This window comes from Kribbella sp. DT2 (assembly GCF_049844575.1).
Classification (GTDB): Bacteria; Actinomycetota; Actinomycetes; order Propionibacteriales; family Kribbellaceae; genus Kribbella.
This window is the reverse complement of sequence record NZ_JBNCLH010000003.1, coordinates 178,901-234,688: the sequence shown is the minus strand read 5'-3', so window position 1 is coordinate 234,688 and position 55,788 is coordinate 178,901. Positions and strand designations below refer to the sequence as shown.

Here is a 55,788-nt window from a genome sequence, read left to right as displayed (position 1 = left end):
CCCGCCCGGGTCCACCCCCCCGGCCGGACGTCCGCAGGCCGGTCGGTCGGTCTCCCGGGGGGGCGGCGCGGCCGGTCGGCCGCGCCGCCCCCGTGCCAGTCGTTCCGGTGCCGGTCGTTCCGGCGTCAGTCGTTGTCGGTGATCGTCCCGGTGACCGCGAACGGCACTTTCAGGTCCACGCCGGTCACGTCGGTGACCTGCGCGGTGAACGTCTCGGCCGGCTCCTTGACCTTGTCGTCGACCAGCCGGACCTCGATCACACCCTTGGTCTGCCCGGGCTCGACGTACCCGTAGAACGCGCGCGACGGCGGCTCCTCGTCGAGGGTCTTGAAGTCCTTGCCCAGGACCGCGGTGCCGTCCTTCAGCTCGCCCTGGACCGAGATGTACTGGTCACTGGCCGCCGACAGCGTCATCGGGAACTGCAGCGTGGCCCCCTCCTTCGCCGTCGCCGGACCGATGGTCAGCGTCGGCGACGGGTCGTCGTCGATCACCAGACCGTGCCCGAAGGACTCGTCCAGCAGCCCGTCGTGCGGGACCGACAGGACCAGGCTGAAGGCCAGGTCGGCGCTGTCCCGGGTGTTCGCCGTGATCGGCACGGTGATCTTCTGCCGGGTCTGACCGGGCTTGAAGACCACCTTCCGCGCCACCTGACCGACGGACGTGCCGAGGTCGCCGTTCGTCTCGGCGTACACACTGACCGGGCGGATGCTCGGCCGCGACAGCGTCACGAAGAAGTCGACGTTCTTGGTGCCGGTGTCGCCTTCCCGCACCTTCACGTTCGACGCCGACAGCTTCGGCAGCAGCACCGCCGGGGCCGACGTCCCGACACCGGGCCGCGAGAACGACAGGTCGCTCAGGAACACCGAACCGCTCGCCACCCGGTCCGTCCGCAGCTCGACGGCCCGTACGTCGCTCAGGTCGATCCCCTTCAGCGAGGCGATCGGCACCCGGACGGTGCGCAGCAGGTTCTTCGGCAGCACCTCACCCGGGCCAGGCATCCGCACCAGCGCGTCACCGAGCGTGGAGGCCGGCACCGACACCGCCCTGCCGTGCCCGTCGACCACTCGGACGCTCAGGTCGGTCCGCGGCGCTCCGGCCGCGTCAGGCGCCGCCCGGAACGTCAGCGCGGCGTACCGACGGACGTCACGCTGCCCGGCGGCCACAGGAACGCGCAGTACGCCGTCCGTGCCGGTCCAGCTCAGCTTGGTGACACCCAGCGTCGGCGTCTTCTCCGCGTACGACGCAGTGATCCAGTGCGGGATCTGACTCGGGTCCTCGGTCTGCACGCAGTCCGCCGAGCAGACCGTCGCCTTGGCCTTCCCGGAGACCGCACCGGTCGGCAGTGGCGAGTCCAGCTTGGACAGGTCGCGCCGGTCAGCCAGCGGGGCCTGTGCGACCACCCGTACGACGGCCTTGCCGGCCGAGACCGCCCGGCCGTTGGAGCCGTCGAGCAACGGCAGCAGCTGCTTCTCGTGCCCGAGCTGCAGCCGGAAGAAGCCGGCCACGTACGCCGTACCGACGGCCTGCTGCTCCTTGGCGGTCAGCCGGCCCGCGTACTTGGGCCCGCAGGGCGACTCGGCGCCCTCCTCGAACCAGTCGTCGCTGGAGGGGGCGACCGACTGGCCAGGGGTCCACTCGGTGTTGAAGAAGTTGTGGTTGGCGCCCATCACCGTGACGGTCGAGCGCGGCGCGTTGTCGCCGGTGACGGAGTACCGGGTGTCGTCGTAGAACTTCTGGCCCTGCAGGTCGGAGACGTCGCCGTCGCAGTACGGCAGGACGACGGTCATCGCGACACCGGGCACGGTCGCACGGGCGAAGTCGGTCGGCGCCAGCGGGAGCACCGCGCGGATCCCGTACTTGCCACCGCGGTCGGCGTTGAGCACGGCGGCGCGCGCCACGCCCTCACCACCGCGCGAGTGACCCATCAGGCCGACGTTGCGCAGGTCGACCTTGCCGACGAACTTGGTCCCGAACGGGCCGCCGCCGACCGTCGACCACTTCTTCCACAGGTCCAGGTGGTCGAGCACCAGCTCGGCCCGGGCCTGCGCGCCGGCGTCGTACGCCTCGTTGTCCCAGGCGTTGACCGCGTTGGCGCTGATCGAGACGACCTGGTAGCCGTGGCTGGCCAGCGCCTCGGCCGGGCCGTCGTACCCGCGGTAGCTCGGGATCGACTTCCACTCGCCGGTGCACGGCCAGGGCTTCTCCGGGAAGGGGCCGCTCTCGTTGCCGCCGTAGCAGACCTGGTGGCGCCCGTGCAGGAAGACGACCAACGGGCGCGGGCCGGTCGCGCCCCGCGGCGAGTAGACCTTGCCGCGGACCTCCGACTTCTGCTTGAGGCCGGGGAGGTAGACGGCCTCGTCACCGAGGTTGTACTCCGCGGTCTCGACCTGGTACCCGCCCTTGGCACCGGGATCGTCGGCCAGGGCCGGTCCCATCTTCGCCTTCAGCCAGTCCGCGTCGGTCGGCCCGGCCGCGGTTCTGGACCGCTTGCCGTCACCGTCCGGGTCGCCCGACCAGGTCAGCTTGACGTCCCGGGCCTTGAGCACGGCCGGGTCCTTGGTGATCAACGAGACGCTGCGGCGGTCGGCCGACTCCTTGGCCACGCCGACGGCGCGACCGTCGACCGACAGCATCGGGAGCGCGTCCCGCAACGGGATCCGGCGGTCCAGCGCGAGCGTGACCCGGTACCCACCGGCTACCGGCTCGATCCGCCAATCGTTGCTCTGAGCAACAAGAGGTGAGGGCGGTGCCGCCGACGCCGTCGCCGGCACCAGCCCCCATCCCAGCAGTGCGACCATCCCCAGCGACAGTGTTTTGCTGCCGATCAACCGCACGAGGTTCCCTTCGTCGACGAACAGGTCGTCCGTCAGACCCCCGCGGCGGCGGTTTGGTTGTCGTGGTCAACGGATCGGGACGAAGATCATGCCACGGTCCGACCGGGAGTCAGTCCACAGGCTGACGCGGCAGCGAGCAGTCTGTGGTGGTCACCGGCGCGTGGAGGCGAGCAGCTGCCGGAAGGCCCGCGCGACCTCCTCCGGGTGCTCCATCTGGGCCACGTGACCCGACTGCGGCAGGTAGAGCGACCGGGCGTCGGGGAACGCGGCCTGGGCCTTGGTCCGGATCCTGGCGTCGACGAGCCGGTCGCGGCCGCCGTACACGAGCAGGACCGGGCAGGTGATCTTCGCGGCGTCGGCCCACAGCGACCGGCGTGGCGGGGCCAGCTGGGAGAACAGGATGCTGCGGGCGCCGTCGAGCGTCGCCTGGGCTCCCCACGGCTGGGTGTCGCGCCGGTGCAGCTCTTCCTCGTACGCCGCACGCACCTCAGGCGCCAGCGAGCGCGGATCGCCGAACACCATCGACAACGAGGCCTGCAGGCGACGCTCGAACGGCAGCTTGCGCGTCCGCTCCATCACCATCTGCCCGACCCGTGGCGTGGCCAGCGCGGCGAACCAGAGCGCGCTGGCCGAGGCCCTGGGATGCGGCAGCGCCGGAGAGACCAGCGTCAGGGAGGCGATCCGCTCCGGCCGGCTGGCAGCGAGTGCGACCGCCGCGGCGCCGCCCATGGAGTTGCCGAACAGGTGGACCGGCTGGTCACCCAGCTCCTTGTCCATCAGCTCCGCCAGTACGTCGGCCTGCGCGCCGATGCCGATGCGGCCGACCGGTGGGGTCCGCCCGAAGCCCGGCAGGTCCGGGGCGATGCCGCGGACCGTGTCGCTCAGCAGCAGGCCGAGCGCCGTCCAGTTCAGCGACGAGCCGCCGAGCCCATGCACGTACAGCGCCGGCGGGAGGTCCTCCTTGGTGTCGGGGACCTCTCTGACCAGCAGGTCCACGCCCGCGACCGGCACGATGCGGGCCGGCCATTCCTGTGCACCCAGCGGCACCTCGGTGCCGGTTACTCGTCCGTAACTGTCCACAGAGCCATGGTAGGACCCGTTTCACCCTGGACACTGGGAGCCATGGCGGCCGGACAGACGCAACTGACCACCGAGGTCGACGGGCAGACGATGAAGCTCACCAACCTCGGCAAAGTGCTGTACCCGCAGACCGGGTTCACCAAGGCGGAAGTGATCGACTACTACCACCAGATCGCCGCCCTGCTGCTCCCCCACCTGACCGACCGGCCGCTGACCCGCAAACGCTGGCCGGACGGCACCGGAGCGGCGTACTTCTTCGAGAAGAACGCACCACGCGGTACGCCGGACTGGGTGCGCACCGAGACCCTGCCGACGCCCGGGAGCTCCACCGGCCGCGACGAGGCCGACTTCGTGGTCGCGGACGACGTACAGACCGTGGTCTGGCTGGCCAACCTGGCCGCGCTCGAGCTGCACGTCCCACAGTGGCGGATCGGGCTGTCCGACGGCGGCAAGGAGCCGCAGGCCGACCTGGTCGTCTTCGACCTGGACCCGGGGCCGGGGGTGAGCATCGTCGAGTGCTGCGACGTCGCGCTCGCCCTGCGCGAACTGCTCGGCCACTACGGGCTGGAGGGCTGGCCGAAGACCTCCGGGAACAAGGGCATGCACCTGTACGTGCCGATCGCGCCGACGTCGTCCCGGACCGCCAGCGCGTTCGCCAAGCAGCTCGCGGAGCAGCTGGCCGAGGCGCTGCCGGAGAACGTCACCGCGACCATGACCAAGGCGCTGCGGCCCGGCAAGGTCTTCATCGACTGGAGCCAGAACGCCAGCGCCAAGACCACGCTCGCGCCGTACTCGCTGCGCGGCGCCGAGGAGCCGCGGGTCTCCACCCCGGTCGACTGGGACGAGGTGGCCGCCGCGACGTCGCAGGCCGAGCTGACCTTCCTCCCGCACGAGGTGCTGGCGCGCGTCGAGGAGTACGGCGACGTGCTGGAGGGCCTGTACGACGATCCACAGCCGCTGCCGTCCTGAGAGGAGTTTCGCGATGTTCGACGTGCCCGCCGAGGTTCCGGAGGCCGACGTACCGGCTCCGTCCGGGCCGGCTGAACGCACCGGACGGCGCCGCAGCGCGCGGGAGACGACTACCGCTAGGTAGGATTCGGACGGTATACACCGGGGGCGGGTCGTCGCCGGTGCCGCACCACCGTAAGGAGCCGATGTGTCGACGACACCGGAGACCGCACCGAAACGTGGCAGCAGGCTGCCCCGGCTGGCCCGTCGTGCCCAGCTGCTCGAGGCGGCCCAGGAGGTCTTCGTCGCGAACGGCTACCACGCCGCCGCGATGGACGACATCGCCGACCGGGCCGGCGTCTCGAAGCCGGTCCTGTACCAGCACTTCCCCGGCAAGCTCGAGCTGTACCTGGCGCTGCTGGACAGCTCCTGCGAGGCGATCGTCGCGTCGGTCCGCGACGCGCTGAAGTCCACCGAGGACAACAAGCAGCGGGTCGCGGCCACGATCCACGCCTTCTACGAGTACGTCGCCAACGCCCAGGGCGCGTTCCGGCTGGTCTTCGAGTCCGACCTGACCAACGAGCCGGCCGTCCGCGAACGCGTCGACCGCGTCACCCAGGCGTGCGCCGAGGCCTGCTCCGAGGTGATCAGCGCCGACGCCGGCCTGAACAAGGAACAGTCGATGGTGCTGGCCGTCAGCCTGGTCGGCATGGCCCAGGTCAGCGCCCGCTACTGGCTGGCCTCCGACAACCCCACCCTCGCCCAGGAACAAGCCGCCGACCTGGTAGCCAGCCTCGCCTGGCGAGGCATCCGAGGCTTCCCCCGCACCGAAGGCTGAAATCGGCGCAGCCGCTTCGGGGGCGGGGGCCTCCTCCCTCCCCCTCTTTTCACCCCGCCGAGGCTGACCAACCAGCGGCGAGTTCTGCTCTTGGCGGACTGGTGAGAGCTGGGCGGCGGCAGCGGATAGGCTCGTCGGCGTACCGGCGAGACGCGCCGGTCGGAACGTGCCCGGGAGGGTTCCGTGGAGGTCAAGATCGGCGTGCAGCACGCCAATCGTGAGTTGGTGCTGGAGAGCGAGCAGACCCCGGAGGAGGTCCAGTCGGCGGTCGCCGAGGCGCTCACCGGCAAGGCCGGGCTGTTGACGCTGGTCGACGAGAAGGGCCGCCGGTTGATCGTCCCGGCCGAGAAGCTGGCCTACGTCGAGATCGGCGAGTCCGAGATCCGTAAGGTCGGTTTCGGCGCGGTCTGAAGCCCCCGCCGTGACGCCGCCGTGACACCGGACGGCCACGGTCTGGGATCGGTCCGGACTCGATCGCGTGTCCCGGTTGCGGAGTGCGGCGATCGGGGCACGATGAGGATGAGACCTGCGTTCAGGTGGTCTGACGAAGTACCCGTTTGACCTCGGGCACTGGACAGGCGCAGGTAGTCATTCTCGAGGAGGAACCGTGGGATTCTGGGTCTGGATGATCATCGTCAGTCTCATCGCCGGAGTCATCTTCGGGCCACTGGCCCGTCTGGTGCTTCCCGGAAAGCAGAACATCAGTCTCGGTTGGACCATCCTGGGAGGCGGCATCGGCGCCTTCCTCGGCGGCCTGATCGCCTACTTCCTCGGTGTCAAGGACACTTCCGGCCCGGACTGGATCCAGTACCTGATCCAGATCATCTGTGCCGCGATCGTGGTCGCGTTCATCTCGTCGCGCAACAGCGGCAAGGCCAGGGTCTGACCCCAGGAAGCCCGTACCGACCGGCGGCCGCCACCCCTACCCGGGGAGGGCGGCCGCTTGGCGTTCCCGGCCCGGTACTACGGCTGCAGCCCCAGCGCCGTCATCCGGGCCGTGTGCGCCTCGGTCAACCGCGTGAACATCCGCCCGATCGCCGCCAGGTCCAGCCCCGGCCGATCCACCGACCCGGCCAGCAGTGCGGCCAGCGGGTCCCGGTCGGCAGCGATCCGCTGGGCCTGGCTGAGCGCCTCACCGACCAGCCGGCGCCCCCACAACGCGAGCCGCCCGCCGAGCTTCGGGTCCTCGTCGATCGCGGCCCGGACCCGGTCCACCACGAACTCGGCCTGCCCGGAGTCGGCGAACACCTCGAGCACCAGCGCCCGCGTCTCGCCGTCCACGAACGACGCGATCTCGCGGTAGAAGTCGTTGGCCAGGCCGTCCCCGACGTACGCCTTGACCAGGCCCTCGAGCCAGTCCGACGGCGCGGTGTGGTCGTGGAAGGCCTCCAGCGGCGTGACGAACGGCTGCATCGCGTCCATCGGGTCCACCCCGAGCGCGACCAGCCGGTCCCGCAGTTGCACGAAGTGCCCGAACTCGGTGGTCGCCAGCTGGGCCAGCTGGGCCTTGTCGTTCAGGGTCGGGGCGAGCTTGGCGTCCTCGGCGATCCGCTCGAACGCGGTCAGCTCGCCGTAGGCCAGGACACCCAGCAGATCCACCGCCGCGGCCCGGTAGGCGGGATCGTCGAAGGCCGTCGTTTCGGTCATGGTCCGCACCATATCGGCCCGGCGGTACCTGGTGGTGAAATGCGAGCCGGGCGAGGCTGACATGGTTTGCGGTTACACTGGACGGTGTTTCGCCGGTGACGCGCCCAGATGGGCAGCTGGTGCGAGCCGCTTGCACAGTGTCCCGCGCCTCACGATGAAGGGCTCCGGGTGATCCGATTCAGGACACCTCACCCTGGCGCCGGCCCTGTGCATTCTGTCCGTACAAGCATGTGAGAGGCGATCAGCCTGACCACCTTCCGAGAGCTCGGGGTCCTGCCCGAGATCTGTGACGCGCTCGACCGCGTCGGCATCGTGGAGCCGTTTCCGATCCAGGAGATGACGCTCCCCGTCGCACTGATGGGCACCGACCTGATCGGTCAGGCCCGGACCGGGACCGGTAAGACCCTCGGGTTCGGCATCCCGCTGCTGCAGCGCACCATCTCCCCGGGCGAGCCCGACTACGAAGAGCTGGCTGCCCCTGGCAAGCCGCAGGCCCTGGTCGTGACCCCGACGCGTGAGCTGACCATCCAGGTCGCCAAGGACCTGACCACCGCCTCGACCGTCCGCACGGTCCGCGTGATGACGATCTACGGCGGCGTCGCCTACGAGCCGCAGCTGGACACCCTGAAGTCAGGCGTCGACGTCGTCGTCGGTACGCCGGGCCGCCTGCTCGACCTGGCCAACCGCGGTGTGCTCGACCTGTCGCACATCAAGGTGCTGGTGCTGGACGAGGCCGACGAGATGCTGGACCTCGGCTTCCTGCCCGACGTCGAGCGGATCCTGCGCAAGACGCCCGAGCTGCGCCAGACAATGTTGTTCTCGGCAACGATGCCGTCGGCTGTGATCGGCCTGGCGCGCACGCACATGCGGCACCCGCTGAACATCCGCGCGGAGTCGCACGATGACACCCAGATGGTGCCGACCACGGCCCAGTTCGTCTACCGGGCGCACGACCTGGACAAGCCCGAGGTCGTCGCGCGGATCCTGCAGGCCGATGACCGTGGCCGGGTGATGATCTTCTGCCGGACCAAGCGCGAGGCGTCCCGGCTGACCGACGAGCTGAGCGACCGCGGCTTCAAGGCCGCCGCGATCCACGGCGACCTGAACCAGCAGGCCCGTGAGCGGGCGCTGACCCGCTTCCGCGGCGACAAGGTCGACGTGCTGATCTGCACCGACGTCGCGGCGCGGGGCATCGATGTCGAGGGCGTCACGCACGTCATCAACAACACCTGCCCCGAGGACGAGAAGGCCTACATCCACCGGATCGGCCGGACCGGCCGCGCCGGTGCGAGCGGCATCGCGGTGACGTTCGTCGACTGGGCGGACCTGGTCCGCTGGAAGACGATCAACAAGGCGCTCGACCTGCCGTACGACGAGCCGCAGGAGATCTACTCCACGTCGCCGGAGCTGTACCACGACCTCGGCATCCCGACCGACGCGAAGGGCCGGATCAAGGCCGCGCGCGAGGACAAGCCCGAGCGCGACCGCCCGCCGCGACGCAGCGAGGGCGAGTCGGGTTCGGCGCCGGCCTCGGGCGAGCGTCCGGGCCGCAAGCGGAACCGGAACCGTCGTCGGACGCGGAACGGCCAGAGCGTGGAGGGCGTCGAGCAGAAGACCGACGCCGACGTGACCGCGAAGACGCTGGTCCCGCCGACGCCGGCGACGTCCACCGAGGCCGCCGAGCACGGCAGTGTGGAACACGGCTCCCGCGAGCGCGGCGAGCGCAAGCCGCGGCAGCGCAACCGTCGCCGCCGTGGTGGCGACGCGGCGGAGAGCACGGAGTCGCTCGCGCCGCAGCCGACCAGTGTCGAGGCCCCGGCCGAAGCACAGGCCGACGCACCGGCTGCACCGGTTGAGGACGCGCCGCGTCGTACGCGCACTCGTCGTCGTACCGGGTCGTCGGAGACCGCGGCAGCGGAGACCACCGAGGCGCCGGCAACGGTCGCCGAAGCGGTCGAGGCACCGGCCACGGTCGCTGAAGTAGTCGACGCGCCGGCGGAGAAGCCTGCTCGCCGTACGCGGACCCGCAAGGCGGCTGCCGCCACCGAGGCTGTTGCTGAGGCACCGGTGGTTGCCGACGTGCCGGTCGAGGAGAAGCCCAAGCGGACCCGCACCCGCAAGGCTGCTGCTGCTCCGGTCACTGATGCTCCGGTCGAAGAGGCCGTGGTTGAGGCTCCTGTCGAGGAGAAGCCGAAGCGGACCCGGAAGAAGGCGGTCGCGAAGCCGGCGGCCGACGAGGCTCCGGTGGTCGAGGAGGCTGCTCCGGTGGCCAAGAAGGCTGCGGCGAAGCGGCCGGCCAAGAAGGCAGTAGCGAAGAAGGCAGTGGCGAAGAAGGCCGTGGCGAAGAAGGCCGTGGCCAAGAAGGCCGTGGCCAAGAAGGCCTCGGCCAAGCCGGTTGCCGAGGCCGTCGAGGAGAAGCCGGTCAAGCGGACCCGGAAGAAGGCCGCGCCGGCCACGCCGACCTTCACCGCTCCCGAGTAGCACCCGAGCACACAGGCAAACCCCGTCCCGTGGTGGGCGGGGTTTTCTGTTGCCCGACCGTGACCGAACGCCGCAACGCCGTACCCCCGCACGGCCGTCCCTAGCTGGACAGATCGTCGAGGGGAAAGAGGGTATGGGCGATGGTGAAGACACGGTTCACCGCCGTAGCGGCAGGGGTCGTGCTGGCGGCCGTGGCGCTGACCGGCTGCAGCGGTGGTGGCGACAACTCGAACGCGAGCACGGACAGCGCGGCGGCGCCGGAGTTCAGCGGGCCGCAGGACAAAGCCGGGCCGCAGGCGGACACGTCGGCCGGTTCGGGCGCGGCGAAGGAGAAGGCCGGTGCGCCTGCGCAGCCGAACCTGACGCGCGCGATCGTCAAGACCGGTTCGCTGGCCGTCGAGCACGAGGACGTCGACAAGCAGCGCCAGGCCGCGATCAGCGTCGTGACGGGCCTGCGCGGTCAGGTCGCGTCCGAGGACACCGGCGGCGACGACAACGGCCGGATCACCCGCGCGAACCTGGTCCTGAAGGTGCCGACGGCGTCGTACGAGACCGCGATCCAGCGCTTGTCGGAGCTCGGGACGCGGACGGCGATCCACCAGGAGTCCAGCGACGTCACCGAGCAGGTGGTCGACGTGGACAGCCGGATCGCCACCCAGCGCGCCAGCCTCAGCCGGATGCGCGCCCTGCTGGCGAAAGCGACCACGATCGCCGAGATCGTGTCGGTCGAGTCCGAGCTGACGCGGCGCGAGGCCGACCTGGAATCCCTGCTGGCCAAGCAGAAGGCGCTGTCCGGGCAGACCGAACTGGCGACGCTCTCGCTGGTGATCGCCCAGCCGGGCAAGGCGCCGGCCGAGGTGAAGGACGACGACCGTGGTTTTCTCGCCGGGCTAGCGGGTGGCTGGAACGCCTTCACCGCAACGTTTCTCGCGGTCGCCACGGCCGTCGGCGCACTGCTGCCGTTCCTGGTCGTCCTTGCGCTGATCGGCGTTCCGCTGTGGCGCTACCGCCATCGCATCCGCCGCACGCAGCCGGAACAGCCTTAAAGCAGCGCCTTGGCGAGTTCTCGGTACGCCGCCGCGCCGGGGGTCGCCGGTGCGGTGGTCAGGATGGTCTGGCCGATCGCGGGAGCCTCGGCGAAGCGGATCGACTTGGGGATCGGCGGCTGCAGGACCGGCAGGTCGTAGGTACCGGAGATCGTCTCCAGCACTTTGCGCGCGTGGGTCGTGCGGCCGTCATACAGGGTCGGGAGGACGCCGAGGATCTCGAGGCCCGGGTTCGTCAGCTGCTGGACGTCGTGGATCGTGTCCAGCAACTGCCCGACCCCGCGGTGCGCGAGCGTCTCGCACTGCAGCGGGATCAGCACCTCGGACGCAGCCGACAGTCCGTTGACGGTCAGCAGCCCGAGCGTCGGCGGGCAGTCGATCAAGATCCAGTCGTACGACGCCGCCAGCGGCCGCAGCGCCGTCCGCAGCGACTGCTCGGCACCGCTGTCGCGCGACAGCCGGACCTCGGCCGTGGCGAGCTCGATCGTGGCCGGGACCAGGTCCGGCCCCTCGTCGAGCGTGATCAGGATGTCGCGGGCCTTCGCCGAGCCGAGCAGCACGTGGTGCAGCGAGGTGTCCAGGTCCTCGGGATCGACGCCGAGCGAGAACGTCAGACACGCCTGCGGGTCGAGGTCGACGAGCAGCACGCGCTGCCCGAGCTCGGTCAGGGCAGCACCGAGCGAGGCGACGGTGGTGGTCTTCGCCACCCCGCCCTTCTGATTGGCGACTGCCAGCGTCCGCGGCACCCGGCCATTGTGCCGCACGGTGGAACGGGCCGCCTTTCGGGGCCGCTGTTGACTTAAAGTATTGTTGAGGTTTCAGGATGACCGGCATGACAACGACCGTGGAGACGACGACCCGGGCCGGCCGGCGCGAGTGGCTCGGCCTGGCCGTGCTGGCGCTGCCGACCATCCTGATCGGCCTCGACATGACGGTCCTGCACCTGGCCGCCCCGATGCTGACCGCCGATCTCGGCCCGAGCAGCTCGGAGCTGCTCTGGATCATCGACGTGTACGGGTTCGTCGTCGCCGGGCTGCTGATCACGATGGGCACGATCGGCGACCGGATCGGCCGCCGCCGGCTGCTGATGATCGGCGCGGCCGGCTTCGCCGTCGCGTCGCTGGTGGCCGCGTTCGCGACCAGCGCGGCGATGCTGATCGGCGCGCGGGCGTTGCTCGGTCTGGCCGGCGCGACGCTGATGCCGTCGACGCTGTCGCTGATCAGCAACATGTTCCGCGACCCGCGCCAGCGGCAGCTGGCGATCGCGATCTGGATGACGAACTTCATGGTCGGCGGGATCGCCGGTCCGCTGGTCGGCGGCGTACTGCTGGAGAACTTCCACTGGGGTGCGGTGTTCCTGATCGGCATCCCGCCGCTGCTGCTCCTGCTCGCGCTCGCGCGGCCGCTGCTGCCGGAGTTCCGCAATCCCGGTGCGGGCCGGATCGACCTGCCCAGCGTGGCCCTGTCCACCGGCGCGATCATCGCGGTCGTCTATGCCTTGAAGGAGACCGCCAAGGACGGCGTGCACCTGCTCAGCCTCGTCGTACTGGCCGCTGGTCTGCTGGCCGGCTACACCTTCGTACGGCGGCAGTTGACCCTGACGGAGCCGCTGCTGGACATGCATCTGTTCCGGCTGCCGTCGTTCAGCGTCTCGCTGGGCGCACAGACCTTCGGACTGTTCGTACTGGCCGCCACTGGATTCCTCTCGGTCCAGTACTTCCAGCTGGTGCTCGGCCTGTCCCCGCTGCACGCCGGCCTGTGGATGATGCCGTCGGCCGTCTCCGGGATCATCGGAACGCTGGGCGGACCCCTGATCGTCCGCCGGCTCAGCGCCCGAACGTCGATGACGCTCGGCTTCCTCATCGCGATCCCCGGACTGGGCCTGATGGCACTGTCCGGCCGTACAGCGATCGTCGTCGGCCTCGTTATCGCCAACTTCGGCATCCAGCTCGTCCTGGCTCTCACCTACGACCTGGTGGTCGGCAGTGCTCCCCCGGAGCGCGCTGGTGTCGCCTCAGGCATGGGTGAGACCGGCACTGAGCTCGGCATGGCTCTGGGCGTCGCTGTAGCGGGCAGCCTGGTCACAGCGGTCTACCGCAGCCAGGTGACCGAGCAGACGCTGCCTGCTGGGGTCTCCAGCGAGGCACGCGACACACTGGGCAGCGCAGTCGCCGTCGCCGACCACCTCCCTGGTCCGCTGGCCAGGGAGGTCCTGGAGCTGACCAGAGCGGCGTACACGGACGGTGTACAGCTCGCAGCGCTCGTGAGCCTGGGCATCATCGTCGTACTGGCTGTGGTGACCGCCACCCTGCTGCGGACCAGGCAGCGGGATACCGTGGAGCTGTGAGTACGCCGCGCACGCTGACCCTGCCCGACGGAGTCCGTCCCGTCACGCTCGAGACCGACCGTGGCAGCTTCGCCACCCTGCAGGCCGTGCCGGACGTCGGTACGCCGCTCGGTACGGCACTGCTGGTCCCGGGCTGGACCGGCAGCAAGGAGGACTTCACCCCGCTGGTGGACCACCTGGCGCGCTTCGGCTGGCGGACGGTCGCGGTGGACCAGCGGGGTCAGTACGAGACGCCCGGCCCGGCCGACCCTTCGGCGTACACGCTGGAGGAGCTCGCGCTCGACGTGGTCGCGATGAGCAAGGCGCTGGGCGGCTACAGCCAGCTGGTCGGGCACTCGTTCGGCGGTCTGGTCGCGCGGGAGGCCGTGCTGGCCGACCCGTCGGTGTTCTCGACCGTCACGCTGCTCTGCTCGGGCCCGGGCGCCTTCGGCGACGAGGCGAAGGTGCAGGCGCTGCAGATGATGGCGTTCGGCCTCGACAACCTGCCGATCGAGCAGGTGTACGACCTGAAGCTGGAGCACGACAGCAAGGAACCCCGGTACGTCGCACCCGCGACCGAGATCGCGGCGTTCCTGCGCAAGCGGTTCACCGGGAACGTGCCGGTGAGTCTGTCCGAGATCACCAAGCGGCTGGTCGACGCCGAGGACCGGACCCACCGGCTGGCCAAGTCCGGCGTACGGGCTCAGGTCGCGTACGGCGAGACCGACGACGGCTGGCCGCTCGCGGTGCAGGACCGGATGGCCGACATCCTCGGCGTGAAGCCGCAGGTGATCGCGGACGCGGGCCACTCTCCCGCGATCGACCAGCCGGCCGCGACAGCGCGGATCCTGGTCGACTTCTTCCACGACCACCACTGAGGCCGGCGGCGACGCACAGGTCGACCTGCTCAGCTGACCGGCCTGATGTACGGCTGCAGGTCCAGCGAGTCGACCCCGATCGGCTTCAGCGCGTTCAGCGTCTTCTCGTCCACGATCCGCAGGTCGACCCGCACCGGCTTGTCACCGACACCGAGCCCGACCGACGTGATGCCGTAGTCCGTCATCGGCAACGCCTCCACCGCGGACTGCTGCTTGACCGCCTCGGACTGGCTCACCTTCACCTGGATCACGCAGAGGTTCCCCTTGACCTGCGGCTCCAGCGCCCGTCGTACCGCCGCGACGTCGCCGTGCGCGACCCCGATCATCACCACGCTCGGCTTGTTCGGCGGCGCGCCTGGTGTCGTCTCGGTCGGGAACCCTTCCGGCCAGCCGATCCACGGGTTCTGCAGCTCCGCCGTACGGGCCTTTACGAACTGCTCGACCGCGGGCGTGATCGACTGACTCGCGTCGCCCGCCTTCCACCCACCGGCCGGCGCCGCACACGGAACGGTCGGCGCCGTATCGCCCGGCTGAACCGGCGCCGGAGCGCCCTGCTCCTCGACCGCGATGGTCCCGGCCTTCCACGTCCCGACCAACCGGGCCACGCCTGCCTTCACACCGTTGATCACGCTCAGGTCGACCAGGCGGGTGAGATCGACCCCGGTCAGGTCCACCGCGGCATTACACGCCGGCGCCTCACTCTCGACCTGCGAGGTCGAAGGCAGCGGCAGGCAGTACCGAACCGGTACGCCGGGCGCCGCGACGACCTGCCCGCTGACCTCGACCCGGTCGCCGTCCCGGACCTCCAGCGGATGCGTCTTACCGTTGCCCGGAGCAACCACCGGCGCGTCGTCGCCGCCCGGCAGCACGATCAGCGCGGCCGTCGCGATCGCCGCGACACTCGCCGCCGCCAGCGCCGGAACCAGCCACTTGGGGCGCTTGGGCTTCCGCGTGATCCGCTGCACGTCCGGCTCCGGCGGCGAAGGCTGCTCGGCACGCCACCGAGAGCCCGCCTGCCGCAGCAGCTCGTCGATCTCGTCGGTCGGTGTCATTCGCTGACCTCCAGCAAGGACCGCAGGCGCGCCCGCGCGTCGGAAAGAGTTGACTTCACGGTGCCCTCGGAGCACCCCATGACCGCTGCCGTGTCGGCCACCGACAGGTCGGCGAAGTAGAAGCAGTCCACCGCCAGCCGCTGCCGCGCCGACAGAGCTTCCATCGCGTGCTCCACGTCCACCCGGCCGTCGACGTCACCACCCGCCGCCGCGGCATCGTGCTCCGCCAGCTCCACCACCGGCCGAACCCGCCGCGCCGCCTTCCGCGCCTGATCGGCCGTGATCGCCAGCAACCACGCCGACGCCGACCCGCGCGTCGCGTCGTACTGCCCACGTTTCATCCAGGCCCGGGTCAACGCCTCCTGCACGATGTCGTCCCGGTCGGCGCCCACGCCCAGCCGCCCGGCCACCCGGGCCATCGCCGGCAGGTGCGGCCGCACCCACGCCACGAACCCAGCCCCGTCCGCCGGAGGCGCCACCACCCCACCCCGCTCGATCATCGTCGCAGCCACACCCTGTCTACCCTCTCCACCCCACACCTGGTTGGGTCCCTCCACCATTTCCCCAACGACCCCACTCCCACCAGGTCACAACTGAAACCTCCTCACCACTTATCCACAGATCCAAATTCCCACCCCACGGGCGCTCCCGAACTCACTACCTTCGAAGAACAACGACCACCTGGGGGACAGATGCCATGGAACGGCGGGGGTGACGGGCTTCCGGAGCCGGCGGACCTGCATGATCGGGCGAGCAGGGAGCGGGAGCTCGACTGGGGTGCGCCGTTGCCTACTCGCGCCGACATCGCGGAGATGTACGGCTCGGAAGCGGCCTCGTACAGTCTCAGCTGGCTGGCTGGTGCGGGGGCCGTCGAGCCGGCAGTGACAGCCGACATGGTCGAGGCGATCGGCACCGAGGGCTTTCCCTACCACCTGAAGAACCGGCTGAAGTCCCCGCAGTCGTTGGCTCGGAAGCTCAGCACCCGGGCCGATTACCGTCGGGGCAGAGGGCGGAGTCGGCCGGAAGACGTTCTGCGCTACACGGTCGGTACCGATCACCCACGCGACCTGGTCACGACCGCTGTCCGGACCGTGGAGCGGCTGCTGGCCAAGGGGTGGACGATCGATTCCGCTCATCACTCGTACGTCGACCGCAGCCGCTACAAGGGCCTGCACGTCTTCCTGCACACCAGAGGACAGACAGTCGAGCTCCAGGTGCACTCTCGCGAGTCGCTCGCCGTGAAGGAGCTGACCACGCCTCTGTACGAAGTGCAGCGTGATCGCAACCAGTCTCCGACGGTCCGCGCCGCCGCCGGCGCGGAGGCGACCGAGCTGTCCGCCAGGCTGACCGATCCGGCCGGGCTCGGGGACCTGGAGACGCTGGGCGGCGTACCGATCACGACCAGACGATACGGCGACGGAAAGATGACGACCTCCCGGGGCAGTCGGCCGGTCGTCGTCGCGGAGCAACCGACGGTCCGGGAGAATCAGTACCGAGAGCAGCTCAACCAGCTGGACCGACCGGACGGGACCTCACGATGACTCGGTTGTTTGTGATCAAGGACGACGACGGCAGCGACCTGTGGGTTGCCGCGGTGATCGATCAGGACGTGTGGACGTACGTCGCCAACACCGGCAAGTTCCACCTCAACGAAGGCGCCCGGGAGGACTTCTTCTTCCTCAGCGAGCTGGAGTTCCAGGACATCGGCATCGCCGAGGCCCAGCGGTTGATCGCCGTCGGCGTGGGCACGGTCGACGAGCAGCAGACCCCCGACTCGGTGCGCCGCTGGCGTGCGGACGAGACTCCGATGGACCCCGAGATCGTCTTCGCCTCGATGGCCGCCGACCTCGGCTAGAGCGCTGGTACGGCCTACGAACTGGTGCCCTCACGCCCCGGTGCCCTGGGCAACTGAACCGGTGAGCGAAGTTGTCCACAGATCCAGATCCTCACCCCACAGCACCTCCCCCGGTAACTGCCGTCGAAGGACGACGACCACCTGGGGGGACCACATGCAGGACGACCGCCCACCGGAGCCGGCAGAACTGCATGCGCAGCTCAGTCGGGACCATCCACTCGACTGGGGAGACCTTCCGAGCCGGGAGCAGATCATCGCCAAGTACGGCGCCAGGGCTACCGCCCGTCCTCGGGTACACCGTCGGTGTGAACTGTCCCGACCAGGTCGTAGCTGCTGCGCACAAGGTGGTCGGTCGTCTGCAAGCACGGGGGTGGTCGGTGGAGGCAGCCCACCATACCTACGTACCATCCAGGAGCCTCCGCCAGGGCGGCGGAACGAGCCGCAGCAGCAACGTGACCGACGCAGGAAGAACGACGGCCGGGATGGGATCGGACGATGACACGATTGTTCATGGTCAAGGACAACAACGGCGAACCGCACCTTGTTGCCGGGCTCATCGACGAGGACCTCTGGGTCTATGTCGCCAAGGCGGGCCGGTTTCACCGCAACGAGGCGGCCCAACAGGACTACTTCTTCCAGCGGGACTTGGAGTACGTCGAGATCGGGATCGCCGAGGCGCGATGTCTGATGGCCGCGGGCGTCGGTATCTACGACGAGGAGATCGACCCCGAGACCCTGCAGGAGTGGAGGGACGACCCGACTCCCATGGACGCGGAAATCGTCTTCGCATCCATGGCCGCCGACCTCGGCTGAGCTGGTACGGCGTACGGACAACGACCTCTGCGCCGATGCTGGGCAACTAACTCTCCAAGGCCTGCTCCCAGACGGCGTGATTCAAGCATCTGCCCCCGCGTTCCGGCTGGTTGGCCGGTTCCGGTCAGATTGCGGGTTTCTTTGCTGGTAAGGGCTTTTCGGCCGAAAACTGTCGGCAGGATCGGGCACTATTGACGGCATGGCAGAGTGCGACGAGCGACCGGTCTGGTCGATGAGCGGCAGTGAGATGTTGTCTGCTCTCGACGCGACGCAGGCCGACATCGCACGCCTGCAGGTGTACCGTCTCCGCCTGCTCGCAGCCCTCGAGGCCAACGGTCATGCAAGCGAGATCGGCGCCCGCGACACCGTCCAACTCATCGCGATGCGCCATCGCCTCGACTCCACCGACGTCCGCCGCGACCTGCGCCTGGCCTCGGCACTGCCGAAGTACCCGGAGGTCAACACAGCCCTCAGCTCCGACCTCCACACCGGACAGGCCGAAGCGATCGTCACCGCGCTGGAACGCATCCCCTGCACCGCGATGGTCCCGCTCGAAGACCTTCGAGTCGCCGAGCGCCAGATGGTCGAGGCCGCTGAGGTCCTCAATCCCCGTGAGCTACGAAAGCTCGGCAAGGCCGTCCGCGACACCTTGGACACCGACGGCCCCGAGCCCGACGAGGTCCGAGCACTCGCCGCCGAGACCCTGTGGTTGAAGCGCGGTGATCACGGCGCCGAGTTCGGCGGGTACCTGGCGGGCGAGCACGCCGAACTCTTCGAGACCTTGATCTTCGCCGGCTCCCGCCCGCACCTGACCGCCGACGGACAACGCGATCCCCGCAGCCGCGGCAAGCGCCAAGCAGATGCCCTCACCACCATCCTCGCCGCAGCCGCGGCGACCGGCGCGGCCGCGCCCGCCCACGGCGACATCAAGCCGCACGTCACCGTCACCATCGATCTCAAAGACCTGCAGTCCGCCACCGGCACCGGCCGGCTGGCCTCCGGCGCAACCCTCTCGGCCGCCGCCGTACGCCGCGTCGCCTGCGACGCCGGCATCATCCCCATGGTCCTCGGCACCGACTCCGAACCCCTCGACGTAGGCACCGAGCACCGCTTCGTCACCCGCGCCATCCGCCACGCCCTGAACACCCGCGACCGAGGCTGCGTCGTCTGCTCCGCCCCGCCCGCGATGACCGAGGCCCACCACATCACTCACTGGTCCGACGGCGGCCCCACCACCCTCACCAACCTGGCCCTGCTCTGCAGACCCCACCACACCGAAGTCCACCAGGGCCACTGGACCCTGAAATTTCATGAGGGCCGCCCGCACGCCACCCGCCCGAGCTGGTCCATCCCAGACCGGCCAACCCACGCCACCTCAGCACCAGCGCAGTCCGGCCAGAGCGAAACGCCTCAACCAACCGCCGAGCCACCCTGAGCCGCCTTGGCCTACGACAGCAGCCCGATCCCGTCAGGCTGCTCACACTCACAGTGCCCTGGCTTCTCAAGCACGCCGGCTTCTCAAGCACGCTGGCTTCTCAAGCACGCTCGCCTTGGCGTGCCACGGCCCCGGCGTCAACCGAGCCGCCCGCCGCCCGGCCACACCCAAACCGCCCTATAGCCACCGCGCTGGCCGATCTGTGCAGCCAGTCCGCCCTGTCGTCACGCCGCCGCCCAGCACGAACCAGCCGCCCTTTCCACGTGCCACGACCCGACATCGCTGGCTCGCCCTCCGCCGTGCCACCACCCGACATCGCTGGCTCGCCCTCCGCCGTGCCACCACCCGACGTCGCCGGCTCGCCCTCCGCCGCGCCACCACCCGATGTCAACCAAGCCACCTCCGCCGCGCCACCGCCGGGCGTTGGTCTAGTCCCCCACCTAGAGCACCGCGGTCAGGCTCCCGCGTACAGCTTGGTGATGATGGACTCGATGGGCGGCTCCTGCACCGAGAGGTCGACCAGCGGGTACGCGGCGGCGATCTGCGCCACCAGCGGTGCGGCCGACGTGGTGGGCGGGAACGAGAGCCACTGGCGAGGCCCGTCGGTGCGGGTGACGGTGGCGCCTTCGACGGTGATCGGCGGGTGCGGGGTCGCCAAGTCGACAACGAGCGTGCGCGGCGCTGACTGCGAAGCTCGAAGCCCAGTGAGCGTGCCGTCGTAGACCTGGTGGCCGTGATCGATGACCATCACTCTCGAGCAGAGGGCTTCGATGTCGTCGAGGTCGTGAGTGGTGAGGATGACAGTGGTGCCCCGGTCCTTGTTCAGCTCGGCCAGGAACGTGCGGAGGCGAGCCTTGCTGACGATGTCCAGACCGATGGTGGGTTCGTCCAGGTAGACGATCTCAGGATCGTGAAGCAGCGCGGCAGCGATGTCACCGCGCATCCGCTGCCCCAGCGAGAGCTGCCGGACAGGGACATCAAGCAGATCGCCCAGGTCCAGGAGCTCGACGAAGGTCTCCAGGTTCTCGCGGTGACGGGCCCGCGGGACGCCGTACATCTTCTGCAGAACGGCGAAGGATTCCTTGAGCGGCAGGTCCCACCACAGTGTGGTGCGTTGACCGAAGACCACGCCGATGCGTTTCGCCAGGCGAGTGCGGTGGCGAGACGGGTCCACACCGGCGACGCGGATGGTGCCGCCGGTCGGCACCAGGATCCCGGTCAGCATCTTGATCGTGGTGGACTTGCCGGCGCCGTTCGGGCCGATGTAGCCCATCACCTCGCCGGGTTCGACGGTGAACGACAGGTCGTCGACGGCGCGGACCTCGCGGCGGGTACGCCGCAGGCCGGTGCGGGTGGAGACGGTGAACGCGCGGGACACCTGGTCCAGCTCGATGACGGGCACGACGATTCAGCTCCCTGTACTGCGGTAGCGGCGGAGACCGCCTCGCCAGGCCAGCGACGCGATCGCGGTCATGGCGACCGCGACAGCCGGGGCCAGCAGGCCGATCCAGGACGGCAGGCCCAGCGGGGCCGGCTTGCCCAGTACGTAGAGCACCGGGTAGTAGTTGACGAAGGCGAGCGGTACGACGAACGTGACGGCGCGGACGACCTCCTGGCCGAAGACCGCCAGCGGGTACTGGGTGAGCTGCTGCCCGCCGTACGTGAACGAGTTGGCGAGCTCGGCCGAGTCGATCGCGACGAACTGGAACGCGCCGCCGAGCACGAAGATCGCGGCGAAGATGACCGCGCCGCTGACCAGCGAGACGAGCAGGAACACCAGCTTCAGCCAACTCCAGTCGATGTCGACGGCACCGATCCCGAGACCGAGGATCAGCCCGGCCTGCAGCGGCCGGCCGAGGCGCCGGAGCGCGAAGTTGTCCGCGATCGCCTGGATGAACGCCGGGACCGGCCGGACCAGCCAGACGTCCAGGTCGCCGTTGCGGATCCGCTGACCGATGCGTTCGATCGAGCCGGTGAGGAGGTCGGCGATGCCGAGCGTCATCGACGCGGTCCCGTACAGCAGCGCCATCTGGCCCAGGTCGAACCCGCCGAAGCTCCGGATGTGGCTGAACATGATCAGTACGGCGACGAAGTCCGTCACCGTGACCAGCGCCGACCCGATCAGCAGGAACACGAACGACGCCGGGTAGGCCAGCGACGACCGGATCCACATCAGCACCAGCATCCAGTACTGCCCCGGCCAGGCCATTGCCCTGCGCAACGAGATCCCGACCGCGCCAGGTTCAGCCACCCTGGATCACCACCTTCCGGGTCGCCAGCACGGTCGCGAGCCGGCCGATCAGCAGCAGCACGACGATCCAGCCGAGCTGGAACCCGAGCGCCTGGGCGGGGACGTTCCGCCCGAGCCAGACGTCGATCGGTACCTGCATGGTCGCGGCCCACGGCGTCGCCCGCGCGAACGCGCCGAGCCAGCCCGGGAACACCACCAGCGGCAGGATCGAGCCGGAGAAGAACAGCGACAGCACCAGCGCGAGCCCTTCGAGTCCGCGCGAGTCGGTGATCCAGAAGCCGGACAGCGCGACCAGGTACCGGATGCCGAAGCTGACCAGGATCCCGAACACCAACGCGATCCCGACCGCGAACCCCTGCAGCGCCGTCGAGGGGAACCGCAGGTCGAAGACCAGCGAACCGACCAGCAGCGGAACACCGCCGCGAGCGATCAGCTCGAACCCGGCCCGGCCGGCGTCCATCGACAACCACCACAGCATCAGGTGGGTCGGCCGGTACAGGTCGACGGCGATCGCGCCGGTCCGGACCCGCTCGCCGAGCTCGACGGTGGTGCTCGCGCCGAAGATCCCGATCGGCACCAGCAGCCCCTGCTGCAACCAGACGAAGGTGAGCGCGTCGGTCACGTCGTACCCGCCGAGGTTCGGCCGTTGCTCCCACAGCGTCAGGTACACACCGCAGAAGATGAACCCGAACACGGTGTTGGTGAACGCGCCCGACACAGTAGCGATCCGGTACGTCGAGAACCGGCGGAACGACCGGACCGCGATCGCCCAGTAGACGCCCACAGCAACCTCCTTTCACACACGTCGAGTGGTGTCCGAAGGCACAGCGGCACGCTGAACTACCCCGAATCCTGAAGGACCCGGGGGTTCGGACACCACTGTGGCGGCACGCCGAACGCGCCGTTGTCAAGGGAAGAAACGTGACGCTACGCGCCCCCGCCACCACCCGTCAACCGAGTTGCTACAACTGGCAATCCCCCGCATGCCAACGCACCAAAGCCGGCAAGCTGGGAGGTCCGTCAGGGCGCCTAGGACGAAGGATGCGGTCCGGCAGAGCGGCAGGTGACGGGGCAGCCGACCTGCCCCGGGCACAGCAGACGGACGGGCCAATAGGACGAAGGACGCGGTCCGGCGAGCGGCAGGTGATGGGGAAGCCGACCTGCCCGGGGCACAGCACGCGGACGGGCCTGGCAGGCGGTCAGGCGGTCAGGCGGGGGCGGCCCCGACCCGCCCTTCAACAGGTGGGCGGGGCGGTAGCTCACGCGGCGGGGCGGTAGCTCACGCGGACCGGTCGGACTCGGCGGGCGCGGGCGCGGGCGCGGGCGCGGGCGGCAGGTCATACCGCCGGGAGTGCCCGGGTGTTCGGCGTACGGGTGGCTGGTCTTCGGCTGGTGGTGGGGCGTGGTGGTCAGCTGGTTTGGTCGGACTCCAGTAGGCGGCTCAGGAGGGTGGCGAACTGGGCTGGGTGGGAGGCGTAGCCGGTGTGGCCGCCGGGGAAGGTGACTACTGGCCAGCCGACTTCGTCGGCGATGACGGCGATGGGGCGGGCGGGGAGGTGTTCGGCGGAGTCGGCGCCGGCTGCGGGGACGATCTTGGCGGCGATCTCGCGGAGTGCGTCGAGGTCGGGGCGGTAGCGGGTGAAGGGCAACAACTTGTGGGCGAAGAACGTGTTGGTGTTGCCCATCATGCGCTCGACGGCGTGCCGGTACTCCGGGCGCAGGTCCTCCGGCGCCGGCTGGTCGTCCTCGTCGAGCCCGAGCCCGCCGGCGAACAGGTGGAGCGCGGGGACCGGACCGTCGGTGGTGTACGTGCTGTGGACGTCCTCGAAGAACGCGTGCGCGGTGGTTGCGTCGGGCAACACGTCGACGGCGGGCGGCTCGTGCGCGATGAGCATGCGGACGCGGTCGGGGTGCCGAGCGATCAACTCCAGCCCGGTGATCGCGCCGGAGGAACTACCGAACACGTACGCCGCCTCGCCACCACCGACAGCGTCGATGAGCGCCAGCGCGTCCTCAGCGGAACGGTCCACCCGCTCGTCGGTCGCCTTCCCGTCGTACGGGCTGCGGGAGTTGCCTCGGGGGTCGTAGGTGATCACGGTGTAGTCGGCGGCCAACTGGCCGACGATGGAGTCGAAGATGCCGCCGTCGGTGAAGCCGCCGGCGATCAGCAGCAGGACCGGGCCGCTGCCGGTGACCTCGTAGTGCAGCGTCGCGCCCGGTACCGCCAGCTTGTTCACGGTCTTCGTGGTCATGGTCACCCCTCTGTCGTTCGGTGACCTCCACTGTGCCGCCACCCGCTGGCACGCCACGCACACGGCGCTGGTACGGCGGTCGGGCAGCCTGACGCAGCTTGGGGCCGGCAACCACCTGGGCCGCGGTTGGCCTGTCGGAGGACGACCGGGATGCCGGGGGGAGGTCGGCGGTCGGGCTGGGGCTGTGGCTACGGCGGGTGGGCTGGGCCGCGGGCTGCGGTAGCTGGATGGGGCGGTTCGGCAGGCAGCGCTGGTAGCCGGGTGAGGCGGTTCGGCGGCGGCTGGGTGTGGCGGTTCGGCGACGGTGGCCGGGTGTGGCGGTTCGGCGCCGGTAGCCGGGTGAGGCGGTTCGGCGGCGGCTGGGTGTGGCGGTCAGCCGGCCTTGATGAAGTCGGAGACTGCGTCGGCTACCAGTTGGACGGCGATGGCGCTCAGGAGGAGGCCGGCGATGCGGGTGACCAGGAGGACGCCGTTTTCGCCGAGGATGCGCATGATGAGGCCGGAGAAGCGCAGGGTCAGCCACATCACCAGGTGGATGAGGACGATGCCTACCGAGATGGCGACCACCTCAGGGAGGGAGCCGTCGGCGCGTTGGACGAAGACCATGGTGGCGACGATGGCGCCGGGGCCGGCCAGGAGGGGGGTGCCGAGGGGGACGAAGGCGATGTTGACGTTCTTGGTCTGGACCGGGTCCTCGGCGGTGTCGGTCAGCAGCTGCAGGGCGATCAGCAGGAGCAGCAGGCCGCCCGCGGCCTGGAGGGCGGGGAGGGTGATGCCGAGGTTGTGCAGGATCTGCTGGCCGAAGGCGGCGAAGACGACGATCACGCCGAAGGCGACCAGGACCGCCTGCCAGGCGGCCTTCTTGCGGACCGCGCGGGACTGCCCGGCGGTCAGCGAGATGAAGACCGGGACCGTGCCAGGCGGGTCCATGATCACGAACAGCGTGACGAAGACCTCGCTGAGCAGGCCGAAGTTGATGACGGAGCTCACGGCAGGTAGGCCTCGGGCACCTGCGCGGAGCTGGCCGCGGCGTTGACCTTGGCGACCTCCAGCAGGCGCTGGAACTGCTCCGGGTCGGTCGAGTTCACCCCGAGCTCGTGGTTCACCTTGCCGAGCCCGTGGTGGTCGCTCGAACCGGTCCAGATGATGCCCAGGTCCTCGGCGATCCCGCGCAGCGTCTCCCGCGACTGCGGCGAGTGGTCCTGGTGGTCGACCTCGATCCCGGCCAGGCCGTGGTCGGAGACCAGCTGGGCGATGGCCTCGGCGGTGACGACCTTGTAGCTGGAGCGGCCCCACGGGTGCGCGATCACCGGTACGCCGCCGGCGGCGCGGACCATGTCGATCGCCTGGCCCGGGTCGATCGCGTAGTGCGACACGTGGCCCGGACGGCCGTCGGCCAGGAACCGGTCGAACGCCTCACCGCGGTCCGCAACCGTGCCGTTGGCGACCAGGGCGTCCGCGACGTGCGGGCGGCCGACCGACGGCGTACCGGTGGCCTGGGCGAGCACCTCGTCGACGGTGAGCTGGACGCCCATCCCGTTCAGCCGGGCGACGATCGACGGGATTCTGTCGGTGCGGCCGTCGCGGACGATGCGCAGCTCGTCGGCCAGCGGCTGGTACGACGGGTCGGGCAGGTACGCGAGCAGGTGGACGGCGATCCCCTGCAGCTTGCAGGAGATCTCGATCCCGGGCACGAAGCCGATCCCGAGCTCCTCCGCGGCACGCCGGCCCTCGGCCCACCCGTCGGCCGTGTCGTGATCGGTGAGCGCGATCACGTCCAGGCCGTCCCGCTTCGCGTGCGCGATCAGGACGTCGACCGGGTCGGTGCCGTCCGAGCGGTTGGAGTGGGTGTGCAGGTCGATGCGCACGAGCGATCAGGATCCCTTCTCTGGACAACAGAGACAGTTCTCGACAAGACAGATCAGTTCTGGACAAGTCTCGGCACTGATGCTATCCGGACCGCGCCCTTCTCCTTACTGTTATCCGCATGGAGCGTGACCGGGTCGACTGTGTCGGGGCCCTCGTGTACGACGAGCAGCACCGCCTGCTGCTGGTCCAGCGGGCGCACGAGCCCGGTCGCGGGCTGTGGTCGTTGCCTGGCGGGCGGGTCGAGCCGGGCGAGGACGACCCGACCGCGGTGGCCCGCGAGGTCGCGGAGGAAACCGGTCTCCGAGTCGTCGTCGGGGACCTGGTCGGTGAGGTCGAGCGGGAGGCGCCGGGCCGGCGGCTGTACGTGATCCGCGACTACCAGGCCGAGCAGGTCGGCGGCAGGCTGCGGGCCGGTGACGACGCCGACGACGCCCGCTTCGTCAGCCGCGACGAGTTCGAGAACCTGCCGACGGCGACCCTGCTGGCCTCCACGCTGGCCCAGTGGAACGCCCTCCCCGGCTGAAACGCAGTCCGGCTGAAGGCAGAAAGCGCAGTCCGGCTGAAGACACAGGCGACTTCGCTCCGTGAGTGTGCCGATACTGGGCAGATGCTGATCCAATCAGTCGAGGACAACGCAGCCGAGCTGCTGCTGGCAATGGGCACAGCAGGCGGCGGCGTACGGCGTGACGACGCGAAGGTGCGCTGGACGATCGGCGGGTCGCCACTCGATTACCACAACGCGGTGGTCGCCGCCGATCTGCCGGCGGACGAGGCTGACGCCGTGATCGCCGAGTCGCTTGACCTGATGAAGGCCCACGGAGTGCCGGGATGCTGGCACGTGGGCCCGTCGATGCGGCCCACTGATCTGGGTGAGCGCCTCATCACAGCCGGATTCACGGACGGCGGCCGCGAGCCGGCGATGGCGATCGAGATCAGCAAGCTGACGAAAGAAACTCCGGGTCCGCCAGAGCTGGAGATCACCAGAACAAGCACGGACCAAGAGCTGACTGTCTGGGAGCACACACTCGGCCAAGGGTTCGGCGAAGGACCGCCCGAGGCGCAGTGGGTCGCCGAGATCTACCGCCGGGAAGGGTACGACGACCCCTGGCGCCACTACCTCGCAAGGCTCGACGGAAAACCGGTGGCAACGGCAACTACTTTCCTGACCGAGAACGTCGCCGGGGTGTACTTCGTGATGACCGTGCCCGAGGCCCGCAGACAGGGAATCGGCGCCGCGATCACCCAGTACGCCGTGCAACAGGCAGAAGACGCAGCGCAGTACGCGGTGCTGGAGGCGTCAGCTGCCGGCAAGGATGTCTACGCGGGCCTCGGGTTCCAGCAGGTCGGCGAGGTCGCGCTCTACGAGTTCCACTGATGGATCACCGGTGAACCGCGTTCCCAGCCGAGGATCGAGACCGTGGCGGTGTTGAGCACGAAGTGGCGACCCTCCGTCACGCCGAGCTCGAGCCAGCGGGCGGTGAGGGCACGCAGCGCGTGCGAGTGCCCGAACGCCAGTACGTCGCCGTCGACCGCCGCGATCCGGGCGTTCACGCGGTCGAGGCGCGTCGCGACCTGAGCAGGCGTTTCACCGTTGGGTACGGGGTTGGCCCAGACCGTCCAGCCGGGCACGGTCTCGCGGATCTTCGCGGTGGTGATGCCTTCGTAGTCGCCGTAGTCCCACTCGACCAGGTCGTCGTCGACCTCAGCCTCCGGGAAGCCCGCCAACTCGGCCGTACGCCGGGCGCGCTGCCGCGGGCTGGTCAGCACCAGGTCGAAGTCGTGCCCCTGCAGGCGGTCGCGCAACTCCCCCGCGATCCGCTCACCCTCCGCGGTCAGCGGCAGGTCGGTGGTGGACGTGTGTTTACCCGACTTGCTCCACTCGGTCTCGCCGTGGCGGACCAGCCAGAGCCGGTCCTTCCGCTCCCCTGACGCTGCGTGTGTGGTCACCGCGCCATCGTCCCAGACATCGCCCGAAGACGACGTACGAAGCAGCCCGAACCCTTGACCAACCACCCCGGGACAAGGCAGGGTCGAAAACTGTAAGCGCTTCCACTTTGCCGGCACTCTTTGCCAGGCACCCTCCCGAAGGAGTCCCCGCGATGCCCTCCGGACCGACCGGCAGGCCGGCGACGATCTACGACGTCGCCGCGCTCGCGCAACTGTCGATCGCGACGGTCTCGCGCGTCCTGCAGGGCACCGGGCCGGTGTCGGCCAAGGCCCGCGCCCGGGTCGACCAGGCGGCGCACGAGCTCAACTACGTTCCGCTGCGAGCCGCCCGAAGCCTCGCGGTGCAACGTCACGAAGCGCACGGGCTCGTGCTGCCCGACCTGGCCGGCCCGTTCTACGGCGACCTGCTGATGGGGTACGAGCGGTGGGCGGGCGAGCACGGGCAGAGCGTCGTCCTGACCGTTACGCACGGGAATCCGCATCCGGCCAGGACCGTGCGCGACCTGGCCGGCCGGGTGGACGGGATCGTTGTCCACGGCAACGCTCTCGGGCTGGACGTGATCCAGGACCTGCGCCGCGCGAACGTGCCGGTGGTCGTCGTCGCGCACCCGCCGGTGACCGGCTGCGACTCGGTCCGGACCGAGAGCGCGGCGAGCGCCGAGCGGCTGACCACGAGACTGCTGGACCACGGGCGGAAGGAACTCCTGTTCGTCGGTGATCCGGCCAGCTCGTACGACGTGTCGCAGCGCTACGCGGGGTACGCGAAGGCGCTGGGCGCCCGAGGGCTGCAGGTGCCGGCGCCCGAACGCACCCCACTGACCGAAGCAGGCGGCGCCGGCTTCGCCGCAAAGTTGCTCGCAGCAACGACCCCGGGCGGGCGGACGGGGGCGAGCGGGCGGACGCGGTTCGACGGCCTGGTCTGCGCGAACGACGAGATCGCGCTGGGCGCCGTACAGACGCTGCGGGACGGTGGCATCGGCGTGCCCGAAGACATGGTCGTGACGGGGTGGGACGACGTGATGGCGGCGCGGTACGTGTCGCCGGGGCTGACGACCGTACGGCAGCCGATGGCCGAGCTCGGCCGGCTGGCCGCCCAGCGACTGCACGAACGCGTGACCGGGGAACGTACCCGGGCGCGCAACGACGTACTACCGACAGAACTGGTGCTGCGGGACTCCTGCGGCACCGCACCGGGGGCTTGATCGTCGGGGAACTGGCACGGCACGGCAACAGCAGTAGACAACCGAGGAGACGAGCATGATCACCCAGAGCACCCGCCACCGGCTGGTGACCGGCGGCGCCGTACTCACCGCCGCGGCGCTGGCCCTGTCCGGCTGCGGCCGGTCCGAGGACTCCCCCGAGGCCGCACCGCAGGCGTCCACCAGCATCGGCAGCGACCCGGCCACCGGCGAGCTGACCGTCTGGGCGATGGGCACCGAGGGTGAGAACCTGCCCAAGCTGACCGCCGCGTTCGAGCAGGCGAACCCGGGCGTGAAGGTCAAGGTCACGCCGATCCCGTGGGACGCCGCGCACAACAAGTTCACCACCGCGATCACGGCACAGTCACTGCCGGACGCCGCGATGGTCGGGACCACCTGGATGGGTGAGTTCGCCGACCTCGACGCGCTCGACCCGACCCCGGCCGGGATCGACTCCAGCAGCTTCTTCCCCGGCGCGCTGGACACCACCAAGGTCAAGGACGTCAGCTACGGCGTGCCCTGGTACGTCGAGACGCGACTGGTCTACTACCGCAAGGACCTGGCCGCGAAGGCCGGCATCACCACGCCGCCGACCGACTGGGACGGGCTGAAGACGATGGCCAAGGCGATGCAGGAGAAGGCCGGTGCGAAGTACGGCATCAACCTGCAGCCGGGCGGTCAGGGCTCCTGGCAGACGGTGATGCCGTTCTCCTGGTCGGCCGGGGCGAACATCACCTCCGACGACGACAAGGAGTTCACGCTCGACACGCCGGAGATGCAGGAGGGGCTGAAGTACTACCAGTCCTTCTTCACCGAGAAGATCGCCGGGACCGACCTGCCGCCGAACCAGACCGAGGCGCAGTTCGTCAGCGGCCAGGCCCCGATGTTCATCTCCGGGCCGTGGATGGCGGGCTCGGTCGCCAAGCTCGGCGGCGACAAGATCAAGCCGAACATCGGCGTCTTCGAGCTGCCGAAGAACAAGACCTCCACGTCCTTCGTCGGCGGCAGCAACTTCGTGGTCTTCAAGGCGAGCAAGAACAAGGACAGCGCCTGGAAGCTGGTCAAGTGGCTGTCCGACGGCAAGACGCAGGCCGACTGGTTCAAGCTGTCCACCGACCTGCCCGCCGTCCAGGCGGCGTGGAAGGACCCGAGCATCGCGAACGACCCGCTGCTGCCGGTGTTCGGCAAGCAGCTGGAGACCGCGAAGGCGCCGCCGGCGATCGTGAACTGGGAGCAGGTCGCGACCGCGTTCGACACCGAGGTGGAGAAGATGACCAAGGCCGGCCAGTCCCCGGCCGACACCGCGAAGGCGATCCAGACCAAGGCTTCGTCGATCGGTACCGGTAGCTGACCGATGCGATCGCTGAGGCGCGAGACCGCCGCCGCGTGGATCCTCGTCCTGCCGTTCGTGGTGCTGTTCCTGGCCTTCACGGCCGGGCCGGTGCTGGGCTCGTTCGGGATGAGCTTCACCGACATCAAGCAGCGTGACCTGCGGACGCCGTTCGCGGTCGAGGGCGTCGGTCTCGACAACTACGTGAAGGCCCTGTCCGACGAGACCTTCCGCAAGGCCGCGTTCAACACGGCGTACTTCGTGGTGGTCGGCGTCCCGCTGACGCTGGCGGTCGCGCTGGCCGCGGCGGTGCTGCTGGACCGCGGCATCAAGCGGTTCCAGGGCCTGTTCAAGGTCGGCTACTACCTGCCGGTGGTGACCTCGATCGTCGCGATCGCGGTGATCTGGCGGTTCGTGCTGGCCCCGGACGCCGGCCTGCTGAACACCGTGCTCGGCTGGTTCGGGATCGACGGGCCGAACTGGCTGGCGTCGAAGACCTGGGCGATGCCGTCGCTGATCGCGATGGCGGTCTGGCGCAACTTCGGCTCGGCGATGATCATCTTCCTAGCGGGGCTGCAGGGCATCCCGGCCACCGTGGAGGAGGCCGGCCAGATCGACGGTGCGGGCCCGTGGCAACGGTTCCGGTACTTGATCGTGCCGTTGCTGCGGCCGACCATCCTGTTCACCAGCGTCACCACCGGGATCGGTTACCTGCAGTTCTTCGAGGAGCCGCTGGTGATGACCCAGGGCGGTCCGCTGAACTCGACGCTGTCGGTGTCGATGTACACCTACCAGCAGTTCGGGTTCGGCAACTACGGGCTGGCCACGTCGATGGCCTACATCCTGTTCGTGGTGATCGCCGTGATCACGTTCATCCAGTTCCGGCTGCTGAGGGAGAAGTGATGCGCCGTACCTGGTGGATCTACCTGATCGCCGTGCTCGGGCTGGTCGCGGTCGCCGCGCCGTTCGTCTGGATGCTGCTGGGCAGCTTCAAGACCCAGGGCGAACTGCTCCAGGTCCCGCCGACCTGGTTGCCACAGGCACCGACCACGCAGAACTACGACGACCTGTTCAACAAGGCGAACTTCCCGCGCTACTTCTTCAACTCGACCGTGGTGGCGCTGGCGGTGACGGCCGGCAACCTGGCGTTCTGCTCGATGATCGGGTACGCGCTGGCCAAGCTGCGGTTCAAGGGCCGCAACGCGTTGTTCGTGCTGGTGCTGGCGACGCTGATGGTGCCCGGGATGGTCACCTTCGTACCGCTGTTCGTGTTCGTCACCAACGCCGGGCTGGCCAACAGCTACCCCGGACTGATCCTGCCGTTCCTGGTCTCGCCGTTCGGCGTGTTCCTGATGCGGCAGTTCTTCTCCGGGCTGCCCGACGACCTGATGGACGCCGGGCGGGTGGACGGCACCAGCGAGCTGGGCATCTTCGCCCGGATCATGCTGCCGCTGACCCGGCCCGCGCTGGCCACGCTCGGCATCCTGACCTTCCTCGGCTCCTGGAACAACTTCCTCTGGCCGCTGGTGATCGCCCAGACCGAGGACAAGTACACCCTTCCCGTCGCCCTGGCGCTGTACTCGACCGGGCAGAACGCGCAGAACTACGGCCTGCTGATGGCCGGCGCGGTCGTGGTCGTCGTACCGGTGCTGGTGATGTTCGTGATCTTCCAGCGGCACGTCACCAAGGGCATCGCCATCACCGGACTCAAATAGCACAGCACCGGACTCAAGTAATCGCTAGGAGACGTAGATGACCGCCAACATCAGTCGCCGCACCCTACTCGCAGCCACCGGAACAGCCGCCCTCGTCGGCACGGCACTTCCCGCGTACGGAGGAACAGCTTCACCAGCTGATCAGCTGAAGGGCGGCTGGAAACCCAACCGCCAAGATCGCGCCCTGGTCGGCCGCTGGGCGCGTGACACCTGGCGCAGCCTCGTCGCCATGACGGACGAGAAGACCGGCCTGCCCGCCGACAACATCGGCGCCTCGGTCATCGATCCGGTGCGCAGCCAGTACACCTCGCCGACCAACATCGGCGGCTACCTGTGGAGCACGGTGGTCGCCCGGGAGCTCGGCATCATCTCGCCCCACGAGTCGCTGCGCCGGCTCAGCCAGACCCTCACCACGATGACGAGGGTCGACCACCACGAGCCGAGCGGCATGTTCTTCAACTGGTACGACGAAGCAACCGGCGAGGTCCGCTCCGTCGATCCCGACGGCACCCGGCCGATCACGCCGTTCGTGTCCAGCGTCGACAACGGCTGGTTCGCGGCCGCGCTGATGGTGGTGCGCAACGCCGAGCCGCGGGTCCGCCGGCTGGCCGACGGGCTGCTGGGCAAGATGAACTTCGCCTACTACTACAACCCGGACGCGCGTCCGGGCGTCGGCGCCGGCCTGATGCGCGGCGGCTTCTTCGAGACCTCGCCGCCGGACGAGGAGACCGACAAGGGCAACCACGCCGGGACCGGGCCGGACGTGTACTACCGCAAGTTCCACTACGACACCTGCAACACCGAGGCCCGGATCGCGCCGTACATCGGGATCGCGCTCGGTCAGGTGCCGGCCGCGCAGTACTTCGCGACGTACCGGACCTTCCCGGACTCGTGCGACTGGTCGTGGGTCGAGCAGCGGCCGGTCGGCGTGCACCGCACGTACCTCGGCATCGACGTGTTCGAGGGCAGCTACTCCTACCGCGGGATGCGGCTGGTGCCGTCGTGGGGCGGCGACATGTTCGAGTCGCTGATGCCGGACCTGTTCGTGCCCGAGGGGCGTTGGGCTGCTCGCAGCTGGGCGATCAATCACCCGCTGACGGTCCGCGCGCACATCGAGCACGGGCTGAAGGAAGCGAAGTACGGCTACTGGGGTTTCTCGCCGGCCTCGAACCCCAAGGGCGGCTACAGCGTGTACGGCGTGGACGCGATCGGGATGGACCCGACCGGCTACCCGTCGGACCTGGAGGCGACCAACTTCGACGCGGGCTTCGAGGGCTGCCGCGACGGCGTGAACCCGACGCCGGCGTACGGCGACGGCGTGGTCACCCCGCACGCGGCGTTCCTCGCGATGCAGTACGCGCCGCGGCAGGCGATCGACAACCTGGCCAAGATCGAGTCCCGCCTCAAGGCGTACGCCGGCGGCGGGTTCTACGACTCGGTCGCGGTGAAGTCCGGGCTGATCGCCAAGCGCTACCTGTCGCTCGACCAGGCGATGGTGATGGGGGCCATCGGCAACGTGTTCGGCAACGACGTGATCCGGCGCAACTTCAGCCGCGGCGCGGTCGAGCGGCGGGTCAAGCCGCTGATCGCGCTGGAGCAGTTCACCGCCGGCCTCGACTGACAACCTGGCCGCATGCTCGTACTTCGGACGCAAAGAGGAGATTCGGGGAGTTTGATGGATACAGGCGCGAAGGCCGACTGGGACGCGCGGATCGCGGTCCGTAGCGACGAGGCCCGGGAGTTCGAGTTCCCGGACCTGGATCCGCCCAAGGAGGTGAGCGCGGTCGGTGGCGTCGGCCAGGTGACGGTCGACTGGTCGCTGGTGCCCGGCGCGGTCGGGTACCTGATCCTGCGCGGCCTGGAGGACGGGCCGCTGGAGCCCGTCGACCACCACAGCGGTGACGTGCTGTCGGTGCCGCTGCCGCCGTACGTGGACACCACCTGCACACCCGGTACGCCGTACAGGTACGCCGTGGCGAGTGTGGCGGAGGTGACGGTCGCCGGACGGGCCAGTGAGGTCGTCGGGGCGGTGCCGCTGGTGGCTGACGGGGCTGTCCCTGTGGTGCGTGTGGCGGTGGACGCCGTGGGCGAAGGGGTCGAGCTGCCGAAGCCGTGGGTGCCCATGGTCGGTAGCGAGCGGCTCAGCCAGCTGCTGTGCACCGATCTGAGCGGCGGCCGGGAGATCGGGCCGGAGCTGGAGCAGGCGCTGCGCAAGATGCACGACGAGATCGGGGTGCGCACGGTGCGGGCGCACGCGATCTTCCACGACGACACCCGGGTCTACACCGAGGTCGACGGCGAGCCGGTCTACGACTTCTCGGTGGTCGACGCGATCTACGACAAGCTGCTCGGCCTCGGGCTGCGGCCGGTCGTCGAGCTCGGGTTCATGCCGCGCGACCTGGCGTCGGACCCGTCCAAGACGGTCTTCGAGTACGGCGCGATCATCTCGCCGCCGCACTCGTACGAGCGGTGGGGCGAGCTGGTCACTGCCCTGGTCCAGCACCTGGTCGAGCGGTACGGTCCGGACGAGGTGCTCGGCTGGGACTTCGAGGTGTGGAACGAGGCGAACCTCGAGGTCTTCTGGTCCGGCACCAAGGCCGAGTGGATGCACCTGTACGACGTGACCGCGGCCGCCGTGAAGGCGGTGGACCAGCGACTGGCCGTCGGCGGGCCTTCGTCGGCCGCTGCTGGCTGGGTGGACGACCTGCTCGCGCACGCCGCTTCGGTCGGGTCGCCGGTCGACTTCGTGACCACGCACACCTACGGGAGCCCGCCGCTCGACGTACGGGCTTCGCTGGAGCGGCACGGGTTCGGTGACGCGCGGATCCTCTGGACGGAGTGGGGCGTCACGCCGACCCACTTCAACCCGATCAACGACTCGGTGTTCTCCGGGGTGTTCCTGCTGCGCGGCATGAAGTCGGCGGCGGGACGGGTGGATGCGCTGGCCTACTGGGTCGCGTCGGACCACTTCGAGGAGCTGGGCCGGCCGCCACGGCTGCTGCACGGCGGCTTCGGGCTGCAGACCGTCGGCGGGCTGCCGAAGCCGCGCTTCCACGCCATGTCGCTGCTGAGCCGGCTGGGGCCGGTGGAGCTGCCAGTAGCTCTCGACGGAGACGGCGCGGGGAGCCTGGTGGAGGCCTGGGCTTCGCGGGACCGCGAACGGGTCGCTGTGCTGCTGTGGAACCTCACGCTCGACCAGACGAAGGCAGGCGGCGACGCGGACCTCAGCCGGACGGTGGAGCTGAAGGTGCCAGGCGTGGACGACAACTGGGTCGCAACAGTGACCTACCTGGCGGCGGGCGCAGCCGGCACGCCGCCGGAGCGGGCCGACTCAGGTGGCGCGCAGACCAACTCGGGCGATTTGGCGGCCGAGGCCGCCGACCTCGGCGTCGGAGACTGGCCGACCGACGCCGAGTGGCAGCAGCTTGCCGCGCGCTCCGCGCTGCGGAGCGAGCGCGTCGCGCGGGACGGCGACCTGGTCCGGCTGACGCTGCCGATGCCGTCCGCCGTACTGGTGGAGTTCCGGCCCGTCTAGCTGAGAGGCGTGGGGCGGCCTGGTTGTTCGCCGCCCCGCGCTTCCAGGTAGGAGTTCTTCGGGACCATCACCTTGCGCTTGAACAGGCAGACGACAGCGCCGTCCTGCTTGTAGCCCTTGGTCTCCACGTACACGACGCCGCGGTCGTCCTTGGACTTCGACTCCCACTTGTCCAGGACGACGGTCTCGCCGTAGATCGTGTCACCGTGGAAGGTCGGGGCGACGTGGCGCAGCGACTCGATCTCCAGGTTCGCGATCGCCTTGCCGCTCACGTCGGGCACCGACATGCCGAGCAGGATCGAGTAGATGTAGTTGCCGACCACAACGTTGCGCCCGAATTGCGTGGTCTCTTCGGCGTAGTTGCTGTCCAGGTGCAGCGGATGGTGGTTCATGGTCAGCAGGCAGAACAGGTGGTCGTCGTACTCGGTGACCGTCTTGCCGGGCCAGTGCTTGTAGACCGCACCGACCTCGAACTCCTCGTAGCTGCGCCCGAACTGCATCCGGTGCTCCTTCCGTTCCGGCCCATGCTGCCCGGTCCGGCCGCACCCGCGCAGCCCCCCACGCCAGTGGTCTTGCTCTCAGTGCTCTAGCTGGACTGCTCTGGCAGGCGGGGCGTGACCTCGCCCTTCAGCGCGAGCTTGGCCAAGTGGTTGCGGGCTTCCTCGGCGAACTTGAAGTCGCAGAGCACGTCGTACGTCGTGGCGACGACCGCGGTGCGCGAGGTGAAGTCGCGGCGGCCGCCGAGCTGGGCGTAGCCGATCGCGCCGAAGGCCATGCCGAAGATCGCACCGAGCACGACGCCGGTGACCAGCGCGGCCAGCCAGCCGCCGTCGCTGGTGAACAGGCCGAGCAGGACGCCGACGAACAGGCCGAACCACGCGCCGCTGGCCAGGCCGGCGGTCAGCGCCCGGGCCCAGGTCAGCCGGCCGGTGATCTTCTCCACCTGCCGCAGGTTGTTACCGACGATCGTGGTGTGCTCCACCGGGAACTTCTCGTCCGAGAGGTAGTCGACCGCTCGCTGCGCCTGCAGGTAGGTGTCGTACGTGCCGATCGTCAGCCCCGTCGGGCGGGGGTCCATCGAGGGCATGCGCTGGGTGGTCATCGTCGTTCCTCTCCGAGTTGCTTCCATCCCATCATTGCCGACGCGTGGTAAGGACAGCGCGGCAGCCACACCGGCGGGGCGTTGATAGCCTCGCGTCGATGACCGGACGAAGGTGGGACATGGGCGCCTCCCGGCGCGTCGGACGGGTGTTCGCCCGCCGCCCCGGCGTCCCCGCCGTCCCCGACGTACCGGCGTTCGACCTGGTCGGCAGCGGCAAGCTCGACGGCGCCCTGATCGACTGGGCCTACTACCGCGACGGCCGGCGCGACACCCACGACGGCAACTACGTCGACGCCCTGCAGCGGGCCCGGCGCGGCGAGGGCTACGTCTGGATCGGCCTGTTCGAGCCCGACGAGCACCAACTGGCCGTGATCGGGCAGGAGTTCGGCCTGCATCCGCTGGCGCTGGAGGACGCGACCGAGGCGCATCAGCGGCCCAAGCTCGAGCGGTACGGCGAGATCCTGTTCGCCGTCCTGAAGACCGTGCGGTACGTGCCGCACGACGACCTGACCGCGACCAGCGAGGTCGTCGAGTCCGGTGAGGTGATGGTGTTCTGCGGGCCCGGCTTCGTGATCACCGTCCGGCACGGGGACCACGGCGAGCTGACCGGGCTGCGGCAGGAGCTGGAGAAGGAGCCGAAGCGGCTGGAGGCCGGTCCCGGCGCGGTGCTGCACGCGATCGCCGACCACGTGGTCGACAGCTACCTGGCGGTCGCGGCCGCCGTACAGGCCGACATCGACCAGATCGAGATCGAGATGTTCAGCCCGCGCGGCTGGCGCAACATCGACCGGGTCTACCAGCTCAAGCGCGAGGTGCTGGAGCTGAAGCGGGCGGTCGCGCCGCTGACCGGGCCGATGCGCGCGCTGGCGACGCTGCGGCACCCGATGATCGCCGACGAGACCCGGGACTACTTCCGCGACGTCGACGACCACCTGCTGCGGGTCAAGGAGCAGGTGATCTCGTTCGACGAGCTGCTCAGCTCGATCCTGCAGGCCGGCCTGGCCCAGGTGCAGGTCTCGGAGAACGAGGACATGCGCCGGATCTCGTCCTGGGTCGCGATCATCGCCGTCCCGACACTGATTGCCGGTGTCTACGGGATGAACTTCGACCACATGCCGATCCTGACCACCAAGTACGGCTACTACGTCGTGCTGGGCGTGATGCTGGTCGCCTGCGCCGTGCTCTACCGGTTGTTCAAGAAGAACAACTGGCTGTAGCTGTTGTGCTACGTCGCGTGCCTTTGGTTCAATGCAGGTGAGCTGTCTGCAGGGGAGGCTTCGTGCTCCGCATCCACTTCACCCCGCGCGACCTGGCCCGGGTGACGATCTCGACCACGCCCGCGCCGCTGTGGGAGATCCTGCTCAGCCTGCACATGCTGCAGCACTCCGACGGCCGGCTGGTGTTCGACGACTGGCGGCGGCACGTCCGGACCAAGGTCGCACCGGACCAGATGCGGCTGCTGCTCGAGCTGATGCCTGCTCGCGGCTACTCCCCCGACTTCCTGACCCCGGCCGACTGCCCGTCGGACTTCGACAGCGCGCTGGAGAAGGCGCTGGCCACTCCGCAGCAGCAGGTCCGGTCCGAGCTCGACCTGCTGAGCAAGTACCGGCCGGTCTCGCCGTGGACCCGGGAGCTGGCCCAGGGCGACCGCTCGGCGATGCGCAAGCTGGGCAACGCGATCCGGACCTACCACGACGCCGCCATCGCGCCGTACTGGAAGTCGATCGGTACGCACGTGGCCGCGGACCAGGCGCACCGGGGTGACGCGCTCGCCCGGCACGGTGTGGACCGGCTGCTGTCGTCGCTGCACCCGCGGGTCCGCTGGGTCGCGCCGGTGCTGCAGGTGCTCGACATGAACGACCGCGACTTCTACCTGGACGGCCGCGGCATCGAACTGCAGCCGTCCGCGTTCTGCTGGCAGGTGCCGACCAAGCTGCGTGACCCGGGCCTGAAGCCGATCCTGGTGTACCCGATCCAGCACGCGCCGGGCATCCTGCGGCAGTCGTCCGACGCGGGCCGTCCGTCCGACGCCCTCGGCTCCCTGCTCGGCTCCACCCGCGCCGCGGCGCTGGAGGCGGCTGTAGAGGGCTGTACGACGACCGAGCTGGCCAAGCGCTGCAACATCTCACCGGCCGCGGCCAGCCACCAGGCGACCGTGCTGCGCGAGGCCGGACTGATCACCACCCGCCGGGCGGGTGCGTCGGTGAAGCACGAGGTCACCCAGCTGGGTATCTGGCTGCTGTCCGGGTACGGCTCCGGCGGGCTGCGTCACGGCACGCGGGCCGTCACTTCCTAGCCGACTGTCACGGTCTGGCCAGCCATCACTTCCTAGCTGGTCCTCACGTCCTGGCCAGCAGGTCCTCGACCTCGGCGCGCAGGTCGTCCAGCAGCCCTTGGCCGTGGTCGTCGATCAGTTCGAGCGCGTAGATCCACGCCTGCTCGGCGGCGGCGTCGTCGGTGCCCTGCCAGGCGCGGCCGAGCCGGACCTGCGCACCGACCGCCGCGGCAGGGCTGCCGATCCGCAGGTTGAGCATCACCGCGGCCGCGAACCGTTCGGTGGCCAGCTCGATCTCCCCGAGGCCGACGTACGCCTGGCCCAGGGTGTCGTTGACGTAGCACAGCGGCCGCAGGTCGGTCAGGTCCTTGCAGATCCGGACGCACTCGATCGCGGTCAGCCGCGCGTCGGCATACCGGCCTGACTCGTTGTAGGTCATCGCCAGGTTGTTCAGCAGCCCGGCGGTCGCGTGGTCGTCCTGCTGGGCCCGGGTGATCTCCAGCGCCGCCCGCTGGTGCTCGACGGCTTCGTCGTACGTGCCCTCGAGCTGGCGCAGGAAGCCGAGGTTGCCGCGGACGAGCGCGATACCTGCCTGGTTGCCGATCCGGGTGAACATCTCCAGCGCCCTGGTCAGCTCCGCGTCTGCCTGCACCAGGTCGCCGCGTGCGCCGTGGCTGGTCGCCAGCTGGTTCGTCGCCAGTGCCGCGAGCATCGGGTCGCCGACCAGCCGCGCGGACTCGGCGGCGACCTGCTGGATCGCCAGCGCCTCGTCGGGGCTCACCAGCCGCGACAACGCGTTCCACAGCAGCAGTCCGAGCCGTGCGGCCTGGGCATGCATCCCGCGGGCGGCACCACTGAGCACCATCGCCATCAGCCCGCGCAGCTCCAAGTCGAACCACGCCCGCGCGGCCGGCTGGTCGGCGAACGTCAGCGGGACCGTCCCCGGCAGCGGCTGCTCGACGTAGTGCAGCTTGCGCGGCTCACCAAGCACCAGCCGCGCCGCGACCGCCGACTGCACCGCCCAGTCCAGCAACCGCTCCCAGGCCGCGTCGACGTCGTCAGTCGCCTTCGCCAGTTCCTCTGCCGCGTACGCACGCAGCAGGTCGTGCAGCTGAAACCTGTTGGCGCTGGCCTCTACGGCGAGGTGCAGGTCGGCCAGTCGCCGCAGAAGCTTGCCGGCTGTCCTGGCGTCGTGCCCGGTGAGTGCTGCCGCCGCCTGCGGCGCGAAACGTCGCCCTGGATAGATGCTCAGCATCCGGAAAAGCCGTGCCGCCTCCGGGTCGAGCGTCCGGTACGACCACGAGAACACCGCCCGCAGGTCGGTCGCCGGATCGTCGCTCGCGTCGAACGCGTCCAGCTGGTGCTCGGTCAGCTCACCGACCAGCTCGGCCAGTGCCGAGCCGGACCGCCGGGCCACCTGCTCAGCGGCGATCACCAGCGCCAGCGGCAGGTGGTTGCAGCGCTCCGCCAACTGGTCGAGCAACTGCACGTTCCCCGAGTCCAGCAGCCCGATCCGGCCGGACAGCAGGCTCCTGGCGTCTGCCGTCGACAGCTGGTCGATCGCAACCTGCCGAGCACCCTCCCGCGCGACCAGGCCACGCAGCCTGCTCCTGCTGGTGATGAGGACGACCGCGCCCATCCCCGGCAGCAGCGGCCTGACCTGCTCGGCGTTGAGCGCGTTGTCGAGCACCACCAGCACCCGCTGCCCAGCGAGCGTGGACCGCAGCAGCGCACTCCGTCCGCCCACCTCCGCCGGGATCTGCGAAGCCGGTACGCCGAGAGCATGCAGCAGATACCCCAGCGCCACCGGGGGGTCCACGGGTGCGCCCGGCCCGTAACCGCCCAGGTCCATGAACAGCAGCCCGTCCGGGAACTGCTCAGCGACCAGGTGACTCCAGTGCACTGCCAGACTGGTCTTCCCGACTCCGCCTGGTCCGTGCAGCACCACTGCAACCGTGCTCTCGGGGTCACGTCCGGCCAGTACGCCGTCCAGCTCGGCCAGCAGCTCCCTGCGGCCGGTGAAGCCGAGTACGTCGGACGGCAGCTGGCTCGGCGCGACCCGGCGCGACGGCCTGGTCCGTGTGCCGGTCAGCTCGTCGTACACGGCACGTAGCTCGGCGCCCGGGTCGACGCCGAACCCATCGGCGATGCGGGCGCGCATCTCGTCGTACAGCTCGAGTGCCTCGGCGGCCCGGCCGCTGCGGGCCAGCAGCCGGAGGAAGCGGGCCCAGAGGGACTCCCGCAACGGGTACGCCACCGTGAGCCTGCGTAGCTCGGACAGCTCCTCACCGAGGCTCTGCGCGTCGTTCTGCGAGGCCCTGTCCAGCGAGCGCAGGTCGAAGCGCCGCTCGACGGCTGCCAGGTACTGCTCTTCGAGGCGCGGCAGCTCGATCGACTCCAGCCAGTCGGACCGCACACCGGCGAACGGCCGACCGCCCCACAGCAAGAGCGCCTCGTCGATCGCCGCCCGCTCCTTCACCCGCTCGCGGGACTGGGCACCAGTCCGCAGCAGCCTCGCGAACCGCAGTACGTCGACCTGTTCGGGCTCGACGCGCAGGCTGTACCCGGTCGGCCCCGTGGCCACCAGCTCAGCGCCGACAGCGCGCCGCAGGCGGGTCATCAGCGTGTGCAGGCTCGGACCGGCGTTGGCCGGCGGCGACTCGCCCCAGATCCGCTCGACCAGCAACGCCGTCGGGACGCTGTCCCCGGCGGTCAGGGCGAGGATCGCGAGCAGCGACCGCAGCCGGTCCCCGCCGAGCTCGATCGCCCGGCCGTCCACCCGCACCGCGACAGCGCCGAGCAACCGGATGGCGACCTGCGGCCGCCCCAGCCCTCTTGCCGTCATCTGTCTCCGCTCCCCGGCCGACCCGCCGCAGAATATCGCCTGGGAACGATCTCCAGCCATGCGTCACCACCCTGGGTGACAGCCGCACCCAGCGTTGACCCGTCCGCCTGCCCCATCGTGCACGGAACGTGTGCGACGTGGCCGGTGACAGGAAGTTGACAGGGGTTCCTTGCACGATGGGTGGTGGAGAGAGGAGTACCTGTCGTGCTGCGGATTCACTTCACCAGTCAGGACCTCGCGCGGACCACGCTTGCCGAAGAACCGGACCCGCTCTGGGAGGTCCTGCTGAGCCTGCACCAGCTGCAGGTGCAGGACGGGACCACCCAGTACGGCCACTGGCGTGAGCGGACCCGCCGGCAGCTGCCCCGGCCCGCCACCCGGCTGCTGCACCTCGCGCCGCCGCGCGGCTACTCCCCCGACTTCCTGACCCCTGCCCAGCACACCGGCAGCTTCGACGAGGGCGTCGAGCGCGTCCTGTCCACCTCTCGCGGCCGGTTCCAGCGGGAGCTCGAGCTGCTCGCCGTACGGCGTCCTGGGTCGAGCTGGACCCGGGAGCTGGTCAGCGGCCGCCACGAGGTGGTCAAGGGCCTCGGCCACGCGATGCACACCTACCACCAGTCGGCCATCGCGCCGTACTGGGAGTCGATGCGGACGATGGTCCGCGCAGACCATCAGCAGAAGGTCAGCGAGCTGTCGGGCGCCGGCGTGGACCGGCTGCTCGGCCGCATCCACCCTGCCGTTCGCTGGGAGTCCCCGGTCCTCACTGTCGACGGACTGCCCGACGCGGACCTGCACCTGGACGGCCGTGGCCTCCGCCTCCAGCCGTCGGTGTTCTGCTGGCGTACGCCGACCAAGCTGCGCGACCCGCACCTGCCGCCAGTGCTGGTCTACCCGGTCAAGCACGGCCCGGGCGCACTACGCCGCGGCGCAGCCGAGCAGCGGTCACGTCCGCTGGCCGCTCTGCTCGGCAGCACGCGCGCAGCCGCGCTGGAGGCGATCGCAGACGGCTGTACGACGACAGAGCTGGCCCAGCGCTGCAGCATCTCGCTGGCCGGAGCCAGCCGGCAGGCGGGCATCCTGCGCGAGGCCGGACTGATCACCACCCGCCGGGCCGGCCAGGCGGTGCGCCACGACCTGACCACGCTCGGCCGGATGATCCTCGACGGCTGCGGGGCGCCGATCGGATGACCGCGCCCAGCAGTCGCGGAGCCGTCAGGCCCGGCCCCGCCGCCTGCGGCTGGTCAGAGCTTGTAGTCCTCGAGCAGGCGCCGGCCGATGATCATCCGCTGGATGTCGGCCGTGCCCTCGCCGATCAGCAGCATCGGCGCCTCCCGGTACAGGCGCTCGATCTCGTACTCCTTGGAGAACCCGTAGCCGCCGTGGATCCGGAAGGAGTCCTCCACGACCTGCGAGCAGTACTCGCTGGCCAGGTACTTCGCGACGCCGGCCTCGAAATCGTTGCGTGAGCCGGCGTCCTTCTTCCGGGCCGCCTTGACCATCAGCTCGTGCGCGGCCTCGACCTTGACCGCCATGTCGGCCAGCCGGAACAGCACCGCCTGGTGCTCGGCGATCTTCTTGCCGAACGTCTCCCGCTGCTGGGCGTAGGAGATGCCGAGCTCGAACGCCCGCCGGGCCACCCCGCAGCCGCGCGCGGCGACGTTCACCCGGCCGACCTCGACGCCGTCCATCATCTGGTAGAAACCCTTGCCCGGCACGCCGCCGAGGACCTGGCCGGCGTCGATCGCGTAGCCGTCGAAGATCAGCTCGGTGGTGTCGACGCCCTTGTAGCCCATCTTCTCGATCTTGCCCGGGATCGTCAGGCCCTGGTCGACCTCGCCGAAGCCCGGTTCCTTCTCGACCAGGAACGTGGTCATGTTCTTGTAGACCGAGTCGCTGCCCTCGTCGGTCTTCACCAGCACCGCGACCAGGTTCGACGAGCCGCCGTTGGTCAGCCACATCTTCTGGCCGTTGATCGTGTAGCTGTCACCGTTCTTCACGGCCTTGGTCTTGATCGCCGACACGTCGGAACCGCAGCCCGGCTCGGACATCGAGAACGCGCCGCGCACGTCACCGGTCGCCATCCGCGGCAGGTACTTCTGCTTCTGCTCGTCGGTCCCGTGCTGCAGCAGCATGTACGCGACGATGAAGTGCGTGTTGATGATGCCGGACACGCTCATCCAGCCGCGGGCGATCTCCTCGACGCAGAGCGCGTAGGTGAGCAGCGACTCGCCGAGACCGCCGTACTCCTCGGGGATCATCAGCCCGAACAGGCCGAGCTCCTTCAACCCCTCGACGATCTGGGTCGGGTACTCGTCCTTGTGCTCCAGCTCGGTGGCGACCGGCAGGATCTCCGCCTCGACGAAGGCCCGGACCGTCTTGAGGATCTCCTCCTGGACGTCGGTCAGTCCCTCGGTCTGCTGCAACCTGCTCATCTCGGCGGCTCCTCGGCTCGATGCTTACTCGCGAGTATCGCGACTACCCAGCATCCCGGTACACCCCGACACCCGCTGTGACACCGACCACCTGATTCCCGTCAGGTGCCTCACGCCCAGTACGCCGACTGGTACTACGCCGACCAGTACTGCGTCCGTCAGTACGACGGCGACCAGCACTGCGCCCGCCGGTACTACGGCCTGCCCTCCGCGCTCGCTCTACTCGTCGGAGTCGCGCTCGTCGTTGTCGCCGTCACCGTTGCCGTAGCCGGTCCGGCCGAGGTCGCGATTGACGGCGGCGATCAGCACGAACTCCTGCGGCGACGGCCGCCAGTGGCCGGACCGCTGCGCCGTACCGAGCTTGCGGAGCGCGCTGCGGTACTGCTGCCCGGCCTCGTCCTCGTCGCCCTCACCGAGCGCCTTGGCCGCCTGGTCCAGGTCCTTGGCCGCCTCACGCACCTGCTTGGCGCTTTCGCCCTGCTGCCCCTGGCGGAGGAGCTGAGCCAGGGTCTTCAGCTGGCCCGCGGTACCGGTCTCCGCCGGCTTGGACGGGGACTTCTTGGGGGTCTTCTTCGGCGACGGCGTGACCTTGGGCTTCGGCGTCGGGGTGGGCGTCGCCTTCGGCTTCGTGGTGACCTTCGACGCCACGGTCGGGGCGACGGTCGGCGTACCGCCTGCCTGGGCCGGCGGGTCCTGCGAGACGCCTTCGCGCAGCAGGGCGGCGGCCATCACGCCGACCACGAGCACTGCGGCACCGACGAGCACCTTGGTGAACAGGGACCGCCGCTGCGGAGCAACATGGCTAGCAGTGCGCGCCTCGACCGGCTCGCCCAGCAGCTCCTCGTCCAGCGGAGGAAGGACCGCGGCGGCCGGCACTGCTGCCGCCGCTGCGAGAGGCAGGCGCTGGGTCGCGTTGCTGATGGGCTCAGCCGCGTCCTTGAGCTGTGCCAGGACAGCTGCAGCGGACGACGGGCGCTGGGCCGGGTCCTTGGCGAGCATCTGCTCGACCAGACCGGCCAGGCCGGGGACCTCGTCAGTACGCCGTACCGGCGGGACCGGGGCTTCCAGGTGCTGGCGGAGCACGCCCTCGACAGTGCCGGCGACGTACGGCGGGACGCCTTCGAGCAACTCGTACAGCACGCAGCCCAGCGAGTACCAGTCGCTGGCTGTCGTCGCCTGACCGCCGGTGACCTGTTCCGGGGAGATGTAGGCCGCCGTACCGAGCAGGACCTGTCCGGTGGCGCCGTTGAGGCCGCCGGCGTGGGCCAGGCCGAAGTCCGTGATCTTCAGCGTGCCGTCGCCGGCCATCATCAGGTTGGCGGGCTTGACGTCGCGGTGGATGATGCCGGCGCCGTGGGCGGCGTCCAGCGCGCGGGCGCCCTGCACGGCGATGTCGGCGATCAGCTTGGTGCCGGGCAGGCCCTTGCTGCGCAGGAGCTGCGCCAGGTCCGGACCGGTGACCAGCTCCATCACCAGGAAGACCTGGTCGTCGGCGGCGCCGACGTCGTAGGTGGCGACGACGTTCGGGTGCTGCAGCCGGGCGGCGGCCTGGGCCTCGATGCGGAACCGCTGGACCTCGTCCATCGGGTCACCGTCGAGCGCCCGCAGCAGCTTGATCGCCACCGGACGCGCCAGCACCGTGTCCTCGCCCCGCCAGACCTCACCGGCACCACCTCGCCCGAGCAGGCTCAGCAACCGGTAACGCCCTGCGAGTACCTCGCCGTTCACACCAACACCCCACAACAGTCAGCTTCGGCCGGATCGCCGCCCTACCTTAGGTGGCGCACGGCCGGTAAGCGAGCCGTCGTCCGCCGTACCGGCCCGTCTTAACCTGCTCCTGCGGGGTTTCCGGGTGCCTGGCACCACGCGGCGTACTAGGTTGATCGCATGAAGCGATCACTTGTCCCTGCTTTGATCGCGACGACCTTGCTCGCCGCGACGCTGACCACTCTCGGTACGACGTCCGCGAACGCGGCGCCCGCGCCGTCCGGCCGTCCCGCCCCGACGGTGAAGTGCGAGTTCACCCCGACGCCGGACAACCCGGCGGCCAAGCCGGTCACGGTGCCGAAGGCGACCGCGAAGGCCAAGGGCACCGCCGACGTCTTCTTCGTCACCAACTACGGGCCGTTCGTGGTCCGGATGGACCGGGCGAGCGCGCCGTGCGGCGTGCACAACTTCGTGCACCTGGTGCAGAGCCGGTTCTACGACCGCACCCAGTGCTTCCGGCTGACCGACTCCACGCGCCTCGGCGTGCTGCAGTGCGGTGACATCTACCGCCAGGAGGAGGGCGGGCCGGGCTACAAGTTCCCCGACGAGGTCGACGGCACCGAGACCTACCCGCGCGGCACCGTTGCCTACGGCAACCAAGGCCCGGGCACGAACGGCAGCGAGTTCTTCGTCGTGCACTCGTTCGCCAACATCGACCCTGCCTACACGGTGCTCGGCAAGGTCGTGTTCGGCATGTCCACCTTCGACCGCATCGTCGCCGCCGGCATCGCCGACCCCGACCAGGACGGCCCGCCCACCCGCCCGGTCCGCATCCTCAAGGTCCTCACCCTCGGCTGACCCAGTTGGACCACCGGCCCACCGCGATCTCCTGCGGCCGGCGCGCTCTACAGACTGAGCGGCAGGCCGAAGAGTGGGAAGTACGCCGGGTCCTGGAACGTCGTGATCGCGGCGATCCGGTCGTTCTGTACGGCGATGGCGTTGACGGACCACGCGGCAAAGTGGCCGTTGCCTGAGTCCAGGTAGCAGGCAACGGCCGGGAGGGCGTTGGCGGTGGTCTGCACGGTGCGCCACGTGCCGCAGGTGCCGCTCAGGGGGACTGCTCGGGCGAAGGCCGTGACGGCCTCGCGGCCGGCGTACCAGGCGGGCATGGGTGGCATCGCCCACGTGACGTCGGCGGCGAGGCGGGCGACGAGGGTGGCGGCGTCGCCGCGTTCCAGGGCGTCGGCGAACGCCGCGGCGACGGCGCGCTCACCTGGGGTCGGCGTCGCGGGATCCCGGCCGTCGGATGCGCCCGACGTGCGCGACGTGCGGGATCCGGCGGTGGCCCGGGCGCGTTGGATCGCGCTGGTGACCGACGCTGTCGACGTGGCCAGCGCGTCGGCGATCTCGTCGGCGGTGAAGCCGAGGACCTCGAACATCAGCAGCGCGGCACGCTGGTTGGGCGGCAGGTGCTGGAGCGCCGCCACGAAGGCCAGCTCGACGGCTTCGCGGCGTTCGTAGCGCTCGTCCGGGTGCGGGCCGAGCCAGGCGACGTCCGTGCGCGGCGGCGAGTCGACGACCGTGGTGCTCGACGGGCCCAGGTCCATCGGCAGCGCGCGGCGCCGGCGGCTGCGCGCGGCGTCGAGGCAGGAGTGCGTGGTGACGGCGTACAGCCAAGAACGCAACGAGCCGCGTCCGGAGAAGCCGGCGAGCCCGCGCCACGCTCGCACCAAGGCGTCCTGCAGCGCGTCGTCGGCGTCGTGGACCGAGCCGAGCATCCGGTAGCAGTGCGCGTGCAGCTCACCGCGCAAGGGCGCCACGAGCTCCGCGAACGCCGCGTCGTCGCCCGCGACGGCGAGCTCGAGCACTCGGTCGGCCATGCCGCGATTATGCCGCCAGACCAGCTGTCTCTCTTCCCGGAGGGGTCAGCAGCGGGTCAGCAGGATCGCGACTCCCTCGCCTTCGAGGTCGTCGCAGTACGCCGCACGCCCGATCATCGCCATCACCAGGGCGACCGTCGGACCGGACACCAGCTCACCCTCGCCGGTCCTGAAGCTCGTGTCGGTCGCGACCAGCCGGAGCCCGCCGATCCGCCCCTTGGCCAGTACGACGGTGTCGGTGCTCGCGTAGTACTCGGCAACGGCGGTCAGCACCTCGACCGGGTAGGCCCGCCGAATCCCCAGCGGTCGCCGAACGTCCTCGGCATGCGCCAAGGTCTCCGCGAGCGCCCAGACCGCGCTCCCCCGCCGCCCGAACGGCGTCGTCGACCGCTCGACCCCAGCACGAAACAGCGCCAGCGTCTCGGCAGGCGACTCCCCCAGCTGCTCCCGCAACCGCATCAGCACCTGCGCGTCGAAGTCGAACCGGTGCCGCAGCACCCCGGCGAACCACCGCGGAAACGACAGCGTCGCGCCGGCCGTCATGTGCGCCAGCACCTCCCGCACGCTGAGCTCGGTGCACAACGACGTCGTACGCCACTGCTCGTCGGTCAGGTCTGCCAGGGCGGCGGCCAGCGCGGCACGCTCGGCGTGCACCGCCGCCCAGGTCTCGAGGTCGTTCACCGTCGGTCTCCTCACGCAAAGGGTTGTCGCGGAGGAAGGCGATCGGCGGCGTACGGACTCATCGTTGTGTGACCCACGCCACTGGAGCTCAGTCGGTCGGAGGCTGCCAGACGTCCGTCCGGGTCATCGCGGCCGCGCGGCCCTTGGCGGAGATGACGAGCGCCATCTTGCGCGACGCCTCGTCGATCATCTCGTCGCCGAGCATCACCGCACCCCGCGCGCCGCCGGCGGCCGACGTGAAGTGGTCGTAGGCGTCGAGGATGTTCTCGGCGTGGTCGTAGTCGTCCTGGCGCGGCGAGTAGACCTCGTTCGCGGCGGCGATCTGGTCCGGGTGCAGCACCCACTTGCCGTCGAAGCCGAGCGCGGCCGAGCGGCCGGCGACGCGACGGAAGCCGTCGGCGTCCTTGATCTGCAGGTACGGGCCGTCGATCGCCTGCTTGCCGTGCGCGCGGGCCGCCATCAGGATCTGCATCAGGATGTAGTGGTAGGCGTCGCCGACGTCGTACCCGGGCGGCTGCTCGCCGACGACCAGCGACTTCATGTTGATCGAGGCCATGAAGTCGGCCGGGCCGAAGATGATCGTCTCGACCCGCGGCGACGCCTGCGCGATCGCGTTCACGTTGGTCAGGCCGAGCGCGTTCTCGATCTGCGCCTCGATCCCGATCCGGCCGGGCGCGTAGCCGTGCACCTTCTCGAGCTGGGTGAGCAGCAGGTCGAGGGCGACCACCTGCTCGGCGGTCTCCACCTTCGGCAGCATGATGCAGTCGAGGTTCGCACCGGCGCCGGAGACGACCTCGATCACGTCGGCGTACGTCCACTCGGTGGTCCAGTCGTTGACTCGCACGACACGGACCTTGTTGCCCCAGCCGCCCTCGTTCAGCGCGGCGACGATGTTCTTGCGGGCGTCCACCTTGGCGATCGGCGCGACCGAGTCCTCCAGGTCGAGGAACACCTGGTCGGCGTCCAGCCCCTTCGCCTTGGCCAGGAACCGCGGGTTCGACCCCGGTGTCGCCAAGCAGGACCGCCTCGACCGCAGCGCCTTGGTGGCCGTCTCGTCACCCATCGCCTACCCCTTCCTCGGGACCTGGTTACCCACTGGGCGTGTCTCCCGGTCCCGCGCCGTAGCGAGGAGGTGCTCGGTGCGGTAGCTCGGCGTGCGGGAGACGAGGGTGGCGATGCGAAGCATCGTGCCCTTGGCTCCCGTGCGCCGAGGTGCCGTGCCGAGTGCCCCGCAGTAGGCGCGGGACCGGGAGACACGCCCTGGTTTCACGAGAGCGTACGGCGTAACGCCAGGTCAGCCGGTGACCCGGCTCACGTCGGCGCCTGATGTGGTCCGCATCTCAGCAGATCGAGTCCCGCGGCACCGGATTCGTCAGCCCGAAGAACGGGCGGGCCTTCAGCCCCAGCCACGTCCCGCCCAGCGCGGCCAGGCCCCAGATCCACCCGTGCAGGCTCCCCGACGCGATCCCCGCCAGGTACGCCCCGATGTTGCACCCACCCGCTAGCCGCGCGCCGATCCCCATCACGATCCCACCCAGTACGGCGGCCAGCGCCGTCCCGGCAGGGATCCGCCGGTGCAACGTCCACGCTCCCCCGGCAGCGGCCGCGATCGCCGCACCGAACATGATCCCCAGGTCGGTCAGGGTCGTCTTGTCCGCCAGCACCGGCCCGGCCAGCATCTTCGCCTGCGACGGCTGCTGCCAGAACGCCCAGTTCTCCGGGTGCAGCCCGATCCACTGCAGGAACTTCGCACCCCACAGGCCGAAGGCGCTGGTGATCCCCCACGCCCCGCCGGACACGATCAGCACCGCGGCGCCCAGCGCCGCCAGCACCAGCGCACCGACCCACAACGGCCACGACCCACGGATCACCCGCACGAGACCCCGCGCCGACGGTACGACGCCCGCCGGCGGCGGCACCCGGCGCTTCTGCACGACCGTGCTGATCGCGAAAACCCCTGCCAGCACGGCGATCGTCACGACCCATGACCCGGCCCAGCCGAGGTGATCCGACAGCACTACCGCGGGGAACGCCGGCAGGTCGTCCACGAGCTCCCACTGCCACGCCATTCACCCCAGCAAGTACCAGCCCGGTCTCAGGTGACGATCCCAGTCAGGTCACCCCGCTCAGAGGCTCACGACCCGAATTGCGCGCGCGCATCCGGTTGATCCGGTCAACACCCGGGCGCCGGGCAGGAAGTCCCTCCGCGACCGAACGCGCACGCGCAGGCTCCACCAAGTTGCATCCCGAAGCCGAACAGAACAGCACCGAGCACCAGCCCGAGGCCCAGCGGCCCGCTGGACGGTGCCGGCGTACTGCCGAACAGCCCGGTCCCCGTCCCGATCACCAGCGCGAACAGCGTCGCCGTCGTCCCGAGCAGCAAGGTGTGCGCCCGCAGCCCAGCACCGTTGCCGACAGCAACGAGCTGTCGCCAGGCGGAGGTGAAGCCGAAGCGCGAGTGGAACAACGCGAGCCCGAGGCCGAGTCCGAGCAGCAGCAGGACGCCCGGTTTGGCGCCGTGCCGGTTCCAGACCGTCACGACGAGCGCGACCGCACCGGCGCCGGCAACCAGCAGCGGTACCCAGTTGACCGGGCCCGGCGCGGCGGCAGCCGGCGGCTCCTGCGACGTGACGCCGTCCAGGAGCTTGCGGGCGAGCGGTGGACTGCTCGTAGTAGCCATGCGTTCCACCCTAGGAAGCCGTCGACCGGTGGCCGGTCGGTGCTCTCAGCATCCGGACAGGCGGTGGCTGTGACAGTCTTGGACCGTGACGACGGACGAGGCCGTGGCGGAGATCGCCGGTGTGATGAAGAAGGCCGGGCTGGTCTGGCTCGCCTGGGACGGACGACGGGCTGTGCCGGCCTGGTTTGCCGCGGTGGACGGCTCGTACGTCGTACTGGCTGATCGGGACGGGAGTGCTGAGCAGCCGCTGCCCGGACTGGTCGACGCGAAGGCGGTTGAGGTCGTCGTACCGGCTAAGCCGGCTACTAGTCGGCTGTCCGCGTGGAGTGCGACCGTACGGCGGCTGGAGCCCGGCAGCGAGGAGTGGACCGCTGCTGCTCAGGTGCTGCGGACCGAACGCCTCAACGCCGCCGGTCTGGGCAACCAGCTCGACCGCTGGCAGACCCAGGCCGACCTGCTCGTCCTGGAGCCCACCGGCGGCGTCACCACGGCGTACGACGACGCGCACCCCGCGGTGACGCCGGCAGAGACGTCGGCCACGACCAGAGGCAAGCGCCCGATCACCCTGCACCGCCGCGCCCGCCGCCGCCCCAAGCTGAGCTGAGGCGGCGACCTCAGAGCCAGCCGCGGTCGCGGGCGTGCCAGCCGAGCTGGAGGCGTGAGCGCGAGTTGGTCCGCTCCATCAGCAGCTGCACTCGGCGCGCCACTGTCCGCCGGCTGATGCCCAACCGGACCCCTGCCGCGTCGTCGGTCAGACCGGCCACCAGCAACGACAGCAGGTACCTGTCCTCCGACGACATCGGGTCCTCCGCAGTGAGCGTCATCTCGGCCGTCACCACCAGCGGACTGGCCCGGGCCCACACCGTCTCGAACAGGGCGACCAGTGCGTCCAGCAGACCGCACGGGTGGACCAGCAGCGCAGCGTCCCTCGCCGGAGTGGCCCAGTCGAGCGGCAGCAGCGCCAGCTCCCGGTCCGCGACAGCCAACTTCGTCGGCAGGTCGTCCACGATCCGCGCCTGCTCACCGGCCTGGACGTGGCTGACGGCGCTGGCCGACAGCAGCTCCTCGCTCAGCGCGCTGCTGTCGTACACGACCCGGTAGGCGACGCCCTCGGCCTGCCGCGCGAGCTGCGTCCGGTTCACCTCCGCAGTCGCGGCGTACGGCGGTGCGACCAGCTCCCGCATCTGGTCCCGGGCCGTCCGCTGCAACCGGTCGAAGGCCAGCCCGACAGCCGTCTGGCCGGAGACGATCTCGATGAGCTCCTCGGTCCGCCGGTCGCTGGCCAGGTTGTACGCCGCCGCAGTCAGCCGGTACGCCGCCTCGCGGACCCGCTCGAGCTCCTCCTCCTGCCGCTGGACCAGCTGCTCCACCGCCAGGTCCGGCGGCACCGGGACCACCAGCTCCCGCGGCGGTGGCGTGCGGTGCACGAACCCCTCCCGCTGGAGCGCGTCGACGGCCCGCAGCACGTCCGCCTCCGACAGCCCGACCCGGTCGGCGAGCTCCGCGACGGTCGCAGACCCCTGCCGGACCAGCGCCAGGTACGTCGCCTCGTTCTCGGTCCCCAGTCCAGTGGATCTCAGCATGCCCCGCCCCATCCGCCCTGACCGGCGCACGTCGTACCGGCCGGAGGAAGTCTAGAAACCGTTTGCCGAGTTGGCACCCCACGGTCCAGGAGGCGACACACCCCCGTCGCCGAGGCAACCTGTTCGGACCGGGTCCCGTACTTGTGATCGTCAACTGATCCGGCGACGACGGGACGCGCAGATGCTGGGCAAACACCTGCTGGGCAAACAGCGGCGGGACCAGGAGTTCTCCGAGTACGTCGCGACCCGGCGGTCGGGGCTGGTGGGGACGGCCTACCTGCTCTGCGGAGACCGTCACTTGGCCGAGGACCTGGTCCAGACCGCGCTCGCCAAGCTGTACGTCGCCTGGCCGCGGGTCAGGCGCGCTGACGGCGCCGACGCCTACGCCCGGCGGATCCTGGTCAACGCCGGGATCGACGCGAGCCGGCGGGCCTGGCGGCGCGAGCACGCCTCCTGCGAGCTGCCGGAGCGGGCCGTGGACGACGGGCTGGGCCTGGAGGACCGCGACGAGCTGATGGCGGCGCTGAGCACGCTCGCGGCCGGCCAGCGGCGGGTCATCGTCCTGCGCTACTGGCTGGGCCTGTCCGTCGAGGAGGTCGCCGTCGACCTGCAGATCACCGTCGGCACGGTGAAGAGCCAGTCCTCGAAAGCCCTGCAGAACCTCAGAGGTCAGTTGGCCGACACCCGACTCGCAGAACTGATGGAGGACGCCACATGAACGAGCACGACCTGCACGAGCGAATGGCCCGTACGACGGCCTGGACCGACGCGTTGCCCACCGACCCGGCGGCGGACCTCGCCCGGGGGCGGCGGCGGTTGCGCCGGCGCCGGGCCGCGGTTGGAGCCGGCAGTGCGTTCGCTGTGGCACTGGTCGCTACGGGTGGGAGCCTGGCGACAGCGCACCTGGGGGGTGGGGCGGATCCGGCGGGGGCTGCCCAGCACCAGGCGAAGGTGGAGCGGAGCTTGGTGACGCCCGGGGGGAGCATCCAGTTCCGTGCTGACGGGAGCTACGTCATCCAGCCGACGCCAGGCGGCCCGTCGTACACCTGTCCGCCGAGGGACCGACCGGCGACAGCCCCCGCGACGGGTACGCCCGGCAGCATCGCGCCGCTCCTGCCCGGGTCCAACCACCTCGCCGTCTTCGCGTCGCACGCCGATCCGGACCGCCGGCACCTGGTCGGGCGCACGGCGACTTGGCTCGTCCCGACGGTGAGCGGCCCCTGCGGACAGGTCGGGAGAGCCGGCGCACGGTCCGACTGGGCCGAGGCCGGCGGGGTCGGGTGGGTAGAGGTCGGTGTCGTACCGAAGGCCCAGCACGAGCCACCGAACGACGGCGGCATCCCGCACCCCCGAGCGGACGTCTGCGGCCTGCTGGACAACCGGTCGACCTTCACCAAGTGCTGGGTGACCACCACGGCGAACGGCGAGCAGGTCCGCGTAGGCACCCGCGACCGGCAGGCGTACTGGGCGAGCTACGTACGCCCCGACGGCCAGCTGGCGATCGCCACCGTCGAAGGCGACGGCCGCCGCCAGGACCCCGCCACCGTCGAAGGCGCCGACCCCAGCACCAGCAGCCCGGTCGAGCAGCCCAGCGTCACCCTCGCCGAGCTGATCAGCACCGTCACGGACCCCACTTTGGACTCGGCCAACTGACCCCGTACGACGGCCGGGCCCGCCGACCTGGCCGTCGTTCTGAGTCCGTCGACACAGGCCTCGTACGGCGCAGTGTGCGGGCCGGAGCGCCTCGGGCGGTTAGCCTCGGGGCATGAGCGGATCTCCGGCGCGTGTGTACGTGGCCCGGCTGGCCGGGTTGCCCGTGTACGACCCGAACGGGGACCAGGTCGGCAAGGTCCGTGACGTCGTGGTGATGCTGCGGCAGGACACCCAGCCGCCGCGGGTGCTCGGGCTGGTGGTGGAGGTGTTCACCCGGCGGCGGATCTTCCTGCCGATGACGCGGGTCACCTCGGTCGACGTCGGCCACGTGATCACCACCGGGCTGCTGAACATGCGCCGGTTCGAGCAGCGGGCGACCGAGGTGCTGGTGCTCGGCGAGCTGCTGGACCGGACCGTGACGATCCGCGAGAACGACGCGTCCGCGGTGGTGTTCGACCTGGCGATGGAGCAGTGGCGGACCCGCGACTGGGTGCTGTCGAAGGTCGCGGTGACCGAGGGCGCCAAGCGGTTCCGGCGCCGCGGGCAGTCGCACGTGCTCGACTGGGTCGACGTCAGCGGGTTCGCGCAGTCGGAAGAGGCGCAGGGCGCGACACACATGCTGGCAGCGTTCGACACGATGAAGCCCGCCGACCTGGCCGGCGTACTGCACGAGCTGTCGCCCAAGCGCCGCAAGGAGATCGCGTCCGCGCTCAACGACGAGCGGCTGGCCGACGTACTGGAAGAGCTGCCGGAGGACGACCAGGTGGAGATCCTGGCCGGCCTGGACACCGAGCGCGCGGCCGACGTGCTCGAGGAGATGTCGCCGGACGACGCCGCCGACCTGATCGCCGAGCTGCCGACCGAGACCGCCGAACGCCTGCTGACGCTGATGGAACCGGACGAGGCCGAGGACGTACGACGCCTGCTGACGTACGAGGAACGCACGGCCGGCGGGCTGATGACGTCCGAGCCGGTCATCCTGCCCGCCGACGCGACCGTCGCCGACGCGCTCGCGCACGTCCGGAACGCCGAGCTGAGCCCCGCGCTGGCGGCGATGATCTACGTCTGCCGGCCGCCGCTGGAGACCCCGACCGGCCGGTTCATCGGCATCGGCCACATCCAGCGCCTGCTGCGCGAACCACCGTCGGCGCTCGTGTCCGGCGTACTGGACACCGACCTGGACGGGCTGCGCCCGGACGACGGGCTACAGGCCGTCAGCAAGTACCTGGCGACGTACAACCTGGTCGCCGCACCCGTGCTCGACGACGAGGGCCGCCTGCTCGGCGCGGTCACCGTCGACGACGTACTCGACCATCTGCTGCCCGACGACTGGCGCGGATCCGCGCACCTGGAGGTGGACCGGGATGCCCCGTGAGGACCGCGACGACCGCCGGAGCTCGAAGAGGCCGGACGACCGCCGCCCGGCCCGCTCGGAGGAACGCCGGCTGACCCGCCCGGCCGCCGACCGGCTCGACGTCCCGCGCGAACTGCGCCGCACGCTGGTGAGGCGCCGCGCGTACGACGCGGATGCGTTCGGCCGGATGTCGGAACGGATCGCGCGCTTCCTCGGCACCGGGCAGTTCCTGGTCTACATGACCGCGACGATCGTGTTCTGGGTC

The 55,788-nt window shown here is 70.1% G+C and carries 53 protein-coding genes (1 of these 53 running past the window's edge); 29 read left to right on the top strand and 24 right to left on the bottom strand.

All coding sequences use genetic code 11. The features are described 5' to 3' along the window. Positions 1 to 125: 125 nt before the first annotated feature. Positions 126 to 2,834 carry a Calx-beta domain-containing protein gene (locus ACLQ2O_RS14560; protein WP_425831375.1) on the bottom strand — a complete coding sequence of 903 codons (2,709 nt, stop codon included), beginning with the start codon at positions 2,832 to 2,834 and terminating at the stop codon, positions 126 to 128. A gap of 150 nt (positions 2,835 to 2,984) precedes the next feature. Continuing rightward, positions 2,985 to 3,914 carry an alpha/beta fold hydrolase gene (locus tag ACLQ2O_RS14555; protein ID WP_425831373.1) on the bottom strand — a complete coding sequence of 310 codons (930 nt, stop codon included), beginning with the start codon at positions 3,912 to 3,914 and terminating at the stop codon, positions 2,985 to 2,987. A gap of 42 nt (positions 3,915 to 3,956) precedes the next feature. Here ACLQ2O_RS14555 and ligD point away from each other — a divergent pair, with 42 nt between their 5' ends. From ligD to ACLQ2O_RS14535, 4 genes are all read left to right on the top strand, one after another. After that, entirely contained in the window at positions 3,957 to 4,883 is a 927-nt protein-coding gene (ligD, locus tag ACLQ2O_RS14550; protein ID WP_425831371.1) for a non-homologous end-joining DNA ligase, read from the top strand. Positions 4,884 to 5,070: 187 nt separating this feature from the next. Then, a complete protein-coding gene (locus ACLQ2O_RS14545; RefSeq protein ID WP_184797122.1) occupies positions 5,071 to 5,700 on the top strand; it encodes a TetR family transcriptional regulator in 630 nt (209 codons plus the stop codon). Positions 5,701 to 5,883: 183 nt separating this feature from the next. Then, a complete protein-coding gene (locus ACLQ2O_RS14540; protein WP_425831369.1) occupies positions 5,884 to 6,111 on the top strand; it encodes a DUF3107 domain-containing protein in 228 nt (75 codons plus the stop codon). 196 nt (positions 6,112 to 6,307) lie between these two features. Beyond that, on the top strand, positions 6,308 to 6,586 hold the full coding sequence (locus tag ACLQ2O_RS14535) for a GlsB/YeaQ/YmgE family stress response membrane protein (protein WP_425831367.1): 279 nt from the start codon (positions 6,308 to 6,310) through the stop codon (positions 6,584 to 6,586). Positions 6,587 to 6,663: 77 nt separating this feature from the next. On the opposite strand, the gene ACLQ2O_RS14530 is transcribed toward ACLQ2O_RS14535, so the two are convergent. Then, positions 6,664 to 7,347 carry a ferritin-like fold-containing protein gene (locus tag ACLQ2O_RS14530; RefSeq protein ID WP_425831365.1) on the bottom strand — a complete coding sequence of 228 codons (684 nt, stop codon included), beginning with the start codon at positions 7,345 to 7,347 and terminating at the stop codon, positions 6,664 to 6,666. Positions 7,348 to 7,683: 336 nt separating this feature from the next. On the opposite strand from ACLQ2O_RS14530, the gene ACLQ2O_RS14525 reads away from it, so the two are divergent. Together ACLQ2O_RS14525 and ACLQ2O_RS14520 are read left to right on the top strand one after the other, a co-directional pair. Continuing rightward, positions 7,684 to 9,828, top strand: coding sequence for a DEAD/DEAH box helicase (locus tag ACLQ2O_RS14525; protein WP_425831363.1), 2,145 nt, complete (start codon positions 7,684 to 7,686; stop codon positions 9,826 to 9,828). A 140-nt stretch (positions 9,829 to 9,968) separates the two neighbouring features. Next, positions 9,969 to 10,874, top strand: coding sequence for a DUF4349 domain-containing protein (locus ACLQ2O_RS14520; protein WP_425831361.1), 906 nt, complete (start codon positions 9,969 to 9,971; stop codon positions 10,872 to 10,874). Here the strand turns inward: ACLQ2O_RS14520 and ACLQ2O_RS14515 are convergent. Then, positions 10,871 to 11,620, bottom strand: coding sequence for a ParA family protein (locus tag ACLQ2O_RS14515; protein WP_425831359.1), 750 nt, complete (start codon positions 11,618 to 11,620; stop codon positions 10,871 to 10,873). The two genes, ACLQ2O_RS14520 and ACLQ2O_RS14515, sit on opposite strands and share 4 nt — an antisense overlap. A gap of 86 nt (positions 11,621 to 11,706) precedes the next feature. On the opposite strand from ACLQ2O_RS14515, the gene ACLQ2O_RS14510 reads away from it, so the two are divergent. Next, complete coding sequence (locus ACLQ2O_RS14510; RefSeq protein WP_425831357.1) at positions 11,707 to 13,221, top strand: MFS transporter; 1,515 nt, start codon at positions 11,707 to 11,709, stop codon at positions 13,219 to 13,221. Beyond that, positions 13,218 to 14,078, top strand: coding sequence for an alpha/beta fold hydrolase (locus ACLQ2O_RS14505; RefSeq protein ID WP_425831355.1), 861 nt, complete (start codon positions 13,218 to 13,220; stop codon positions 14,076 to 14,078). Before ACLQ2O_RS14510 ends, ACLQ2O_RS14505 begins: the two co-directional genes overlap by 4 nt. Before the next feature lie 29 nt (positions 14,079 to 14,107). Here the strand turns inward: ACLQ2O_RS14505 and ACLQ2O_RS14500 are convergent, their stop codons facing one another. Together ACLQ2O_RS14500 and ACLQ2O_RS14495 are read right to left on the bottom strand one after the other, a co-directional pair. Beyond that, a complete protein-coding gene (locus ACLQ2O_RS14500; protein WP_425831353.1) occupies positions 14,108 to 15,130 on the bottom strand; it encodes a hypothetical protein in 1,023 nt (340 codons plus the stop codon). Further along, positions 15,127 to 15,642, bottom strand: a complete 516-nt coding sequence (locus ACLQ2O_RS14495) for an RNA polymerase sigma factor (RefSeq protein WP_425831351.1) — start codon at positions 15,640 to 15,642, stop codon at positions 15,127 to 15,129. The genes ACLQ2O_RS14500 and ACLQ2O_RS14495 overlap by 4 nt, the downstream gene beginning before the upstream one ends. Before the next feature lie 180 nt (positions 15,643 to 15,822). Here ACLQ2O_RS14495 and ACLQ2O_RS14490 point away from each other — a divergent pair, with 180 nt between their 5' ends. The 4 genes from ACLQ2O_RS14490 to ACLQ2O_RS14475 all read left to right on the top strand — a co-directional run bounded on the left by ACLQ2O_RS14490 (position 15,823) and on the right by ACLQ2O_RS14475 (position 19,233). Beyond that, on the top strand, positions 15,823 to 16,671 hold the full coding sequence (locus ACLQ2O_RS14490) for a RelA/SpoT domain-containing protein (protein WP_425831349.1): 849 nt from the start codon (positions 15,823 to 15,825) through the stop codon (positions 16,669 to 16,671). Then, a complete protein-coding gene (locus tag ACLQ2O_RS14485) occupies positions 16,668 to 16,985 on the top strand; it encodes a hypothetical protein (RefSeq protein ID WP_425831347.1) in 318 nt (105 codons plus the stop codon). The genes ACLQ2O_RS14490 and ACLQ2O_RS14485 overlap by 4 nt, the downstream gene beginning before the upstream one ends. Positions 16,986 to 17,480: 495 nt before the next feature. Then, complete coding sequence (locus ACLQ2O_RS14480; RefSeq protein WP_425831345.1) at positions 17,481 to 17,798, top strand: hypothetical protein; 318 nt, start codon at positions 17,481 to 17,483, stop codon at positions 17,796 to 17,798. Between the two features lie 199 nt (positions 17,799 to 17,997). After that, entirely contained in the window at positions 17,998 to 19,233 is a 1,236-nt protein-coding gene (locus ACLQ2O_RS14475; RefSeq protein WP_425831343.1) for a DUF222 domain-containing protein, read from the top strand. Positions 19,234 to 19,687: 454 nt separating this feature from the next. Here the strand turns inward: ACLQ2O_RS14475 and ACLQ2O_RS14470 are convergent, their stop codons facing one another. The 6 genes from ACLQ2O_RS14470 to ACLQ2O_RS14445 form a co-directional block, all read right to left on the bottom strand. Further along, complete coding sequence (locus ACLQ2O_RS14470; protein WP_425831341.1) at positions 19,688 to 20,635, bottom strand: ABC transporter ATP-binding protein; 948 nt, start codon at positions 20,633 to 20,635, stop codon at positions 19,688 to 19,690. 6 nt (positions 20,636 to 20,641) lie between these two features. Beyond that, positions 20,642 to 21,484: an ABC transporter permease gene (locus tag ACLQ2O_RS14465; protein ID WP_425831339.1), complete on the bottom strand. Its 843-nt coding sequence runs from the start codon at positions 21,482 to 21,484 to the stop codon at positions 20,642 to 20,644. Beyond that, on the bottom strand, positions 21,477 to 22,268 hold the full coding sequence (locus ACLQ2O_RS14460; protein ID WP_425831337.1) for an ABC transporter permease: 792 nt from the start codon (positions 22,266 to 22,268) through the stop codon (positions 21,477 to 21,479). The genes ACLQ2O_RS14465 and ACLQ2O_RS14460 overlap by 8 nt, the downstream gene beginning before the upstream one ends. 625 nt (positions 22,269 to 22,893) lie before the next feature. Continuing rightward, positions 22,894 to 23,736: an alpha/beta hydrolase gene (locus ACLQ2O_RS14455; protein WP_425831335.1), complete on the bottom strand. Its 843-nt coding sequence runs from the start codon at positions 23,734 to 23,736 to the stop codon at positions 22,894 to 22,896. Positions 23,737 to 24,108: 372 nt separating this feature from the next. Further along, positions 24,109 to 24,726 carry a MarC family protein gene (locus ACLQ2O_RS14450; RefSeq protein ID WP_425831333.1) on the bottom strand — a complete coding sequence of 206 codons (618 nt, stop codon included), beginning with the start codon at positions 24,724 to 24,726 and terminating at the stop codon, positions 24,109 to 24,111. After that, complete coding sequence (locus ACLQ2O_RS14445) at positions 24,723 to 25,604, bottom strand: PHP domain-containing protein (RefSeq protein ID WP_425831331.1); 882 nt, start codon at positions 25,602 to 25,604, stop codon at positions 24,723 to 24,725. The genes ACLQ2O_RS14450 and ACLQ2O_RS14445 overlap by 4 nt, the downstream gene beginning before the upstream one ends. Positions 25,605 to 25,723: 119 nt before the next feature. On the opposite strand from ACLQ2O_RS14445, the gene ACLQ2O_RS14440 reads away from it, so the two are divergent. After that, positions 25,724 to 26,128: an NUDIX hydrolase gene (locus ACLQ2O_RS14440; RefSeq protein WP_425831329.1), complete on the top strand. Its 405-nt coding sequence runs from the start codon at positions 25,724 to 25,726 to the stop codon at positions 26,126 to 26,128. 84 nt (positions 26,129 to 26,212) lie between these two features. Continuing rightward, positions 26,213 to 26,980 (top strand): GNAT family N-acetyltransferase, encoded by a 768-nt coding sequence (locus ACLQ2O_RS14435; protein WP_425831327.1) that lies wholly within the window; start codon positions 26,213 to 26,215, stop codon positions 26,978 to 26,980. Here the strand turns inward: ACLQ2O_RS14435 and ACLQ2O_RS14430 are convergent. Then, positions 26,965 to 27,552: a histidine phosphatase family protein gene (locus tag ACLQ2O_RS14430; protein WP_425831325.1), complete on the bottom strand. Its 588-nt coding sequence runs from the start codon at positions 27,550 to 27,552 to the stop codon at positions 26,965 to 26,967. The two genes, ACLQ2O_RS14435 and ACLQ2O_RS14430, sit on opposite strands and share 16 nt — an antisense overlap. A gap of 152 nt (positions 27,553 to 27,704) precedes the next feature. Between ACLQ2O_RS14430 and ACLQ2O_RS14425 the strand changes: the two genes are divergently transcribed. The 6 genes from ACLQ2O_RS14425 to ACLQ2O_RS14400 are packed head-to-tail and all read left to right on the top strand — an operon-like array spanning position 27,705 to position 35,331. Then, positions 27,705 to 28,754, top strand: a complete 1,050-nt coding sequence (locus ACLQ2O_RS14425; protein ID WP_425831323.1) for a LacI family DNA-binding transcriptional regulator — start codon at positions 27,705 to 27,707, stop codon at positions 28,752 to 28,754. Between the two features lie 55 nt (positions 28,755 to 28,809). Next, the gene (locus tag ACLQ2O_RS14420) at positions 28,810 to 30,102 is read left to right on the top strand and encodes a sugar ABC transporter substrate-binding protein (protein WP_425831321.1); all 1,293 of its coding nucleotides are present in this window, start codon (positions 28,810 to 28,812) and stop codon (positions 30,100 to 30,102) included. Positions 30,103 to 30,105: 3 nt separating this feature from the next. Beyond that, positions 30,106 to 30,984, top strand: coding sequence for a carbohydrate ABC transporter permease (locus ACLQ2O_RS14415; RefSeq protein ID WP_425831319.1), 879 nt, complete (start codon positions 30,106 to 30,108; stop codon positions 30,982 to 30,984). Continuing rightward, the gene (locus tag ACLQ2O_RS14410; RefSeq protein WP_425831317.1) at positions 30,984 to 31,796 is read left to right on the top strand and encodes a carbohydrate ABC transporter permease; all 813 of its coding nucleotides are present in this window, start codon (positions 30,984 to 30,986) and stop codon (positions 31,794 to 31,796) included. Before ACLQ2O_RS14415 ends, ACLQ2O_RS14410 begins: the two co-directional genes overlap by 1 nt. A 37-nt stretch (positions 31,797 to 31,833) precedes the next feature. Further along, positions 31,834 to 33,417, top strand: a complete 1,584-nt coding sequence (locus ACLQ2O_RS14405) for a glucoamylase family protein (protein ID WP_425831315.1) — start codon at positions 31,834 to 31,836, stop codon at positions 33,415 to 33,417. A gap of 54 nt (positions 33,418 to 33,471) precedes the next feature. Beyond that, positions 33,472 to 35,331: a GH39 family glycosyl hydrolase gene (locus ACLQ2O_RS14400; protein WP_425831313.1), complete on the top strand. Its 1,860-nt coding sequence runs from the start codon at positions 33,472 to 33,474 to the stop codon at positions 35,329 to 35,331. Here ACLQ2O_RS14400 and ACLQ2O_RS14395 read toward each other — a convergent pair. Further along, positions 35,328 to 35,831 (bottom strand): MaoC family dehydratase, encoded by a 504-nt coding sequence (locus ACLQ2O_RS14395; protein WP_425831311.1) that lies wholly within the window; start codon positions 35,829 to 35,831, stop codon positions 35,328 to 35,330. The two genes, ACLQ2O_RS14400 and ACLQ2O_RS14395, sit on opposite strands and share 4 nt — an antisense overlap. 86 nt (positions 35,832 to 35,917) lie before the next feature. Next, a complete protein-coding gene (locus ACLQ2O_RS14390) occupies positions 35,918 to 36,433 on the bottom strand; it encodes a general stress protein (RefSeq protein ID WP_425831309.1) in 516 nt (171 codons plus the stop codon). A 98-nt stretch (positions 36,434 to 36,531) separates the two neighbouring features. On the opposite strand from ACLQ2O_RS14390, the gene ACLQ2O_RS14385 reads away from it, so the two are divergent. Next, a complete protein-coding gene (locus ACLQ2O_RS14385) occupies positions 36,532 to 37,650 on the top strand; it encodes a magnesium and cobalt transport protein CorA (RefSeq protein WP_425831307.1) in 1,119 nt (372 codons plus the stop codon). A gap of 62 nt (positions 37,651 to 37,712) precedes the next feature. Beyond that, positions 37,713 to 38,729: an ArsR/SmtB family transcription factor gene (locus tag ACLQ2O_RS14380; RefSeq protein ID WP_425831305.1), complete on the top strand. Its 1,017-nt coding sequence runs from the start codon at positions 37,713 to 37,715 to the stop codon at positions 38,727 to 38,729. A gap of 43 nt (positions 38,730 to 38,772) precedes the next feature. Here the strand turns inward: ACLQ2O_RS14380 and ACLQ2O_RS14375 are convergent, their stop codons facing one another. Beyond that, entirely contained in the window at positions 38,773 to 41,553 is a 2,781-nt protein-coding gene (locus ACLQ2O_RS14375) for a BTAD domain-containing putative transcriptional regulator (protein WP_425831303.1), read from the bottom strand. A 204-nt stretch (positions 41,554 to 41,757) separates the two neighbouring features. Between ACLQ2O_RS14375 and ACLQ2O_RS14370 the strand changes: the two genes are divergently transcribed. Then, positions 41,758 to 42,741: an ArsR/SmtB family transcription factor gene (locus tag ACLQ2O_RS14370; RefSeq protein WP_425831301.1), complete on the top strand. Its 984-nt coding sequence runs from the start codon at positions 41,758 to 41,760 to the stop codon at positions 42,739 to 42,741. A 53-nt stretch (positions 42,742 to 42,794) separates the two neighbouring features. Here the strand turns inward: ACLQ2O_RS14370 and ACLQ2O_RS14365 are convergent, their stop codons facing one another. Both ACLQ2O_RS14365 and ACLQ2O_RS14360 read right to left on the bottom strand, forming a co-directional pair. Beyond that, complete coding sequence (locus ACLQ2O_RS14365; protein ID WP_425831299.1) at positions 42,795 to 43,985, bottom strand: acyl-CoA dehydrogenase family protein; 1,191 nt, start codon at positions 43,983 to 43,985, stop codon at positions 42,795 to 42,797. A 219-nt stretch (positions 43,986 to 44,204) separates the two neighbouring features. Further along, positions 44,205 to 45,713 carry a serine/threonine-protein kinase gene (locus ACLQ2O_RS14360; protein ID WP_425831297.1) on the bottom strand — a complete coding sequence of 503 codons (1,509 nt, stop codon included), beginning with the start codon at positions 45,711 to 45,713 and terminating at the stop codon, positions 44,205 to 44,207. 159 nt (positions 45,714 to 45,872) lie between these two features. On the opposite strand from ACLQ2O_RS14360, the gene ACLQ2O_RS14355 reads away from it, so the two are divergent. After that, entirely contained in the window at positions 45,873 to 46,550 is a 678-nt protein-coding gene (locus ACLQ2O_RS14355; RefSeq protein WP_425831295.1) for a peptidylprolyl isomerase, read from the top strand. Positions 46,551 to 46,597: 47 nt separating this feature from the next. Here ACLQ2O_RS14355 and ACLQ2O_RS14350 read toward each other — a convergent pair whose 3' ends face one another. The 5 genes from ACLQ2O_RS14350 to ACLQ2O_RS14330 all read right to left on the bottom strand — a co-directional run bounded on the left by ACLQ2O_RS14350 (position 46,598) and on the right by ACLQ2O_RS14330 (position 50,933). Then, positions 46,598 to 47,572, bottom strand: coding sequence for an RNA polymerase subunit sigma-70 (locus ACLQ2O_RS14350; protein WP_425831293.1), 975 nt, complete (start codon positions 47,570 to 47,572; stop codon positions 46,598 to 46,600). Positions 47,573 to 47,617: 45 nt separating this feature from the next. Further along, entirely contained in the window at positions 47,618 to 48,253 is a 636-nt protein-coding gene (locus tag ACLQ2O_RS14345; protein ID WP_425831291.1) for a maleylpyruvate isomerase family mycothiol-dependent enzyme, read from the bottom strand. Positions 48,254 to 48,341: 88 nt separating this feature from the next. Next, positions 48,342 to 49,316 (bottom strand): HpcH/HpaI aldolase/citrate lyase family protein, encoded by a 975-nt coding sequence (locus ACLQ2O_RS14340; protein WP_425831289.1) that lies wholly within the window; start codon positions 49,314 to 49,316, stop codon positions 48,342 to 48,344. A gap of 277 nt (positions 49,317 to 49,593) precedes the next feature. Then, positions 49,594 to 50,322: a YeeE/YedE thiosulfate transporter family protein gene (locus ACLQ2O_RS14335; protein ID WP_425831287.1), complete on the bottom strand. Its 729-nt coding sequence runs from the start codon at positions 50,320 to 50,322 to the stop codon at positions 49,594 to 49,596. A 104-nt stretch (positions 50,323 to 50,426) separates the two neighbouring features. Beyond that, positions 50,427 to 50,933, bottom strand: coding sequence for a YeeE/YedE thiosulfate transporter family protein (locus ACLQ2O_RS14330; RefSeq protein WP_425831285.1), 507 nt, complete (start codon positions 50,931 to 50,933; stop codon positions 50,427 to 50,429). A gap of 85 nt (positions 50,934 to 51,018) precedes the next feature. Here ACLQ2O_RS14330 and ACLQ2O_RS14325 point away from each other — a divergent pair, with 85 nt between their 5' ends. Further along, positions 51,019 to 51,537 (top strand): hypothetical protein, encoded by a 519-nt coding sequence (locus ACLQ2O_RS14325; protein ID WP_425831283.1) that lies wholly within the window; start codon positions 51,019 to 51,021, stop codon positions 51,535 to 51,537. Positions 51,538 to 51,547: 10 nt separating this feature from the next. On the opposite strand, the gene ACLQ2O_RS14320 is transcribed toward ACLQ2O_RS14325, so the two are convergent. Beyond that, a complete protein-coding gene (locus ACLQ2O_RS14320) occupies positions 51,548 to 52,516 on the bottom strand; it encodes a helix-turn-helix domain-containing protein (protein ID WP_425831281.1) in 969 nt (322 codons plus the stop codon). Between the two features lie 181 nt (positions 52,517 to 52,697). Here ACLQ2O_RS14320 and ACLQ2O_RS14315 point away from each other — a divergent pair, with 181 nt between their 5' ends. The 4 genes from ACLQ2O_RS14315 to ACLQ2O_RS14300 all read left to right on the top strand — a co-directional run. Further along, on the top strand, positions 52,698 to 53,234 hold the full coding sequence (locus tag ACLQ2O_RS14315) for a SigE family RNA polymerase sigma factor (protein ID WP_425831279.1): 537 nt from the start codon (positions 52,698 to 52,700) through the stop codon (positions 53,232 to 53,234). Continuing rightward, a complete protein-coding gene (locus ACLQ2O_RS14310) occupies positions 53,231 to 54,169 on the top strand; it encodes a hypothetical protein (RefSeq protein ID WP_425831277.1) in 939 nt (312 codons plus the stop codon). The genes ACLQ2O_RS14315 and ACLQ2O_RS14310 overlap by 4 nt, the downstream gene beginning before the upstream one ends. A gap of 112 nt (positions 54,170 to 54,281) precedes the next feature. Further along, on the top strand, positions 54,282 to 55,544 hold the full coding sequence (locus ACLQ2O_RS14305) for a magnesium transporter MgtE N-terminal domain-containing protein (RefSeq protein WP_425831275.1): 1,263 nt from the start codon (positions 54,282 to 54,284) through the stop codon (positions 55,542 to 55,544). Continuing rightward, positions 55,534 to 55,788: the 5' portion of a DUF1003 domain-containing protein gene (locus ACLQ2O_RS14300; protein WP_425831273.1), read on the top strand. 324 nt of this gene lie beyond the right edge of the window; 255 of the gene's 579 nt are visible here — the first part of the coding sequence; its start codon is at positions 55,534 to 55,536; the stop codon falls past the right edge of the window. Before ACLQ2O_RS14305 ends, ACLQ2O_RS14300 begins: the two co-directional genes overlap by 11 nt.

Coding starts and splice junctions, on each gene's coding strand:
- ligD (WP_425831371.1), top strand. CDS start 3,957: ATGGCGGCCGGACAGACGCAACTGACCACCGAGGTCGACGGGCAGACG.
- ACLQ2O_RS14530 (WP_425831365.1), bottom strand. CDS start 7,347: ATGACCGAAACGACGGCCTTCGACGATCCCGCCTACCGGGCCGCGGCG.
- ACLQ2O_RS14525 (WP_425831363.1), top strand. CDS start 7,684: ATGACGCTCCCCGTCGCACTGATGGGCACCGACCTGATCGGTCAGGCC.
- ACLQ2O_RS14520 (WP_425831361.1), top strand. CDS start 9,969: ATGGTGAAGACACGGTTCACCGCCGTAGCGGCAGGGGTCGTGCTGGCG.
- ACLQ2O_RS14510 (WP_425831357.1), top strand. CDS start 11,707: ATGACAACGACCGTGGAGACGACGACCCGGGCCGGCCGGCGCGAGTGG.
- ACLQ2O_RS14500 (WP_425831353.1), bottom strand. CDS start 15,130: ATGACACCGACCGACGAGATCGACGAGCTGCTGCGGCAGGCGGGCTCT.
- ACLQ2O_RS14490 (WP_425831349.1), top strand. CDS start 15,823: ATGCCATGGAACGGCGGGGGTGACGGGCTTCCGGAGCCGGCGGACCTG.
- ACLQ2O_RS14485 (WP_425831347.1), top strand. CDS start 16,668: ATGACTCGGTTGTTTGTGATCAAGGACGACGACGGCAGCGACCTGTGG.
- ACLQ2O_RS14480 (WP_425831345.1), top strand. CDS start 17,481: ATGACACGATTGTTCATGGTCAAGGACAACAACGGCGAACCGCACCTT.
- ACLQ2O_RS14475 (WP_425831343.1), top strand. CDS start 17,998: ATGGCAGAGTGCGACGAGCGACCGGTCTGGTCGATGAGCGGCAGTGAG.
- ACLQ2O_RS14455 (WP_425831335.1), bottom strand. CDS start 23,736: ATGACCACGAAGACCGTGAACAAGCTGGCGGTACCGGGCGCGACGCTG.
- ACLQ2O_RS14440 (WP_425831329.1), top strand. CDS start 25,724: ATGGAGCGTGACCGGGTCGACTGTGTCGGGGCCCTCGTGTACGACGAG.
- ACLQ2O_RS14435 (WP_425831327.1), top strand. CDS start 26,213: ATGCTGATCCAATCAGTCGAGGACAACGCAGCCGAGCTGCTGCTGGCA.
- ACLQ2O_RS14425 (WP_425831323.1), top strand. CDS start 27,705: ATGCCCTCCGGACCGACCGGCAGGCCGGCGACGATCTACGACGTCGCC.
- ACLQ2O_RS14420 (WP_425831321.1), top strand. CDS start 28,810: ATGATCACCCAGAGCACCCGCCACCGGCTGGTGACCGGCGGCGCCGTA.
- ACLQ2O_RS14415 (WP_425831319.1), top strand. CDS start 30,106: ATGCGATCGCTGAGGCGCGAGACCGCCGCCGCGTGGATCCTCGTCCTG.
- ACLQ2O_RS14410 (WP_425831317.1), top strand. CDS start 30,984: ATGCGCCGTACCTGGTGGATCTACCTGATCGCCGTGCTCGGGCTGGTC.
- ACLQ2O_RS14405 (WP_425831315.1), top strand. CDS start 31,834: ATGACCGCCAACATCAGTCGCCGCACCCTACTCGCAGCCACCGGAACA.
- ACLQ2O_RS14400 (WP_425831313.1), top strand. CDS start 33,472: ATGGATACAGGCGCGAAGGCCGACTGGGACGCGCGGATCGCGGTCCGT.
- ACLQ2O_RS14395 (WP_425831311.1), bottom strand. CDS start 35,831: ATGCAGTTCGGGCGCAGCTACGAGGAGTTCGAGGTCGGTGCGGTCTAC.
- ACLQ2O_RS14390 (WP_425831309.1), bottom strand. CDS start 36,433: ATGACCACCCAGCGCATGCCCTCGATGGACCCCCGCCCGACGGGGCTG.
- ACLQ2O_RS14385 (WP_425831307.1), top strand. CDS start 36,532: ATGACCGGACGAAGGTGGGACATGGGCGCCTCCCGGCGCGTCGGACGG.
- ACLQ2O_RS14375 (WP_425831303.1), bottom strand. CDS start 41,553: ATGACGGCAAGAGGGCTGGGGCGGCCGCAGGTCGCCATCCGGTTGCTC.
- ACLQ2O_RS14365 (WP_425831299.1), bottom strand. CDS start 43,985: ATGAGCAGGTTGCAGCAGACCGAGGGACTGACCGACGTCCAGGAGGAG.
- ACLQ2O_RS14355 (WP_425831295.1), top strand. CDS start 45,873: ATGAAGCGATCACTTGTCCCTGCTTTGATCGCGACGACCTTGCTCGCC.
- ACLQ2O_RS14350 (WP_425831293.1), bottom strand. CDS start 47,572: ATGGCCGACCGAGTGCTCGAGCTCGCCGTCGCGGGCGACGACGCGGCG.
- ACLQ2O_RS14340 (WP_425831289.1), bottom strand. CDS start 49,316: ATGGGTGACGAGACGGCCACCAAGGCGCTGCGGTCGAGGCGGTCCTGC.
- ACLQ2O_RS14335 (WP_425831287.1), bottom strand. CDS start 50,322: ATGGCGTGGCAGTGGGAGCTCGTGGACGACCTGCCGGCGTTCCCCGCG.
- ACLQ2O_RS14330 (WP_425831285.1), bottom strand. CDS start 50,933: ATGGCTACTACGAGCAGTCCACCGCTCGCCCGCAAGCTCCTGGACGGC.
- ACLQ2O_RS14320 (WP_425831281.1), bottom strand. CDS start 52,516: ATGCTGAGATCCACTGGACTGGGGACCGAGAACGAGGCGACGTACCTG.
- ACLQ2O_RS14315 (WP_425831279.1), top strand. CDS start 52,698: ATGCTGGGCAAACACCTGCTGGGCAAACAGCGGCGGGACCAGGAGTTC.
- ACLQ2O_RS14310 (WP_425831277.1), top strand. CDS start 53,231: ATGAACGAGCACGACCTGCACGAGCGAATGGCCCGTACGACGGCCTGG.
- ACLQ2O_RS14305 (WP_425831275.1), top strand. CDS start 54,282: ATGAGCGGATCTCCGGCGCGTGTGTACGTGGCCCGGCTGGCCGGGTTG.